The sequence below is a fragment of the Variovorax jilinensis genome (assembly GCF_030316885.1).
In the GTDB taxonomy this organism is placed as follows: Bacteria; Pseudomonadota; Gammaproteobacteria; order Burkholderiales; family Burkholderiaceae_C; genus Variovorax; species Variovorax jilinensis.
This window is the reverse complement of the sequence record NZ_JASZYQ010000013.1, coordinates 1-55,132: the sequence shown is the minus strand read 5'-3', so window position 1 is coordinate 55,132 and position 55,132 is coordinate 1. Positions and strand designations below refer to the sequence as shown.

Genomic DNA, 55,132 nt, shown 5'->3' with positions numbered 1-55,132 from the left:
CCTGTCAAGAACAACTCCCATTCCTCAATCGACGGCGGCGATCGGCGACACCCCCACTGAAATCATGTTGCGGCGCTGCGCCGGACGCAGTAGAAGTACCTCATTGCTCTAAGGGGACAAAGACATGTTGGCAGCTGAGTGTGCATGGGCAGTGTTGCGTGTCGAGCACGCGCGCTTGCGTGAATTGCTCAACCTCGTCGACGACGCCCTGAACGACGGAGCTTGGGCCTGCAGCGGCCCTCAAGCGGGGGCGCTTTCCGCGCTTATCGAACGCTTGCAAGCATTCGACCACACCACGCATCGGCCCAAAGGCGTCGTTCTGGTGCAAACGCTGCGCGGCAGATCGGTGCAGGCCGACGACCTGCTGATCCGCCTCGAATCCACACGCGATTGCTGCGATGACCTGCTTCTGCAGGCCAAGACGAGATTGAAGGCCGCGGCCTCCGACCCGGCCGGCGTAGGTGACGGCATTGAAGCGCTGCTGCATGAGCACCGCCGATTGATGCTCGTCCATTTAGACGAAGAAGACTCTCTGCTGCATTCGCAGACAGCGACGCATCTGACGCGCGAGGAATGGGCCGCGGTGGCATCCTCGATCTCGGTGGCTATGGGGCAGGCCAAGGCTTGATCGCAGGTGCTGGTGCCGGTCTCTCGCGTATTTGCGAACCACCCGCTCGCTATGGCCTAGCCCAGAGAACCCGTTGCTCAAATTCTGCATGAGCGCGCGCGACGCTTGCTCTGAGCCTGAACCAGCAGTCAGTGCTCCTCGACGAGGTCCAGGCACATGGCCGCCGCGGTCCCCGCCGCCTCGCCCATGACAGCGCAGGTGGCCATCACCCGCGTAGCGCCAAGCCTGCATGACTCGCACTGATGTTGCGGCCAGCAAAGAGCAGATTGTCGTGCTTGCCATTCGCACCGATGCCATCGGCATCGAGCCTCCTGAGTGCGGGGAATCCCACGCAGGTCCACGCGTGTGACAACGGGAACGCCGCTCGGCTCGCGTTAGGGCCCGGTGCCCTCGAGCGATCCGCGGTCAGACCTCTCCTGCTCTCCGGATGCGCAGGACATCTGGCGCGCCAATCCGCTCGGCTGAGCCTAACGCCAGCTCTCGTCCACGCAAGCCTTGGGCGCCTCGCCGCGCTCCTGCGCCAGGCTGGGGTAGTCCGTGTAGCCCTTCTCGCCGCCGCCGTAGTACGTGGACCTGTCGTCCGCATTCAAAGGCGCGTGCGCGCGCAGCCGTTCCGGAAGATCCGGGTTGGCGATGAAGTTGCGGCCGATGGCAATCAGGTCGGCCCGGCCCTCCCTCAGCCATTGTTCGGCCGTCTCGGCGTCGAATCCGCCAGCGAGCATGAGCGGGCCGCTCCAGGCCTGGCGAATGCGCTGCAGCATCTGCATGGCCGCCGCACTGGGAGGCGTCTTGCTCTCCAGCGCGGCCATGGCCGGGTTGACGACGTGCAGATAGGCCAGCTTGCGGGAGTTCAGCTCGCACGTGGCATAGGTGAAGGTGGTCAGGGGATCGTCGTCGCGGATGTCGTTTGCCGTTGCCATCGGCGACAGGCGCACGCCCACCGCGTCGGCGTCCCAGACCTGCGTTACCGCGTCGACGACTTCCAGCAGCAGGCGCGCGCGGTTCTCGACCGGACCACCGTACGCGTCGGTTCGGCGGTTGGTGCCGCTGCACAAGAACTGGTCGAGCAGGTAGCCGTTGGCACCGTGGACCTCCACGCCGTCGAAACCGGCCTTGATCGCGTTGCGCGCCGCGCGCTCGTACTGGCGCACGAGGTAAGGCATTTCCTCGGACTGCAGCGCTCGCGGCGTCACGAAGGGCGTCAGCTCGCCTTCGCCCTTGTCGTTCTCGATGAATGCCATCCCCTCCGGCCGGATGGGAGAGGGCGCGACCGGTGGCATGCAATCGGGTTGCAGCGAGGGATGGGAGATCCGGCCCACATGCCACATCTGCAGGACGATGCGGCCGCCGGCTTCGTGCACCGCATCGGTGACCAGGCGCCACCCCTCTACCTGCTCACGGCTGTGGATGCCCGGAGTCCAGGCGTAGCCCTGCCCCTGCATCGAGACCTGCGTCGCCTCGGAAATGAGCAGCGCGGCCGAGGCGCGCTGCTGGTAGTAGCAGGCGTTCAGCGCCCACGGCACGTTCCCCGGTTGGCGTGCACGCGACCGGGTCAGCGGTGCCATGACGATGCGGTGCGGCAACTGGAAGCGACCGACTCTGATGGGCTGGAACAACAGCCGCTGCTCCGCGTCATGGGGCTCAGCGGCCTGGTTTGTCGCGGCGGGCGACTCGATGGTGGCGGACATAAAGGACTCCTTCTTTCGGGCATGACGAGCCGAAGTGTCGACCCTGGCCGGCGGCGAAACCGGACGCCGCGTGTCCAGGCTTCAAATGTCAGCCGGCCGCCGCCATGGACAGCAGGAAACCGAAATAAACGTCGGCGGCGCGCGGCTAACTTCGGTCCATGAACAAATTCACTGCTTCCATCAACGAGCGCGACCATCTGCGCGGTTCACCGGACGCACCGGTGGTGCTGGTCGAATACGGCGATTTCGAGTGCCCGTACTGCGGTGCGGCCTACGGGGTCGTGAAGAAGCTGGAGCAGGACCTGCCGGACACGCTGGCCGTCGTGTTCCGCCAGTTCCCGCTGGTCAGCGTGCACCCGCACGCGCAGCTCGCGGCCGAGGCCGCGGAAGCGGCGGGGGCCCAGGGCCGGTTCTGGAAGATGCACGACCTGCTCTTCGAGCACCAGGATGCACTGGCGCCCGCCGACCTGCTGAGGTACGCCGCCGCCCTGCACCTGGACCTGAATCGGTTCGCCGGCGACCTCTCCGGCCACGTGTTCCTGCCCAAGGTCCAGGACGACATGAAGGGTGGGCTGCAAAGCGGCGTCAAGGGAACGCCGGCCTTCTTCATCAACGGCGTGCTCCACCGGGGCGGGTACGACGAGACTTCCCTGCTCGCCTCGATCATGCTGGTCGCGGCCGGAGCCTCCTGAGCACCGCTCCCATGGCGCGCGAAAGGGATACCAGCGGCTGGATGCGGGGGCAGGCCTGCGACCTGATGGACCAGGCCGAGCGGCTGCACCGCCAGTTCTTCCGTCCCGAGGCGGTGCAGCAGGCCCAGGTGGTCTGGGAGCCGCCGTGGACCTGTTCGAAAACAAGCGCGAGATCGTCCTTGTTTGGTCGCCATGCCGGGCGTGAGCGCCGAACGCATCTAGGTGGTCGGCGAGCCCCGGCGCAAGCGTCGTGCGCGGAACACACCCGGTGCCGCTGGTGCCCGCCCTGTCGGTGCGGCGGCTGGAGATCCCGTACGGCACCTTCGAGCGGCGCGCCCTACGCGCAGGGCCGGGCTTCAGGCCTATGATGGCCTATGAAGGACCTGCGATATTTCGACCCTCACCGGCGCGCGACGTGGTTGGAGCTGTTCTTCGACCTGATCTTCGTCGTTTCCATTGGCGACGCCGGCGAGATTCTGAGCGAAGCGCATGAGGGCCACATCGGGGCGCATCAGATCCTGCGCTTCGTGCTCGTGTTCCTGCCACTGTGGTGGATCTGGGCGGGCCACACGATCTACGCCAATCGCTTCGACACCGACAGCCGCCAGCACAGGCTTTCCACCCTGCTGATCATGTTCCTGCTGATCGTGATCTCGGCGCAGATCTCGGCCGGCCTCCAGGAACACTACGCGCTGGCCGTAGCCTGTTACTGCGGGGCGCGGCTGATCATCGCCGTGATGTACTTCGTCTCCAGGCGCAAGCACCACGACCGTGGTGGCTTCGCGTCGACGGTGGGCACCGTGTTCGCCGTCGGCGCCGCGATCAGCCTTTCCTCGGTCATGTTGGAGCCACCGTGGAGCTACCTGGTCTTCTATGCCGGGATCGTGTTCGACATGGCGGCCCTTGTGCTGCTGAGCCGGAGGTTGCACGTCGTGCCGGCGCATGGGGCACACCTGGTCGAACGAGTCGGTTGCCTGACCATCATCATGCTGGGCGAATCGGTGATCAGCATCTCCGCGGCGCTGGCGGACATCACCTGGATCCGATCCAACGTCATCGCCGCAGTCAGCGGATTCGTCATGGTGTCGGCCATCTGGTGGATCTACTACGACAGCTTCCACTTGCTGGAACACCGCAAGTTGGCGACCGGGCACTCGATCCTCTATTCGCACTTCTTCCTGTTCATCGGCCTGGCGATCCTGGCCTCGCTGATCCGGCATGCGATCCTGGACGATCTCGACCCGGGTGACTTCCGTCAGCTGGCCGCGGTCGGTACGGTGCTGTTCTTCCTGGGCAAGCAATACGGCTACTACATGGAGGTGCCCGAACTGCGGCCTTACCTGCTGTCCAACACCGCGGCCGTGTTCGCCCTGACGGCACTCGTGCTGATGTTGCCGCTCGGGCTCGGCGCCATACTGGTGGGCCTCACGGCGACCATGATCTGCTACGTGCTGCTCAACCTGCGCTACCGCCATCTAGTGCGCGCCAGGCAGGCGGCGGCCTGAGCCGCTACGTGCGCAGCTTGAGGGAGGAGAAGCAGACTTGGGCTGGCCGTAGTTGTGCTGATTTTGTAAAGGTGCACAGCGTTGCTGCAGCGGGCCCTCAAGCGTCCCTGTGTCCGGCCGAAGCGGCGCCGCAGGATCTCGACAGCGTCTGGGGGTTAATGCATTTCGCCCCTGCATTGCTCCCGATCCCGGCCGACGATCTCATCTAATGGGCCCGGCTCGACGCCTCTCGCGCGTTCAACCGGAATGCCTTCGGCGTGAACCCGGTGTAGCGATGAAAGTCGCCGGTGAAGTGGCCTTGGGTGTACGGCATGCTCCGAAGTGGCTATTCGTTGCACATCGAAACGCCCTTCGGCGTGCGTGCTTGCCAAAGTCGGTCTCCGCACCAGCGCGTGGTCGTTCTGACCAACTATCCCACGCCCCAGATGCGCCGTCGGTGTCTTGATTTGGACGCGGATACGGTCTTCGACAAATCTGGCGAGTTGGAGGCGTTCTTCGACTACTGCAATGCGACGCCACGAGCCGGATGACTTGCCGGCACGCGGGCGCTGGGCGCCGGGTCGGGCGCTCCGGACCTGCAGACGTTGTCGTATGCCCGACGCAAAGGTCGGCTTCGGGGCAAATTGGACCAAGTCTGCGAATGGCGGGTTGCTCCGGTTCGACAAGCCCACGCAGATGTCTGCAACGGGCACGAAGCCGCAGATCCGGCCTGCCCTCCCCTTCGGCCGCTTTCGCTGCAGAACGGCATTTCCCCTTCGGCCTTTGGACGGCAATTCCGGGCCCTGAACGCCATTTCGCGACGTTGGGAAGAAGCCATTCAAAGGACGTCGTGGCCCTGGTCGCTGGGAGCCTGGACAGCAAAGGTCAAGTTTCCAAGTAGACCGGCCGGTCGCGCACAAAAGCGCGAACGTCAGGTATCCGCGGTCTCCGACGCTCGCCGGCCAAAATCGACCGACTGCACCCAGTCTAAATCGGGTGCTGCCTGTGAGCGGTTCGCTACCACTGCGCCGAGGAGCAAATCCGCCACGAGCATCCGGAGGAGGTGCGCGTCAGGGGCTCGCAGATCGCGCGCTGGATTGCGGAGACCCCCAAAGAGATCGCGGCGCACGCCCGATCGATGCTGGTCGATCTGCGGTCGGGTGCCTTGGTACAGAACGAGCTGGATCTTGGCGACGCGCAGGGGGACAACTCGACTCTCATCGGCGCCATGGATGGCCTGAACCGTCGCTTCGGCAAGGGAACCAGCTTTTGTACTGCTTGTCTACCTATGCGCTTGAGACGAGCGACTAGGGCCGCAGGCACCATTGGTGGTCGTCCAATCCTTCAGTCGAGAATTCTGTCGGCTCGATGCGAAAATTCGTGAGGGATGTCGAGGTTGAGCGCACGAGCAGTTGTGCGGTTCAGGACCAATTCGTACCGCGTCATGATGTGCACCGGCATCTCCGCGGGCCTCGCGCCCTTCAGGATCTTGTCGATTTGCTGCGCGGTCACCTTCGTAAATTCGCTGTACAGGGCGCCGTACGAAAAGAGGCACCCCGCTTTCACTTGAACTTCGTATTCGCAGACCATCGGAAGTCGCCTGGCCTTCTGGTACTCGAACCTGGGCATCAGCCACACGACTTCGTCGGTGTAGCTGAACGCGGCATCGAGATCGCTGCGGTCCATGGCAGCGAACCCAGCGGGGAAGTCCTTGGGCGCCTCCACCGGTACCAAAGTGATGTTCATCCCGAGTTTCCGGGCGACATCACCAGTCGACTTCAGGTGCCGTTCGGAACTGGGATTGCGCGGATTGAAGATGACGGCGACGTTGACCGCCTTGGGCACGATCAGACGCAGCAGTTCGGCTCGCTTTTCATCGAGGAAGGGCGATAGGGTCTCGCTGCCGGTCATGTTGCCGCCGGGGCGAGCCAGGCTCTGGAAGAGGCCGTCTGCGACTCCGTCATGTGCGCCAAGCACCACGGTGGGAATGGTCTTCGTTGCACTTTGAACCGCGACGGCGGCCGTGCTGGTGAATGCCATGATGACATCGACCTTAGCTTGAACCAGCTCGCGTGCAAGCTGTGGGAGCTCGTCGAGGGATCCCGTGGAAAAGCGCTCGACGATGATCGCGGTCCTGCCGTGTACCCACCCGATCCTCGCAAGCTCATTGACGACCGGTTTGGTGACGTCAGGGCCCCAGCCGGACAAGATCCCGATGCGCGGCAGCGCCGAGGCCGGCGTAGGCACGGTTGGATTTGTCGGTTGTGCGCAGCAACAGCCTACACCGATGGCATAGGAGGCGAACGCGCGCCCAATGGATCGAGAAGCGACTCCGCACTTGGACATACGGCACCCTCCCGGAGCAAAATTGCCGGCAACTCTAGCAGTCAAGCGTGAGGCTTGGTAGAGATAGCTGATAGCTCGACCACGACGCGCGCACTCTTGGGTGCGTCGGCAACTATACCGAGCTGCGGCACCGCCGGTCCATAGGCGTCTTGGCCGTGGTCTGGGTTGCGCAGTGGCGGTGACACACCTGCTGCGCATGAATGTCGCCTGGCGCAGCGAGTCACGGTGGCGACGCGGGCTCCCGGCGCTCGGTTACGCAGTTACGCCAGCTGGAACGGCGCAACTCCTGCCAAGTCTTGACCCGGCGCAACTGCCGGTCGGTCGGCTGGCACTGCCGCATCGCTGGCAGCACGGTAGAACGCCGAAAAAACGATAAGCAGCGTTTGGCGGACGCGCGACCGGTCGCGAAATTGCGAGTGACCGGCCTGTTTTGTCGCGCATTTAGGTGGTAACCCGCCCCTTTGTCGTGTTTCTCGACATTAGCGGTCCCGGGCGAGGGTCGATCCGTTGTCGCTGAGTCGTTGCCAAGCGTCGCGCGTGGCGTGTTTAGCGCGGTCCCATTCCAAGGACGACCGGCCGCGAGCTGTTCCCCAGTCACGTGCCAAGTCTCATCTGCTTCATCTGCCGCCTCCTACGTTGCCTGCGACGACAACGCACCAGATCACGGGGCGGTGGACTTGATCAGAGTCTCCCTAGCCCGCGAGTCCGACGCAGAGCGTAAGCGCCGGAGTCGGCAAGCCATCATCTTGGGAACATGGATCATGAGCAACAAGCCCGAACTCGCCGCAGCCATCGCGAAAAACGCGCTCCGACGTGATCAAGATCGTGCGGCGTTTGGTTTGCCCCCGCGGCAGGACAAAGCGCAGGCGCCTGCCACCGTGCCGCACGTCGAGGTCCCGCTGCTGACCGGAGACAAAAACGACCCGTCGCTTTCTTCCCAACTCCCCATAGGGCCTGGTTCCTGACACTCCGGTGGCGGGAAGTCGATCACGTTCGACTGGATTGCTCAGTCGCCTGGGTTTCGGCAACTGGCGCTTCGGCCGGGGAAGTGAAGAGCGAATGTGCGCCTGGAATCCGGGAGTCGGCAAGCTGTTCTGGAGAGCCGCCCGGGGGCGACCGAGCGGGCATCCGAGGAGAAGCGGCTATACGCAACCCGGGGACCGAAGACCTCAGTGCATCCGCGCCCGCCGCCATGCGCCAGGACTGACGCCCGTGACGCGGGTGAAACTGCGCGTGAAGTGGCTCTGGTCCGCAAAACCGCAGGCAGAGGCGGCCTCGCTGAGTGAAATGCCGCCGTGGAGCAACAGCCGCTTCGCCATCCGGATTCGCTGGTCCAGCAACCAGCGATGCGGCGGCATGCCGGCTGACAGGCGAAAAGCACGCGTGAAATGGCTGCGCGAAAGGCCGCACTCCTTCGCCAGGTCGGCCAGCGAGACATCCTCCGCAATGCGGTGCAGCAGATAGTCCTTGGCGCGTCGTTCCTGCCAGGGGGCGAGTGCGCCGGCGCGGCGGCGCGGCGGCAACTGGAGTCCCCCGTAGTGCGTGGCCAGGTGGATGTGCAGCGCGATGCCAACATGTTCCACGAAAAGCGCATTGGCCTCGCCGGGCCGCGCGAGTGCCGGCAGCAGCGTCTGGCCCAGACCCAGCAGCACGGGGTCGACCTCGCATTCCTGTGGCGCGCAGTTCAGCATGCCGATCCGCGGACCACCGTACTCGTCGACTACTTCGTCGAATGCGGCCCGCGTCACATGGAAGTGCAGGCAGTCGAAGGGGTCGATCATGTTCGCGCGCCACTGCTGGTCGAGGTTGTAGACGATGGCGGCGCCCGTCACGTAAGGCGCGGTGGGCATGCGGCGCCCGTCGCGCCACAGGTCGAGCCGGTTGAAGTCGCACAGGTGCAGGTAGACCGCAAAGGCGTCTTCCAGATCGTAGAGCGGCGTCAGGCCATGGTTGCGCGTGGCCACGCGCTCGCGATTCACGAACAGCGAAGCCTTGTCCAGCGTCCCCGCAAACAGAGTGGGCGCATCCGCCACGCCCAGATAGGACGTCAGCCGCTGCGGCGCGCAATAGTTGCCATCCATGGTCAGGCCTTTCCGGTCTTGTGGTTCGAGCTGCGACCGGGATTTTGCCGCCAAAGCTTTCAACAGTCTTGCATATTCCTCCGACTTCCGGCAGTGCTATCGCCATCGACAAAATCGACAATGCAACGTCGTTTCGGACAAGACTGCCGCGCCGGCGACCGATAGCGTCGCGGGATGTTCTCCACCACCGATCGCTTCATCCGCGTGCGCATTGCGCACCCTGAGTTCCTGTTGTCTATGGGGCTGGCCGCCGCCCTCGACCAGCAGCAGGACATCGAGGTCGTGGCCGACGATGGCGATGCGCGGAATTCCACCGACTCGCGGCGCGCCCACGTGGTCATCACCGACCGCGCAGGCGGCGTGGCGCTCGCCTTGCGTGTTCGGGAGTTGCCCGCCGGGCAGCGCGCAACAGCCCCGAAGGTGCTGGTGATCTCGTCCTCGTGCCGCGAGCACGAAACCCGCACGGCCCTGGAAGCGGGCGTCCAGGGCTACCTGCTGCAGGATTGCGGGACGCACGAACTGATCAACGGCGTGCGGCAACTGCACCAAGGCGCCCGCTATCTCGGGGCCGCCGTGGCGCAGGAAGTCGCCGCAAGCCTGGCGCGCGAGCCGCTGACCCTGCGCGAGCAACAGGTGCTCCACCAACTGGTGACCGGCAAGGGCAACAAGGCCATTGCCAATGCGCTGGGCATTTCGGAGGGCACGGTCAAGGCGCACGTGAAGGCAATACTGACAAAGTTGCAAGCCGCCACGCGCACGGAGGCGGTCGGCATCGCGGTCCAACGTGGACTGGTGCCACGCCCGCGACCCGCAGGCATGGGAAGTCGCCCCTCTGCCGCACGGCACGTCTATGCGCGGGACGCCTTCGTGCAGTAACGCCCTACCCCAATTGGACGATGGCCATCCCCCCCTATAAAGCATGGCGAAAGGCCGGGCCCCCGCCTACGCTGAGGGTCATTTTTCAGCGTCAAGGAGTCCATGAATGTCCATCACCGCCACGCCTGTTCCCAGCCCCGAGTTGCTCACGCCCAGCGATCACACGCTGATCATGATCGACTTTCAGTCGCAGATGGCTTTTGCCACGCACTCGATCGATGCGGTCGCGCTGCGCACCAACGCCGCACTCGTCGCTCATGCGGCCGCCGGCTTCGGCGCATCGACCATCCTGACGACCGTGGCCGAGAAGAGCTTCTCCGGCCCTATGTTCGACGAGATCACTGCCGCCTTTCCGGCGCAGAAGATGCTCGACCGGACCACGATGAACAGCTGGGAAGACGCCGGCGTAGTCCGCCGCGTCAACGAAATCGGCAAGGACCGGCTCGTGCTGTGCGGCCTGTGGACCAGCGTGTGCATCGTTGGCCCGGCCTTGTCAGCACTGGCGCAGGGTTACGAGGTCTACGTGCTGGCCGATGCCTGCGGCGACGTTTCGCCCGAAGCCCACGACCGCGCCATGGACCGCATGGTTCAGGCCGGTGTGCGGCCGATGACGTCCTTGCAATATCTGCTCGAGATGCAGCGCGACTGGGCCCGCGGCGAGACCTATGAGCTGACGACCGGCATCTCGCGCAGGTTCGCCGGCGCCTATGGGCTCGGCATCATCTACGCCAAGACCATGTTCGGTGCCCACGAAGGCTGAGGCTGCCATGAAGCCTTATGTGGTCTCCGCGGTGCTCGGGCTGCTGGTCGGCGTGATCTACGCGCTATTCAACGTTCGCTCGCCGGCGCCGCCGGTAATCGCGCTGGTGGGCCTGCTGGGAATCCTGCTGGGCGAGCAGATCCCGCCGCTCGTCAAGCAGGTGTTCGACAAAAGCGTGGCGACCACGTCGTGGTTTCACCGGCAGGTCAAGCCACACATGTTCGGCGAGCTGCCGCAATGCGACGCGCAGACCCGGGCCAGGGCAACATCAGGGGCCGAGGGTCGCCATGGCTGATGAAGCCGCGCCGGAACTGATCCTTTACAACGGCCGCTTCACCACACTCGACCGCGCCAACCCCTCAGCGCAAGCGGTCGCGATTCGGCACGGCCGGTTCACGCAGGTGGGCCGCAACGAAGATGTGATCGCGCTCGCCGGCGAACGCACGCGCCGCATCGACCTGCAAGGGCGCAGCGTGCTGCCGGGCCTGATCGACAACCACCTGCACATCATCCGCGGCGGCCTCAACTTCAACCTTGAACTGCGCTGGGACGGCGTTCGCAACCTTGCGGACGCGATGAACATGCTGCGCCGGCAGGTAGCAGCCACGCCGGCGCCGCAATGGGTGCGCGTGGTCGGCGGATTCAGCGAACACCAATTCGCCGAGAAGCGCTTGCCGACCCTTGCGGAACTCAACGCGGTGGCTCCCGACACTCCCGTGTTCATCCTGCACCTGTACGACCGAGCCCTCCTCAATGGCGCCGCACTGCGCGCCGTGGGCTATAACCGCGACACGCCGGCGCCGCCCGGCGGCGAGATCGTGCGGGATGCGGCCGGCAACCCGACCGGGCTGCTGCTGGCCAAACCGAATGCAGCCATCCTCTACGCCACGCTCGCGAAGGGGCCAAGGCTACCTTTCGAATACCAACTCAATTCGACTCGCCACTTCATGCGCGAGCTCAACCGTCTGGGCGTCACCGGCGCCATCGATGCGGGCGGCGGCTTTCAGAACTATCCCGAAGACTACGAGGTCATCCGCAAGCTGGCCGATGCGGGCCAGCTCACCGTCCGCCTCGCCTACAACCTCTTCACCCAGAAGCCAAAGCAGGAGAAACAGGACTTCCTGAACTGGACTGCCCAGTCGACATACAAGCAAGGGGACGATTACTTCCGCCACAACGGCGCGGGCGAAATGCTGGTGTTCTCGGCGGCCGACTTCGAGGACTTCCGCGAGCCGCGTCCCGACATGCCGCCGAACATGGAGGGCGACCTCGAAGAAGTGGTGCGCGTGCTTGCGCAGAACCGCTGGCCGTGGCGCATGCATGCGACCTACGACGAAACCATCACCCGCGCGCTCGATGTATTTGAGAAGGTCGACAAGGATATCCCGCTGGCCGGACTGAACTGGTTCTTCGATCACGCGGAGACCATCTCGGAGAAGTCGATCGACCGCATCGCCGCGCTCGGAGGCGGCATCGCGGTGCAGCACCGCATGGCCTACCAGGGCGAATACTTCGTCGAGCGCTATGGCCCGCGGGCGGCGGAAGCCACGCCGCCGGTCAAGCGCATGCTGGAGAAAGGCGCCAGGGTATCGGCCGGTACCGACGCCACTCGCGTCGCGTCTTACAACCCGTGGGTGTCGCTGTCGTGGCTCGTCACCGGACGCACGGTGGGCGGCCTGCAGATCACTTCGCAGCGCAACTGCGTGGACCGCGAGACCGCACTGCGCCTTTGGACCGAGAACGTCACCTGGTTCTCCAGCGAGGTCGGCAGGAAGGGGCGCATCGAAGCGGGCCAACTCGCCGACCTGGTGGTCCCCGACCGCGACTTCTTCGACTGCGCCGAATCCGAGATTGCAGACACGGCCGCGCTGCTCACGCTCGTGGGCGGCAAGGTGGTCTACGGCGCGGGACCCTTCGCCAAGGAGGATGACAGCCCGCCGCCCCCGGCCACGCCAGACTGGTCGCCCGTGCGCACCTTCAGAGGTTATGGCCGCTGGGCCGAATCTGAGGGGGCGCCGTTGCAGGCCGCACGCGCCGCCGCCGCGCCGTGGTGCGCATGCTCTACGGCCTGTGGCATGCACGGTCACCGTCACGCCAGCGCGTGGGGCCGCCCACTGCCGGTGGAAGACCTGAAGAGCTTCTGGGGCGCGCTCGGCTGCGCCTGCTGGGCGGTGTGAGGATGAACGCGCTGCGCAAGGCATTCACCACCGCGGCGGTGCACTGGTTCGCGCTGCTCTGCCTGTGCGCGGCGTATCTTCAAGGCGGCATCAGCAAGGCCACGGACTTCGCCGGGGCTCTGGCGGAGTTTCAGCACTTCGGCATCCCGATGCCCGCGCTGATTGCGATCGCGACCATCGTGGTCGAGCTGGGGGCATCTCTGATGATCCTTACGGACTTCCATCGCTGGCTGGGCGCACTTGCCCTGGCCGGCTTCACCCTGTTCGCGACCTTCGTCGCCAATCGCTTCTGGGGGATGGCGCCGCCGGAACGCTTCATGGCGGCGAATGCATTCTTTGAACACTGGGGACTCATCGGCGGATTCGTGCTGGTCGCATGGCACGACCTGCGGCACGGAGGTGATAATGCAGCACGCCCATGAATGCCTCGCGTCCTGAGCCTGCAGTTACACCCGCCGTGTCGGCGCCCCGCGGCAGTTTCGAGCCATTGCGCGAGCGTGTGTTTGCGGTGTTGTGGGCGGCCACCGTGCTGGGCAACATAGGCAGCTTCATGCGAGATGTCGCGAGCGCATGGATGGTCACCGAGCTGTCGGCGAGCCCGGCCGCAGTTGGGCTGGTGCAAGCCGCGGCCACGCTGCCCGTCTTCCTGCTCGCCATCCCGGCTGGCGTGCTTTCGGACATCCTCGACCGGCGGCGCTTCCTGATCGGGATCCAGGTCTTTCTTGCGCTGGTGAGCCTGTGCTTGCTCGTGCTCGCGAAGTCCGGCTCGCTCAGCGTCAACTCGCTGGTGGTGCTGACATTCATGGGCGGCATCGGCGCGGCATTGATGGGGCCGACCTGGCAGTCGATAGTGCCGGAACTGGTGCCGCGCGCCGAGCTCAAGAGCGCGGTGGCGCTCAACTCACTCGGCATCAACATCGCACGCGCAATCGGCCCGGCGGCCGGCGGGCTGCTGCTCGCGAGCTTCGGCGCAGCCTTGACCTATGGCGTCGACGTGCTGAGCTATGTGTTCGTGATTGCGGCGCTGCTCTGGTGGCGCAGACCGCAGGCGGGCGACGCCGCACTCCCTGAGCACTTCCTGGGCGCTTTCCGCGCCGGCATTCGCTTTACGCGCGCGAGCCGCGAGCTACACGTGGTGCTTTTGCGTGCGGCGATGTTCTTCTTGTTCTCAAGTTCCGTGTGGGCGCTGCTGCCGCTCGTCGCGCGCCAGATGCTCGGCGGCTCAGCGAGCTTCTACGGAGTTTTGCTGGGCGCCGTGGGCGCCGGTGCGATCGCCGGTGCGGTGGCTATGCCGCGCCTGCGCGCAGGTCTCGACGCCGACGGCCTGGTGCTGCTCGCCTCGCTGCTCACCGCGGGCGTGATGGCCGCCTTGTTCCTCGCACCGGCGAAGTGGCTGGCCGTGGTGCTGCTGCTAGTGCTTGGCATCGGATGGATCATCGCGCTCACCACGCTCAACGGCGTGGCGCAATCTATCCTGCCCAACTGGGTGCGCGGCCGCGGGCTTGCCGTGTACCTCACCGTCTTCAATGGCGCCTTGGCGGCCGGCAGCGTCATCTGGGGACTGGTCGCGCAACAAACCGGCGTGCCGCTGGCCTTGTTGATGGGCGCGGTGGGGCTCGTGGTCGTGGCCGCGCTCTTCCATCGCATCAGGCTGCCTGCCGGCGACACCGATCTCCAGCCATCACGCCACTGGCCCGAGCCGCTGTTGGCAGAGCCCGTGGACAACGACCGCGGTCCGGTCATGGTGCAGGTCGAGTACCGCGTGCGCAAGCAGGATCGGGCAGCATTCTGGCAAGCCATCCAGCGACTATCGCTGGCACGCCGCCGCGACGGCGCCTATGCCTGGGGCATCACCGAGGACGCGAGCGACCCAGACCGCCTGCTCGAATGGTTTCTCGTGGAGTCCTGGGCCGAACACCTGCGCCAGCATGAGCGCGTGTCGATGGCGCAAGCCGATGTGCAGTACGAGGCCTGGCGCTATCACATGGGCCCGGACCGGCCCCTCGTGCGCCATTACCTGGCGCTGGAGCCAGCCGCCGACGCCGGGCCGCCCTGACGGCCCTCCGCTTACCCTGTTTCAATGAGGTCGTGGGTCTAGGCACGCGCGCATGCCATTTTTCCGTTGCGCCCGGCTTTCACGCCGCCCCCCCAACTGGGCTAGAGAAGACCCTGCCTTTGGGCGCACCCGCATGACGACTACTAGCGGATGACAGCGTCGGGCAGGCGCCGGAGCATCGAGGCTTCACCACAGGAAGCCTCCATGTCCAAAGTTCTGGTTCTCTACTACTCCGCGTATGGCCACGTCGAAACCTTGGCCCAGGCCGTCGCCGAAGGCGCTCGATCGGCCGGCGCCACGGTCGACATCAAGCGCGTGCCCGAACTCGTGCCGCTCGAAGTCGCCAAAGCGGCCCACTACAAGCTCGTCCAGACGGCACCCATTGCCAACGTGGCTGAACTGGAGCACTACGACGCCATCATCATTGGCACCGGCACGCGCTTTGGCCGCATGGGCTCGCAGATGGCCAGCTTCCTGGACCAGGCCGGCGGACTGTGGGCGCGCGGCGCATTGCACGGCAAGGTCGGCGCGGCGTTCACGTCGACCGCCACCCAGCACGGCGGACAGGAGACGACGCTCTTTTCCATCATCACCAACATGCTGCATTTCGGCATGGTGGTGGTCGGTCTCGACTATGGCTTTTCCGGCCAGATGGGCCTCGAGCAAGCGCATGGCTGCTCGCCCTACGGCGCCAGCACGATTGCGGGCGGCGACGGCGCGCGCGCGCCGGTGGCGGTCGACCTGGACGGCGCCCGCTACCAGGGACGGCGCGTCGCCGAGACCAGCCTGAAGCTCCACGGCTGAATGTCGTCGCCCACGGACAAGGACGCGCAAGTGCAGTCGCGGCCGGTGCAAGCGCCTTATCGGTCCAGCGCCGCCTCGCGCGCACTGCCCCCCGAAACAACGGCAGTGCCGGGCACGACACCCGACTGGGCCTTCGTTGCGATGCTCCCCGGCTTTCGGGCGAGCGGCGGCATCGCCACCGACTGCGAGCTGGCAGGGCGGCTGGCCCGCAGCGCCAGCGGAACGCTGCCTGCGTTGGCCCGGCACATGGCGCGCGGCGACCTGGTGAGCTTCGACTGGAACGGCAAGCTCTGGCTTCCCCTCTTCCAGTTCGACCAGGACATGCACGTGGCCACCGGCCCGCTCGCTGTCGTTGGCGAGCTGGGCGGCGTGTTCGACGACGCGTGGGAGCTGGCGCATTGGTTCGTCCAGCCGCACGCTGCGCTGCGCAACCGGACGCCGGTGCAGGTGGTCAGCCATGACGTGGAAGCCGCGATTGGCGCGGCTCGCCTCGATCGCTTCATTGCGCTGGGCTGAAACCCGGCGCCATAAGGGACGCGTTCGCAGAATTAACGCAACTTAACTTGAGCCAGCGCAGCCCTGTGTGGATGATGTGTCGTTCATGTCCACGCTCAACTGGGGTTTGCTGCGTCTGGAATTGGCCCGGGGAGAGGCCTTCCATTCCAACACCCGCCTGCCGCTCGCGGCCGGCGATGTGACCCTGCTCGGGCTGCTGATGCAGCGCCCGGGCGAGTTCGTGCCGGACGATGCGCTACCCGCCGACGACGCGCTCCCGGCGCAGGTCGAGTTCGTCAACGAGGTGCTGGCCCGGCACTGCGGCCCCTCCTGCTACGTCATGCACCTGCCGGGCAGCGGCTGGGGCCTGGCACTGCCGGGGCTGACGCCCAGGCCGGCCACGTCGAAGCCGCTGGCTGAAGGCGCCACCCCCCTGCCCCGGTTGCGCACGCGCGTCGTCGGGCAAGGCGAGGCGGTCGCGTCGCTGGCTGCCAGGTTGCCGCAGGCGCGGCTGCTGGCGCTCGTGGGCCCGGGAGGCATTGGCAAGACCACGCTGGCCGTGAGCGTGGCGGCGCAACTGGCCGACCACTACCGCGATGGCGTGGTGTTCGTCGACCTCTCGCCGTTGACCAGTGCGGACGCGGTGCCGTCCGCGTTGGCCGCGGCGCTGCACATGCCGGCCGTGACGGGCATCGGCGTGCAGGACCTGGTGGCCTTCCTGCGCGGCCGGCAACTGTTGCTCGTCCTCGACAACTGCGAGCACGTGGTGTCGGCCGTGGCACAGGTGGCCGAAGCGGTTTCGAACGGGCCGTGTCTAGGTCGAGATGGCAGGGGCGCCGTCACAAGAAGACCACCATCCAAATTGAGATCGCGAGCAGCATGGGGACCGAAACGCTCGCGATCCGCCACATGACGCTGAAGTGAATCTGGTCTCTGCAGCTGGCTAGCAACCGATCGTGCAAGTCTGCCAGGGCGTCCAGTCGCATCGCCTCTTGCTCCTTCGCTAAGGCAGGCGCCAGTTCGCCAGCGCCGCCATCATCAGGGGTAGTTTTCAAGAGCACCTACGCAAGCATGGATTGTTCTGCACCGTGGCGAAATCAACGGCGTGCAAGGGGTGTGCCACAAGCCTCTTTTCGCCCCGCCGGAGGATAGCGCGCTGGACGCGGGGTGATCACGCTGCCGGCATCCGTCAGATGCTGAGTTCGTCCACTGCGCGATTCGTGGCATTGGCCATGCGAGAGGGGGAATTTGTACAGCCCCGCAATGAAATCGAGCCGGGATGCGAGGATCTTTGAAAGATCCTGGACGGCTCAACGAGTGCGTCTACCGAACTCTGTGCATTGAAGTCAGCGTTCGTCGGGTTGCGTCCGGCGGCGCAACCTGCAGCCGCGGACTGCGTTTTCCTGTTTCGGCGACCACACCGCGTTGTCATCGTCGTCGTAGCAAGCGGTCCAGCCCACGACGTCGTTTCCACGAACGATCATCCGCGCCGGCCGAAGCTGCCGCATGAAGCGCCGAAACCAGTTGCTTACCGGCACGGTGCTCTCGTGAAGCCCCCCTTGCGGCCGCGCTTTGGCGTGCAGCCACGCTGCGGGGTCTGGCGCTCGGTCATGCCGAGCGGTGCCCGGTTCGTGCTGCCAATTCATGTAATCCAACCTTCCAAGGCTCTGACCATATGCGTCGGCCTCATGCCGCTTCAAATCCCCATTTTCAATGCTGCAGCGCTGGAGCAGGCGGGTCGCGGTGACAAGGTTGTTTCCTATTGTGTACTACTTTATGACTACATAACTTGTGCGGGTTGATGCGTCAAAGATCGACTCTCGGCGCAGGCAAGTCCAACAACCGACGTGTCTAGGCAAGGCCAAACGGGCCTTCGGCACTCGCGGTCTAACGCCTTCGCATCGGCTCCGCCTACCCTACCCCTCCCCGCGCCACCTTCTAGTCAAGTCAGGTACCGACTTCATGCAGACCGCCTGCCGAGGCCGCTCGCACGGCGAGGAAAGCGAGGCGCGCATCGATGAAAAGACGCTGGCGAGATGCCGCGTTGCATGTGAGCGGCATGCTCTCCTCGGAAGGCGAGCTATTGGAAGAAGACCGCTAACGCGTCATTGACTGCGCGCGCAGCTGCTTTCGGCCTGTTGTTCGAGCGGCGCCACCTGCGAACGCGGTACAACGAAGTGGGCGTCCACGCCTGCTCGATGGCAGACCTCCTCAAGTTCGCAGAGAAGTCTATCGATCTGCCGTATCAACGATTTGCGATCGTGGGCAGGCTGGTTCGACACCAGGGCACACGACAGTTCGGCTAAGTCATCTTCGCCCGCAATGCGTGCCCAGCGGCGCACCTCACAATAGCAAACCGACGCCAACCGGCCGAGGTCATCTTGTCGCCTGGCGTAACTCACCTCACCGACGAGGTCTTCAAGTGCGTCGCGCATGCGCGCAGGCAGGGCATTCAAATCTTTTGCCATGGTCGCCCTTGATCAAAGGGCCATGGTTACCATGGGCTGCTTGGTGCAGTGCAGCATCTAATCGTATCTCGGGGTAGTCCTTCGCCTACCGGGGCAATGCCTAGCCGCGCTCGAAGGGAGCGCTTACTTTACCCTGCGATACAGCGCGGTGGTCGTCATCGAGGCATGACCCATGCGGTCCTGCAGGATTTCAACGGGTAACGGAGGGCCCCCCCAACCCCGGAGCGCATGCGCGCCATGGGTATGACGAAGCCAGTGCGCACTGGCCATGCGGAGTTCGCGGGCCGCGTCGGGTCCCAGCGCCTGGGCCGTTCGCGCGAAGAAGGTCTTCACGGCCTGGTGTAAGCCGGAGGTCGACCAAGGCAACGGCGGAGCCCCCGCAGATGGGAATCGGGAGAGCAAATGGACGCGCCGGTTGCTCTCCGCGTCCACCCGGGGTTCATGACCCTGGCGGCCGAGCTCCGCCTCTAATTCCTCGATCAGGTCCGCTGGCACAGGCACGCGACGGCGGCGCCCTCCCCGCCCTAGGACCGCCCACGACCAAGTGCCTGCATCCGGCTTCCCGCCCGGCGCGATGCGCTCAAGGTCCCCACATGTGGCTGCCGCCAATTCCATTTTTCGCGCGCCGGTCGCATAGAGCCAGCGTATCGCCCGTCGCAGCCGGCGTGCGGGCTCGCCAGCGCCGTCGGCCTCCAAGCGAGACTCCACCAGCGTCCACTGCGCGTCGTTCAGGCTGCGCGCGGTGTCGACGCAAGGACCCGCCGGGGGTATGACCTGGTCGGCGAACGGGTTGGCGGTGACGTAGTCGTGCGTCACCAGGAAGGCGAACAGGCTGCGCACGATAGTGAGGGCTTGGCGCAACGTCCCGGCATTGAGGGGGCCCTCGAGGGGCCGCCAGAGCGGCGACCACCGGGGATGGTGACGCGGCCCGCACCAGCTGGCCGGTGGCGCGCGCAGGAACGCTGCGTAGGCGGCAGCATCCGCCGGTCCGAGCGACGACAGGGCCCGTTGCCGCTCAAGCACTGCCCAGAGCAGCAGACGCTCAGCCTCCTTGCGGTAGGCGCGCTGAGTCGCGGTCAGGATCGTAGCGACCTCGCCGCCCTTACCACCCCGTTTCGGCACGCTGGTTCGGGCACCCCCTCCCTTGGCCTTGTCGGCCAGCCAGAGGGTGATGGCCGAGCGATCATCCGCCGCTTGAATGCTTCCCGAATCCGGCTGCCCCCGAAAACATCCCGCCCTCCCATCGAGGTGGCCCGGCACGATGAACTTTTCGAACGGCAGCAGCGCGGTGGCGGGCGACACCACGCCTGCCAAGTCCTCCGGCCTCAGCTGCATCCGCGGCACGGCGGCATGGCGGCCCACCCGCAGGCCACCGAGGACCGACTCATTGGTGCGCAGCCATTCCAGCACTCGCCGCGCCTTGGCCTCGCCAATGCCCGGGACCGCAGTCCACCAGCGCGCACCAACGCCGTTGATTCGCGCGACCAGTTCGAACAAGGTGGGAAGGCCGGCCTGTTCCAGACGGGTGGCCATCGCGGGATTGAGCCACGCCGCTACAGGGTCGCCAGGGCGCGGGTCCCGTGCAACCAGTCCTTCGAGCCAGTGCAGCGCTTCGAGCTGACGTTCGATGATTCGGGCCCTGCGGGACTGGCCGACGGCGCCCGCACCACCGGTCCTTCCACCTCGGCCTGGCACCGAAGGATAGGCCTGCGCATATGCCTCGATCTGCTCATCCTCCGAAAAGTCGGCCAGGCCCTGCGCCTCGGCGAATTCGGCCAGGCTCGGACGCGCCTCCTCGGCCGCGGGGAAATGAACGGGATCCAGCAGGATGAGCCGAGCCACGCCAGGTCGCTGCTCGCGGCGAGCCGCGGCGGCAAAGGCGTCGCGGATCCAGGCGACGGTGCGTCGAACCGTCCGCGCATCGCTGTGCTCTCCTTCCAACCTCAGGTATCGCTCCCAACTGGTGCGCTCGTCAAGACCCTGCGCCAAAGCGCGCATGAACGCAAAGTGCCCGCTGTGCAGCCGGCGCGGCGATGACTCCTTCATCCCTTCGCCTGGTTGTCCCAGAATTTCCACCATGGACGGGCAGCGCGCGGCACCTCGGGCAAAGCTTGACGCTCAGTCTCACGGACCCGGCGACGCTGCTCCACCTCCAGCGCGTGGGCGATGCCAAATGCAGATCGATCGCCCTGCGCCGCGCGGCTGCGCCAGACCGTGGCCTGGTGGGCCAGCGCTTCATCATCTAGTGCACTGACCTGCGCAGAGAGGGGGTTCGGGGCCATGACGGAGCGATTAGAACGCGGACACTTCAACATCGGATCTGCGATTTTAGTAATCATCCATGCCATTTTGCCATGCACAGGCCGCGGTTTTTTCATCTCCCCTTCTTAAGTGATTGTCAGGATTGGACTTTTTTCAGAAGTCCCAGTCAAGCTTCAAGCTCACTTAGGCCACCTTTGCCGACCTTCTGGCCAACGACAATTCAATAGGAAGTTTCTGCTTACTTCTTTCAATTGGGCTGCCACGAACTACCGGCAAGGCCCACAGCTATCGCGCGTTCCATCTGGGTCAGGACACCCTTCTATCCGATCCCCGTGCCGCGTCGCGGTCAAAGCCTTGTGAACTCACGAATGACTGATGCCCAGTAGCCCCGCGAGTCCACTGGTGTTGGAAAGGCGACGCCTCGCGGTTCCATCACGTTCATGTGAGCGTGCGCCGCAGGTCTGTTCGCTCGACCCGTTGGCGACGAACACCGGCCGCCATGGCGTCCCTCTGAGGCACATAAGCACTTGATGCGAAGCGGCGCAGGCGGCTAGATTTTCGGATTATGTTAGTTGTCGCTAACTTCAGGGACCCTTGCGAGCGACAAATCCTTCAATCAGTTTGGTCAGGCGGCGACGCTGGGACTCGTCCATTGGGTGGTCGAAAGCCACCGTCGCCCTCCCCTTTCGGTCGAAAGACAGAGTAGCCACGCGCTCGCCCTGCTCGTCCTTCCATTCGGATGGCGTCAAGGCGGCGCGAGCCGCTTTCCGCGCTCCGGTGAGCGCCGCGAAGACCTCGGCCGGTTTGGGCCTGGGCTGCCGCGCCGACACCTCCCGCGCCGACTGCAGCAGCCGTTCCGGATCGCGTTGGTGCGCATCCCTTAGGAAACTCGCCCATCGGAACTGCAGGTTCAAAGGTGATCCGAACGCGCTGACCACCTCCCCTGGCAGCCTCGCGAGCGCCATGGCCTTGCCAATGTTGCTCGGATCGCCGTCGATGGCTGCGGCCATTTGTTTGGCCGAGGGGAAGAGGCCTTGCTCCAAGGCGCGTAGGTACATGACGCCCTGCTCCCAGGCGGACAGGTCCTCGCGGCCCCGGTTCTCCCGCTCCATTTCCACGAACAGCTGCGTGTCGTTGAGGCCGGGTTCGATCATGGCAAGAACTGGCAAGCCGAGCTCGAGACACGCACGATGACGGCGATGTCCAAACACAACCTCAAACTGCGGATCCTGAGCCCCAGGGGTCGCAATTGGCCGTACCTTGATTGGCTGGACGTTTCCGCCAGCGCCCCCAATCTCTTCCTTCAACTGACGGAATCCCGCGGTCTCGAAATGCGCCGGATCACGATTGGCCCAGTTTGAGGGACGGATCGTCCTGGGATCGAGATGGCGCGTCACCTTTGCGCCCTCAAAGGTGGCAAGGCGCTCGCGAAGCGCTATCGCTTCCTTGTGCACATCAGACTGGCTCGCCATGAATGCCAGTAGGGAGCCGGGCGCAGTTTTCGGTGTTCCGGGCGGCTTGACGGCGGCCGGGCCCACCGGCGGCGCCACCCAAGCCGACGCTGGCTGGACCGGCGAGCGGCCGGCTCGATCGGCATGACCACCTGGCGCAACGGGAGTGCCCTCGCCCGCCACTAGTTCTGAGTCGACAACGGCGCTCGACTTCGGAGGCGCAGCGTTGTTCGCCCCGGCGGCGGTGGGATCTGGCGAGGTGGACGAGGGCGCGGGTGGTAGGTTCGCAGTCACGCTGAACGCACGCTTAATCAGGTTCTTGTTGGCCATTGCTTTCCTCTCAGACTGTCTTTGTCATGAATTCGGTTTGCGAAGTGAGGGCGGCGACGGATCCCGTGGGGGTGGTACGGTACCACCCGGCTGCTATCGAGCGCCCGAAACGATGCAGGAATGGTTTTCTCAGTCCTCAAAACGCGCCGTTCCCTGGAAAACTGGTTCGGGGTGGTACCGTACCACCCCTGCTTTCTAGACCGCCAACGCGCCCGCCGATCCGGGGCACATTTGCGCATTCGGCAACGATTCCCCAGAGCGCTCCCGAGAAGTATGCGCCAGGATGGTACGGTACCACCCCCCAGACCGGGCATGCCACCGACGCTCACGACGCGAGCGTGTTGGGTAGGGTGGTACCGTACCACCCCCCGGCGGGCACGGCCAACTGCCGAGCCCATGCATTGCGTACGGAAACTTCGATGTGCTGCACAAAGAGGTCATAGGCGTCGCGCGCCCGCTTGTACGTCTTGTCCTTCGCGTCACCCGGCTCGCTGTCGTAGACGGTTCCGAATCCGGACGACTTCTGTGACGCAATGGAGGTGCGCGGAATCTCGAGGGGGAGCACCTTCTCTTTATATGTGGCTGCGATCCATTCCCTCACCGCATCCGCCGTTGTCGACGCGCCGCGCCCCGCCTTCGGCGGAACGCGTGACAGCAGAATATTGATGAAATCGAAGTTCTTGGTCTGGCCCCGGCCCTCCAGCATCGTCTCGGTCAAATCTGAGAAAAGTGACCAAAACTGCGTAGAGGACGCGAAGTCCAGCGTCTCGGGCGGCAAGGGCATGATGATGCCGTTCGCGGCCATCAACGCGTTGATCGTCAGATAGGAGAGGGCAGGGGGGCTGTCGATGATGATGACGTCGTAGTCGGCGCGCACGTCGTCAATGCCCAGGTCCAGCACCTTATAGAACTGAAAGCCCGACACGCCTTCCTTTCCCTGACGCGACGGCAGCATGAACTCGGCGTCGAACAACGAGCTCGCGGCAGGGACCAGATCGAGCCCGTCCCAGTAAGTGGAGCGGATCATGGGCCGTACTGAGGTCTGAGAACCGTCAGCGAGCGACATGATGGTGTCCTGGCCCGCGATCTCGACATCTGGCAGGATGCCGAAGAGTGTGGTCAGCGAGGCCTGGGGATCGGTGTCGATCACCAACACCCGGTGGCCGAGCAGCGTGAGGCCTTGTGCCAGTGTCATGGCCGTCGTGGTCTTGGTCGTCCCCCCTTTGAAGTTCGCGATCGAGATGGTGATTGCCTCTGCCCCCTCGGGCCTGAGCATGTCCTTGCGGTAGTCCCGCACCCACTCGCGCGTCTCCCCCAGGGTGAAGACCCGCTTGCGGCCGTTAGACACCAAGGTCCCAGACGGCATATCCTTGCGACTGGTCACACGGTGCGCGAACGACCCACGCGACGTGGCCTCGCAAAGCGTAGCGACCTGGTCGGCGCTGAAGACCGGTGCTGCCTTGCGCACCATCGGTGCCAGCATCGCGGACCGGATGCTGGACAGCATAGCCGCGGCGTCGGCAGCCTGTTGGTGAACCCCAGCCAAGGTAATGAGCGGTCGAATTTCCATCGGTGAACCAGTTAGTGATCGATGCGCTGATTGTGCGTGTTGGACGTGTTTTGCGCAAACAATCCAAGTTTCGTCCAAACTTTCCTCTTGATTTCCTGAAAAGTCTCCATCAGCCCTTCCCGCGGGTTTTTAAGAGGTCCAATCCCTTCAACCCCTTTAATACTTTGCGCAACAAAAGTCATTTAGAATCAACAAGTTATAGAGGTATTTGGAGCTTTTTCAGTGGACTCCGGAGTGTTTACAGTGGACTGCTGAGTGGATTCAGTAACGGGTGGAGGTTTTCCGGTTCCGGGCCGGAGTGGACACGGTGAGCGCCTCAAGGTTGCCTAAAGCGGTGCCCGTGGCGGTCAGAGATCACCGAAAAGCCGCCGACGTGGAGCTTTTCCGGTGACCCCGAAGGCTATTAGGTGGCGGGCGCATACCTGCTGAATGGAGCTTTTACAGTCGATGTCGGCGTCGCCAGTCTGCGCACCTCACGTGAATCGCCAGTTCACATGAACTGGGCTACGATCGACCCATGGCTTCCGCAGAAAATCGAGACTCCTCCGCCTCCGGGCGAGGTGCGCCGTTGCTCAAGCCCGTCTTCTCGCTGGCGCTCGTTCCCCAGAACAGCAAGATCACCGCACTCGGGCGGCGGACCTGGAATGTGCTGCTGCACATTGCCCAGAATCAGGGGTTGGAACACGAGACCTTCAGGGCGGCGCTGACCGACATCGTCAAGGGTCTCGACTACAACAGCGGCGACATGAAGATCATCAAGACGCATCTGCGGTCGATGATCACCACGCTGGTCGAGTGGCAGTCGCCCACGGCCGGTGAGTGGCAGACCTGGGATGTCTGCGGCATGCTCTCTCATGCCCGTCTGACCAAGGAGCGTGGGCAAATCTGGGTCGAATGGTCGTACGCAGTGAACATGCGCAATGAGCTCCTTGATCCCGAGATTTTCGCAAAGCTGTCGCTCGAGGTCATCTCGCAACTGGGCTCGCACCCCGCCGTCGCGCTGTACGAGATCTGCTCGCGCTACCTCGGCGTGGGCCAGACTGCCCGCAAGCCCTGGACCTGGTGGCGCCCCGTGCTGCTAGGACGGCCCGACGACGAACGACTCCAGCGGCTTGAATACCGCATCTTCAAGCGCGACACGCTCAAGCCCGCGCTAGCGGAGATCAACGCGGTGGCCGACATCGAGATCGAGATGCTCGAGTTCAAGGCGGGGCGCTTCGTTTCCGACTTGCAGTTCACAGTGCGGAAGAAGCCGCAGCGCGTGCTCTCGCTGCAACAGCGCTCGGCGACCGAGCCTGTCGATGTCGCACTGCTCGCCGGGGCGGAACGCCTGGGGATCGACGCCGCGCGCATCGAGCGCCTGATCGACGAGTTCGGCGAGGCCGCGGTGGCGACCGCGCTCGAAGCGGTGGAGAAGCGCGCCGCGAGCGCCTTCCCCGAACCCCTTCGCGATCCGCTGCGGTACCTGAAGAGCGTGCTGCCGGGCCATCTCGCAGCCCAAGAAGAGGCACTGGAGAAAGCGGCTCCAGTGAAGGAAGCCGAGATCGCGCCTATTGCTCCGAGTGACCGCCTGGTGCAATGGGAGAAAAAATGGCTTTCCGCGCGCATCGAAGCACTCGTCGCCGAGGTCGCAGCCCTGCCGCCAGACCAGCAGGCGGAGCTCGTGCTGGGACTTCAAGAGGACTTGCGCCTTCGCAAGGCCCACCCCGCGGTCATACAGCGGCTGGCAGGCAAAGGGTGGACCCATCCCATGGTCCGCCATGAAATGGTGAGCTACTACGCCCAAGGAGCCTACGGCCCCGACTGGAACAAGCCCACCGACAAGCAGTTGCTCGAAGTAGCTGCCTCTCCGACGTAGGGGTCGATGGCGGGCAAGGCGGCCCGCGAGGCCTGTGCGCCCACGCACACCCATGGCAGCAGGTCGTCACTCCACGGGTCGGCACGAGACGGGGTTGCCCGCCGCCAGCTCAGAGCCGCAATCGCGACTCGGCGAGCCGCTAGAAGCTCAAATTGAGAGATCAGGATCGCGGCGTTTTGGCTGCGGTGACCAGTGCGGCATTCATCGATCATCGCCAGCCGCGTGCTCATCCCGCTGATGATCCGACAAGGTCCTGCGGCCATAGGATCGGACGGGGGAAACGTCTGCCATTCATTGAATGGCCGCAACGGCATGGCGACTCAACGTCTCGTCCAATTTTCCCCGGCCGAAGAGGTGCGCGCCGCCTGGTCGTCGTGCAGGCTCTTGGCGGCGCGGTGCGCGACATAGGCCACGTACAGGTCCTCGACCTGCTGCGCCCATTGCTCGATCTGCGAAGCACGCGTCGATGCCACCTCTTTTGACGTGCGAAGCACCTCCTGCTCGGCCTCGTGCACCCGTTCCGCGGTGATCGTGCCAGTTCGCGGAAACGGCGGGACGGAAACTCCGGCGCGCAGAAGAATCGCCTCTTTCTGGTCTGTCGTCAGCATGGCCTCCTCCTGCAAGGACCATTCCACATCCGAGCACCGCGCCCATTCTGTTGCGTGCCGGTCGCGAGTCTGAATCTCACGATGACTCTCTCTCGTCCCTTGCTGTCATTGGACGTGTGCTGGGTGCGCGAGGGAGCGGGGATTTCCCGCATGTGTGCTGTGACTTCCGTGTGCCTAGTGGAGCCGACGATGCGATGCGGGCGAAAAATGTACGCGTCGGTCCGACAACGCGGACCTGTCTTTCGTCCGCGCGGAACTGCTCGCATCGCGGGGTCCTCAGCCGCGAGGCCCCCGCACGGGCATCATCTCGGCGTCAGTCGTCGGGCGCTCTGAAGGTGGCCTTGCGCCACCGGGAGCATGCGGGCTGCAAGCTCCCTCAGCTCAACATCCTGCGCGCTCATCTGCGTCCTTTTCAGAAGTTGCTCTGCGACTACATGGTGTGCGATCGCGGCTCGGACAAACACTTGATCGAAACCTTTCGATTCGACACCCGCCAGCTCCGGCCATGGGCTGTCCCTCTCAGCCTTCGCGTCCGCGGGAAACTTGAAGTTGCGCGCGACCGCAAGTTTTTTGATTTCGATCCCGGCCTTGGTGTGATCCGCAATCATGGCGTCCGCGAGCTCCTTGAGTTCCGTGTTCCCGGATTTCTCGAGTGCGAGTGTTCCCGATGCAATCTCTGCACGATTGGCTGCATCTATGGCCACGAGCAGGTCGGCATCGGCCTTGTCCAAGCGATCGGGTGTCGCGCTGGCTGGCGCAACAGCCCAAAACGACAAGGCAATAGCAGCCGATGCAAGCAGTGCACCGATCATGGAACGAAAAGCCATCGCGATCTCCGAGGATGTCGACGAACCTTGGCATGCTCGCTTTCCTAGCGCTGTCGGTGAAGTGCGCAAGTTGATGACGTCGTCGCTGCCCTAGTCGGCTCGCAGTGCGTAGACCACGCGTGGCGCGGGCTGCAGCGATCGTTGAGATCCTCACACACACGATATCGAGTGTGAGCAACATCAACCATGCTCGCAGCGGCGCGATGCGCTTGCGATGTCAATGGATGTTAAACGGCGCGATTCGCACCTGGCGGCTTTCGCTTCTGAGGCTCTGCCAGTTCCCGCGCGGTCCAAGCCATCCAAACCTCATAGTCGACCAACAGCGGCCGGCGAAGCGAGATCGAGGCGTTCGCCGTTCTCCTCCCTTTCTTGGCGGGGCGAACGGGCGCCGCCGACGCAACGGTCGCCAAGGCGAGCTGTACCGACCGTCGGGTCTTCATGCGGGGACTGTGGGTTGCGCGTACGGCGCCAGGTAGCGTTGTTCCAGGTCGACAGTGGCGTGGCGACCGAGCTGGCTGCGATTCTCCTCGAGCCACACTTCGCACGCAGCCCGGCCCGTGCGGCGCAGCGACTCGAAGAGCGTCGGTCCAACCGTGCGTTTGATCGAGGGCTCGATCTCGCTCGCACTTCCCGCGTCCGGCAGGCTCAGCACATGCAGCCGAATGTCGGCTTCGGCCACCGAGCGATTGAGCGTCTCCAGCGCACGAACTTCGGAGATGAGCCCGTTGATCGATGCGATCTCGTTGATCCGGTTCAGGATGTTCTTTGCCGTGGTCGGCGTTTCGGGGCGGTGCAATGGTGTGAGCTCAACCATCATGATGTCGGTGTCGAGGTCCCCACGGTACAAGGGCCAGAGCATCGGGTTGCCTGCGTAACTGCCGTCCCAGTAGGACTCGCCCTCGATCTGCACGGCCTGAAACATCAACGGGGCGCAGGCTGACGCGAGGATCGCGTCGGCTGAAATGTCCTGCGGTCCGAAAACCCGCGACAGCCCGGAGTGGACATTCACCGCATTGACGAACAGTGGGTGGGGGGAGGGCGTGCGCAATGCCTCGATGTCCACGACCGCGTCGAGGACGTGGCGCAGGGGCGCGAGCGCCACTGGGTTGGTCTGGTAAGGAGACAACAGCGGCAGGGCGTCGTCCCAGACGCCCATGCCGGGCTTGCGCAGCGGCAGCAGCATGAACGTCATGGGTGCGCCGACCTCGGCGACCTTGTGCCACAGCCGCTCAAGGTTGTCCTTGGCGGCCTGGCGGCCACCGGTGACCAACCCTGACACCAGCGCGGCGCCGTTTAGCGCGCCGGCGCTGGTGCCGCTCACGCGGCCGATTTGGATGTCAGGCTGGTCGAGCAGGGCATCGAGCACACCCCAGGTGAATGCGCCGTGTGCGCCGCCGCCTTGAAGTGCGAGGTTGAGGACCTTGGAGCCCGTGCGGGTTGATTCGGACATAGGAGTTAACAGAGGATTGGTAAGAAAGAGGCGCAACGGCGACAGCGGTGCCGTGACAGTCAGTGCATTTGTAGCCTTGCCGCAACGCGGGCCCCTAGGCCGGGAGGCTGACGTGCTGTAGGTTGGACGGCGTACGTCGCCGATGTCCCGGTTCAGAAGATTCGCGCGGCCTCCATTGGCCGCCGCCTGAAGGAAGCGTCCGGCCACATCCGCTTGCTAGCACCCAGCCTGCGTGGATTCCCCCGTCAAGGGTCAATTTCCTGACCCATCCCCAGCCCCATCCTTCTACCTCGGACCCGTCCACCTGGCCGAGGCGGGTCCTGGCAACCGCATCTCTAAGGGACGTCAGGAGCCGGACGGGGTGACGCGATCTCTACGAACTCACCACTGACGTCGGCATCGACGTCACGTCGTTGTACTTGGCGCTTGGCTCACTTGCCGAACAGCTTGGCGACGTGCTGCCATGAACGAAGCATGAGGCCCGCGCGCTCCACGTCGGCTTGCGCGACCAATGGGGCTTCTCCCACCGGCTTGCCGCCCGAAGTCGCGACGACCTTGCCAATCACAGCGCCCTTGCTCACCGGGGCTTCAAGCGCCGGCTTGATTTGCACCGAGGTCTGCACCTGCTGGCCACGCGGTACGGTGACCGTCCATGGCGACCCCAGAACTGCAGAAACCGTGTCGGACTTGCCGAAGTCCACCTTGGCCGCGGCCACCGTTGTGTTTGGCTGAATAGGCGTGGCCTTTTCAAAGTTGCCGTAGCCCCACCCAAGCAAGGCGCGCGTCTGGTCGGCCCGCGCCTGCGCGCTATCCGTGTTGAGGATGACCGTGATGAGGCGCATCCCGCTTCGCGTCGACGAAGTGACAAGGCAGTAGCCCGCTTCCTGGGTGTGGCCGGTCTTCAGCCCGTCGACTGTGGGATCGGTGTATAGCAGGGCGTTCCGGTTTCCCTGCTTGATGCCGTTGTACTTGAATTCGCGCTCCGCGTAGATCGGATAGAACTCAGAGCTATCGCGGATGATGGCGCGCGCCAGGATTGCAAGGTCGCGCGCCGACGACCGGTGCCCCGGGTCGGGCAGACCCGTTGCATTCACGAAACGGGTCTGCGTCATCCCCAGGCGCTGCGCTTCCGCGTTCATGAGCTTCGCAAAGTTCTCCTCGGAGCCGGCCATGTGTTCGGCGATCGCCTTGGACGCGTCGTTGCCCGACTGGACGATGATGCCGCGCAGGATGTCGATCACTGTCGCCTGGCTGTTGAGTGGCAGGTACATACACGACTCGGAGCCCGACCCCCGGCACCAGGCATTCTGGCTGACCGCAACAAGGTCGTCCTTCCTGAGCTTGCCCGATCGCAATGCCTGCTCCACAAGGAAGCTTGTCATCATTTTGGTGAGTGACGCCGGCGGCAGCGGCTCATCAGGCTTTTCAGAGGCGAGCACCTGGCCGGATTCGAAATCCATCAGCAACCACGCTTTGGCGGGTAGCACCGGCAGCCCACCGCTTGCCATCTGTGCCGCTGCAGGCGTCGCAGACTTCGCACGCGTTGCTCCAGCCGCCGGCTTCTTGATGACAGCCGGCTTGGTGGGGTGGTTCGGAGATGCGAGAGCCGCGGAGTACGGCACGAAGGTGGCCGTGGTGGTCGCGAGGAACAAAGAGAGAACAGTAGAGAGTGCGGTTTGCTTGATGGACGGCATATCGGATGCGTTGCGGCGTGGGTCTCAGTTTCAACTTCCTACGAATCCAATATGCCCCCAAAGTTCATACCGAAGGGTTTCTTTTTTCCGGAGTGGTGCGCGATCGGGCGTGCCCATCTTCTGCCTTGCGGCCGCAGCGTTGGCTCGCCAAAATGCTGGCCATTCGGCTCGAGGCTTGCAGTTCACTTCCACCGCCCTCCATCGGCGCTCAACCATCTCTTCAGCATGACGGCACCCGCCATCTCGGTGAGAGCAGCTTGCCCGGTGGACGCACCTTCTGCGGCTGCGTGCGTCCATGCAGCCTTCGAGCGATATATCGAGCGGATTGGCCGAATGCCGGCGCCAATGCTGCTGGACTACCCGGCACTCATTGCCGAGCAGAAGGTCTGGGTTGCGGAGCAGGGTTCCGATGTGGTGGGCGTCCTGGTCCAGTACGAGACCGACGACGGGTTCTACATCGACACGGTCGCGGCGCTACCGCGCATGCACGGCAGGGGCGTGGGCCGCGCATTGCTAACGTTCGCGGAGACAACGGCTCGGGCACGCGGCCACGACGCGCTATACCTTTGCACCAATTCCAAGATGACCGAGAACCAGGTCCTCTATCCACGCATCGGTTACGTCGAGTATGACCGTCGCCCCCAAGGTGGCTACGACCGGGTGTTTTACCGGAAGCACCTGTGACTGTCGTGCTCAACACACCAAATCCTCGCGGAGCTTCGACTCCGCCTTGAATAGGCGAAAGTGGCCGAGGGGGAGAGTCCATGACCACGACGGCCTCCGAGCCGGTTCCATGCGTTGCATGCGAGAATAATGAGGCGTAAAATCTACTCATGACTCTCGCATCCTCGTTCTTCCAGAGATTCCCGCCACGCCGCAGCATGTCAGACCGCCTCGCGGGCGGGGGTGGCGCCGGCGTCCCGGATCTGGACGTGGAAACCATCGCCACCATGTTGGACAGCGTGCGTGTCGCGACCAGTCTCATCATGGATGAAGCAGCGCGCGTCGCCCAGAGTCCCAAGGACCGCAAAGTCAGTTCCGGCGTGTTGGCGCAGGTGCGCTTGGCGATCAACAAGGTCGAGCAGGCGTCTCTTCAGGAGCTGGCCGATTCCTATGAGCCGCGCCGACGCGCGGTCAGCCGTACCGACCTCGAGATGCGGGCGCTGGCTGCGATCATGAACGGCACGGACTGGCTTTCGGCGGCCGAGATCGGCCGCGAGCTCGATCCGAATGCGGCAAACCCGCATGCGACCGCGAGCCGCTGGCTGCAGAACAAGCAGGTGTTTGCCATCGATCACCGCGGCAAGAAGATGTTTCCTGCCTATGTGTTTGGCGAATCCTGGAAGCCGGTGCCGGAGATCAAGAAGGTGCTCGCCGTCCTCGAGGGTTACTCACCGCTTCGGCTCGCTTCCTGGTTCGAATCGACGAATGCGGCCTTGCAGGGGCGGCGGCCGCGCGAGGTGGTGAAGGGTGATCCGAAGGCTGTGATCAGGGCCGCGGAACGGCAGGTCGTGGGCGCTGTGCATGGCTAGCCGCCCGGCATTGCCTCTCCCTCCGCCAGCCCATCCCTTCCGTCCGCTTCCGCACAAGGAGCGAGCCTGGTTTCGCGTGCACGCCTTCGATGTGGCGACAGGGAAGTTTGCGCCGGCATCTTTCAACGATTCAGGCCTCGGCGACGCGCGATTCAGTCCCCTGACCCATCCCGCGACCGGCAAGCCCATTCCCACGCTCTACGCCGCCAGCACTGTGAATGCCGCGATCGCGGAGGTGGTCTTGCACAACGTGCCCACGCCTTCGACCGGCTACCTGCACGACCTCGAGCGCGACTATGGCAATCACCTGTTCCTGAGTCGTGTGCGCACCCCGGCCCTCAGTCTGGTCAACCTCACCGCGACCGGGCTGAAGGCGGCAGGCCTGACTGTCGGCTCGCTCTTCGGCGGCGACGAGAGTGACTACGCGCGCACGCAGGCGTGGTCGCAGTGGATCTGGGAGAACATGCCCAATGTCCAGGGGCTGCACTGGATGTCGAAGCGCGACAACCGGGCCGAGGTCATCGTCCTCTTTGGTGATCGGATTCCCTCCGGGATCATGGATGACGGCGACTCGCGGCCGCTCCAAGCCTACGAACAGGAGATCATCGACCTGCTTGATGAGATGGGCGCAGGCGTGGCGCTGAAATAGCGTTTTCGTCATCAGCGCGGGTTCTGGGTTCCGAGCGCCGCGGCGGCCGAGAACACGGGCTGCGCGTCGGCCCCTGCGATGGTTCGCGGAACCGACAGCCGATCAGCAGTGTGGGCCTGTTGAAGGTTTTGCTCCGTCCCGGGGACCAGGCCCATCGCGACCCTTAGAGAGCGCCTTGCGCAGGGGTCCGTGTTCCGCACGACGTGCTGTGCGGCCTGGGCGGGCGGCTTGCGCAGCCCATCGCCCACCAAGCTGCGGGGTCTTAGAGCTGCCAGCAAGCGGCACTGGTTGTCGGTCCTGTGCGTGCTTGGGCAGGCGCGCGATGCAGCGCCCGGCTTGCTTGCACCCGAGGGGAGGGCGTCTCCCCTTCGGGGGTCGGGCTCTCGTGCTCCGCATCGAGTCCTTCGGTCTCGTCCCTTCGGGCTTCCATCCCTGACGCCTTCGCGCCTTCGGCGCTGCGCCCTTCGGTTGCCTCAGCCAGGCAGGCCGCACGCGGCAGCGGAGGCGCTCGGCGCGCGCCGGGTTCGGGGGCGTGTGGCAGATCCGCCGTGCTCTCCGTACTTCTGAGTGCGCGCCATTCCCGGTGAACTTTGCGGCCCGGCTGCCGTGAGACCGGCTTCGCCTGCAAGGGGGTGTTCGTAACCCGCTTCGCGCGTGACGAAGACTTCCCCCTTGCTCTCCCGCCATCCGCTCCGCCGCATCTCACCGGGCGCGAACTCAGGAAGTACGGCGGCGAAATCCGGGAGCTGCCACTCGCCCCCGAACCCATCAATTGATGGGGCGGAATCTTGGAACCCGGTGGACTTAAGGAGAGAAAAACATGCAACTAGCTTCACGCTTTGGCCGTCATTCCCCATCCCTTCGCAGCCGGGAGCCGCTGTCGGACGAGCAGATGCGCGCGGTAGCGCCATCGATCTTCGCGGATGCCGCGCACGACAGTCGCTCTGAGCGCTACACGTACATCCCGACGTCGACGGTGCTCGATGGTCTGCGCAAGGAGGGGTTTCAGCCGTTCATGGTGGCGCAGACACGCGTCCGCGACGAGAGCCGGCGCGATTTCACGAAACACATGATCCGCCTCAGGCACGCGAACCAGATCAACGACGCGGAAGCCAACGAGGTGATCTTGCTGAACTCTCACGACGGGACCAGCAGCTATGCAGCGATGGCGGGTCTGTTCCGTTTCGTCTGTGCCAATGGTCTTGTGCACGGGGATCCGGTTGCCGATGTCCGCGTCCGCCACAAGGGCGATGTCGTCCACAACGTGATCGAAGGCGCTTTCGAAGTGCTGGACGGCTTCGAGCGTGTGCGCGAGCAGCGGGAGGAAATGCGCGGGGTCGAGCTTGATCGGGGAGAGGCCGAAATCCTTGCGCGGGCCGCAATCGCGCTGAAGTACGAGCCCGATGCGACGAAGCCCGCGCCGATCACCGAGGCACAGGTCCTCGCGCCGCGACGCGTGGCCGACGACAAGCCCGATCTCTGGAGCACGTTCAACCGCCTTCAGGAGAACCTGGTGCGTGGCGGCTTGGAGGCCAGGACCACGAACGGGCGCCGGCAACGCACCCGGCCCGTGCAGGGCATTGACCAGAACGTCAAGGTGAATCGTGCGCTCTGGATGCTTGCCGAAGAGATGAAGCGCCTGAAGGCCTGATTCAAAAGCAGGCGAGGCCCGGCCGCTGTGCGTTGCTGATAGCCGCTGATCGCGGCAGCCGGGCCTCTGACCACAAAGTCACCAAGAGAGAAAACGCGACATCATGGCTGCTTGCCATCCTATCGGGCCTGAGAGCCACAAGAGGGAGCTCACGAAGCTCATCCGCGCGAACGCGCATCGGCACCGGCTGCACCAGGTCGTCTCGGACTTCTGCGAGCTTGGAGCGCTCGCGATCAGCAATGCCGTTGACGTTGCGCAGCGCGCCGTACGCGAAGAGCGCTATTTGCAGATCGTCGGCCGCTACGCGCGTGAAGAGGTTGACCGCTTCCCGCGCATGTTGGCTACCCTGGTGGACTGGCTGGCGTGCGGGTTCGCCGATTGCCTCGGCGAGCTATTCATGTCGCTGGAACTGGCCGACCATTGGAAGGGACAGTTCTTCACGCCGTATTCAATCGCGTCGCTCATGGCGCGCGTGACCTTGAACGACGTCAAGGAGAAGGTTCAGCGCGAAGGCTTCGTCTCGATCTGCGAACCGGCCTGCGGCGCCGGAGGCATGGTGATCGCGTGCGCTGACGCGATCATGTCCGAGGGCGTCAACTATCAGCAGGCGATGCATGCCACGGCCATCGACATCGACGCCACGGCCGCTCACATGGCGTACCTGCAACTGTCGCTGCTGCACGTGCCCGCGATCGTGGTTCACGGAAACTCGCTGACGCTCGAGGAACGCGCGCACTGGGTGACGCCGGCGCATGTCCTGGGTGGATGGGACTGGCGGTTGCATCGGCGCGCCGCGGACGGTGATGCGGCGCGAGCGCACGCGGTGCCGATCCTGGCCGCCGATGTGCCGACGACAAATCCGCAGCACGCACGCCCGGACCAAGTCCGGGCGGAGGTGGTCGCTCACCGTCTCGACCAGCTGGATCTGTTTGCAGCTTGAGCCATCGCGCGGCATCTTGGTGACCGCGCAATCTGAATGCGGTTCCCAAGTGCGCTGGGGCATGCGCCGCAGCGGATCATCGCGGCTTCGACCCGTCGAAGCCGAGCACGCTCGGGTCGGCATCGAAGGCGGCTGCAAGCGTGGAAAGGGCAGGCCGCTCGGATAAAAGCCGCCTCGAACACTCGAGGCGGCTGAAGCTGCGGGCAACGCCCGGGAGACCATAGGCGCGCAGAAACCTCGACCCGCAGCGAGAGCATTCTCGGTGCCGGTTGATCGCGAAGCGTCTGAGTTACCTGGCGTCCCATTCGCGTGGCCGTACGACGACGCCTGCGCCCTGGGATGTGCCCGTTTTGGAGGCAACCCAGCGGAGCGCCCCGCGGGGTGCCGCTTGCGGAAATCGGTCCCGCACATGTCCACAAAGTTATCCACGGAAATCCGGTGCAACTTCGAGCATCAGCTCGCGACCGCACCTCGAAGCGCGCCTTGCTCGGCGCGCGAAGTCAAGTGCTCAAAGGTAAAGAAAGCTCTGCTCGGATCAGATCACCGAGGGTGTGCCTGTCGTTCTCATGCTCGCGAAATCGATCCGCGATCGCCGCGCTGGCGTCGACCGCTGACATCCAGAAATCCACAAGCATCTGGTCGGGCTTGTCGCCTTCCTTGATGAGGCCGACGCGCGCCGCCTCTCGCGTCAGGATCGTGATCGGATCGTCAGGATCCGGTGCAGCACCGACGGGGTCGTCGTCTTCATTCTCGACGCGAATCACGCTCGCAAGAAATCCCATTCCCATGGTCTTGGCTCCCAGGTGTAGGTGGTGTGCAGGTGGTGTGCGGTTGCACGTGCAGCATACCGAGCGACGTCGGAATCCGTGTCAGCGGCTACGCCGTTTTCTGGAGATGCTCGGCTCGTGGCCTTTGCCCACGAACCTCGACGTCTCCGTATCGGTTCCGCGCCCTTGGCGCTGCAGCGCTTCGCTCGCATCGAGCTTGCACCGCGTTGCGGCGAGCGATCGCCAACCCCTTAGGTTGGCGCGTGTTGCCGGTGCTGTGTGGAAGGCAGTCCGTTGCGCTCCTGGCCTGACCGGTGGCCGATCTGCTCTTCGTTGCCGTCTCTTGTTCGACGCGTAGCGCGGCCATTCCGGGCGTCGGGGTGAAGGCTTTGCCCACGTGCTCACCCGGTCCCTTCGCTGCGCTGCGGGCTGCGGCTTGCGCGCGTGCCCCTCTGCCCGGCCTGGCCGCGCTCCTTTGGCGTCGAGACGGCTCCGAAGAGCAGATTTTTTCAACCACCGACGAAAGGCACAGCCATGAGCACAACGAACCCACACAGCACCGACAACACCGACGCAGCGGGCTTTCCTCCCGCACCCCCCGAGACTCACCAAAGAGCAGCAGGAGGAAAGGGGCAGGGAGCAGGGGAGGGGGCCGAGACTCGGGAGCACCAGCCGCCGACCGGGCGAGACGTCACGATCGCGCTGCATCAGCTGAGGCTCTCTCCCGCGAACGTGCGCAAGCAGCGCGACGATCAGGGCATCCCGGAACTGGCAGCGCTGATTCGCTCGCAAGGCTTGCTGCAGCGGCCTTCGATCACGGACGCCGGCGACGGCACCTTCTCCGTCGAGGCAGGAGGGCGACGGCTGGCTGCCTGCCAATGGCTGGTGGCAGATGGCTTCTACGCCGAGGGTCAGCCGATCGAATGTCGCCTCTACGATTCTTCCCACGCGGTGGCGATCTCGATGGCAGAGAACTCGGGGCGGCTGAATATGCATCCGGCCGACGAGTTCGAGGCCTTTGCGCTGTTGATCGCACAAGGGCGCACGGTCAAGCAGGTGGCCGATCAGTTCGGTGTGTCGGTGTTGACGGTGGAGCGCCGCATGAAGCTTGCGAACCTCGCGCCTCGATTCATCCAGCTGTTCCGCGAGGGCGCGGCGAGCATGGACCAACTCAAGGTCTTGTGCCTGGTCGATGACCATGCGTTACAGAGCAACGCGTGGGATTCGCTGCATGAGTACAACCGCACGGCGTACATGCTTCGGCAGGCGCTGGTCAACGATGACGAGGTGGAGGGGGACAGCAGCCTTGCCAGGTTCGTTGGCATCGAGGCCTATGAAGCGGCGGGCGGACTGATCCGACGTGATCTCTTCTCGGAATCTACCGAGGCATGTTGGCTGCAGGACGGAGCGCTGGTGCAGCAGTTGGCAACGGCCCGTCTGGATGAGGTCGCTGAGGAAGAGCGCGCGGCGGGCTGGTCGTGGGTGGAGGCTCGCCTGCACACGGACTACGCGACGATGCAGGCCTTCGGCCGCGAGCGTGCGAAGTCGCGCAAGATGACCGAGGACGAAGCGAAGGCGCTGGATGACTGGAGAAGTCTGGCGGCCGAGGCTCATGCGTCGATCGCAGCACTCGAAGACGAGTATGCGAGTGCCGAGGAGGGGAGTGCGGCGGAGGAGGCACTTGCCAAGCGCATCGAGCAGGCAGAGGCCGACGCCGAGAACATTGAGGTGAGCATCGCGATCGCGCAGGAGTCCCTTGCCCAATGGAGCGACAAGCAACTGGCGACCTGCGGCGCGATCGTGACGTTGAGCCGGAGCGGTCAGGTCGAGATCACCCGCGGCCTCATGCGGCCGCAGGACAGGAAGGCGATCGTGGCCGATCTGAAGAAGGCAGGCAAGCCGATCCCTGCTGGCCTGCAGAGCGCCTCGCCGGGCAAGGGAGAGCGTGCAGCTCTCTCCGAACGCTTGATGCACGACCTCACCGCCCACCGAACGGCTGCGCTGCAGGCGGCGCTGACGGAGAACGCCCACGTGGCCCTTGCACTGGTGGTGCACAAGCTCGCGGCACCGATCTTCGCTTCGGGCTACTTCCAATCGACCAGTCCGCTGAAGCTGAGCGCGCACTTGACGGCGAATACGTCGCTGAGCAGCCGTGCGACGGAATATGGCGACTCGCAGGCGGCGGCCGTGCTGGAGAGGGCGCGCGAGGCCTGGGGTGACCGCTTGCCCGGTGGCGATGGCGAAGCATCGATGTTGCCCTGGTTTATCAAGCAGGACCGAGCCACGTTAATGGAACTGCTTGCCTTCTGCTCGGCGAGCATGTTGGACGCCATGCAGGGTCGTGAACGCACGGCATCGGATGATTCCGACGTGCTGGCCGAGGCGTTGGGGGTGGACATGGCTGACTGGTGGACGCCGACGCCCGCCAAGTACCTGGAGAGCGTGTCGAAGGCGCAGCTGATCGAGGCGGTGACCGAGGCCCGCGACGGCGAGGTGGCCCGTCTGATGACGGGTATGAAGAAGGGCGAGGCGATTGCGTATGCCGCCGCCAAGTTGGAAGGAACGCGCTGGCTGCCATTGCCGCTCCGGCCGATGTGCGCGCCTTCGAAGGCCTGACAGCCGCGATCCGGGCGGCTGCGCCGCCCGGTCATCGGCATTCCGACATCCCTTCCCGCGCACCATGGTGCGCGGCCTCCCCACATTCTAGAAAACTCATGATCCTGCCAACCAAAGATCAACGAGGCGACGAGCCTCTGAGCGCGAGATACACCCGCGCCTTTCCGACGACACTGCATCAATGGTTCGGCGTCCCGTCGTACCAGACGGCGGGGGTGGCGCCGCCCACCCAGGCGGACCGCATTGCACTATGCAAGCTGGCGGAAATCCAGGCACCTCGCAACGTCTTGGCTTTGACGGGGCTTACGCCATGAGCGTTCTGCCCGAAAACCTTCGATTGATCCTGCCGGACGAATCGGATGCGATTGCCTACTGGGCGGGTCGGGAGTGGAAGAAATGGGCCGTTCACATCGTGGCCGGCCCAACCCGACGGCCGACCTACAAGAAGACGGCCTATGTCAGGGCACGCACGAGGGAGAGTGCCATCGCCGTGGTTCGGCGCGACATCCTCCCGCCGCCGCCACGCTCTGCGCGCTTTGATGCTCGGCTTGCCGGCCCGCACGAGCTTGGATGCATCAGGGTCGTGGCGTCATCGTGCTGAATACCGTGTCGAGTGGGGCTCGCAGGGGGAAGGAAGCCCAGGGTTTCAGGCTCGGCTCCGCAGGCGAAAGCACACATGCGCTTCCCGAGACATCAGTTCGAGAAGCGGCCGGGGCGAATCAAAGACTCTTGCCCGCATGACACACATCCCAACGCTCGAGAGGTTCAGCCTGACCTGCCAGAGCGGCGAGGTAGGAGACCGGGGCAGGGCGTCTCCCTTCGCTTCGCTGCGGGCCGCGCCGTCGTGCTTCGCATCGAGCCCTGCGGTCTCGCCCCTTCGGGCTTCCATCCCTGACGCCTCCGCGCCGGCGGCGCTGCGCCCTTCGGTTGCCCTGCGCCCTTCGGTTGCCCTGCGCGCTGCGCTTGCCCAGCCAGGCGGCCGCAGCCGCGTGGGCGCTCGCCGCGCGGCGGTTGGTCGTGCGCCTGCCGAATAGGCCGTGCTCTCCGTTTTCCTGAGTTCCTCGCCATTCCGGTGACTCTGCGTTCTGGCCGCCCTGTGACCGGGCTGCGCCCTGCAAGGGGGTGTTCATAACGCTTCGCGTTACGAATGCTTCCCCCTTGCTCCCATGTCATCCAGGCCGCGCCGTTCACCGGGCGAGGAACTCAGGGAAACGGCGGCGAAATCCGGTCCCCCAGCAATCGCCCGCCAACCCAGGTTGCTGGGCTCCGAATCTAGGAACCCGGTAGCTCTCAGTTCAAAAACATAGAAAGGGAACCATGATGAACATGCACAGCACTCACCAGTCCACCAGCGCGCTCGGCGCCTTCGCCGCATCGTTGGTTGCCCGCTTCAAGGGCAGGCTCGCCCTTGGGGCCGCGGACGGCGCATCCTTCGGCGAGGCGGTGAGAGGGAACGTGTGTGTGCCGGTTTGGCGAGGCGAATGGACGATGGCGTGTGACGGCACGCACGAGACGCGCGCCTTCGTACGGCCTAGCGGCAGCAAATATCAGGCGGGATTTGAAGTTTCCTTTCAAGGCGGCGAGCCTTGCGAGTGCATCGATGAACGTGAGTGCTTTCTGATTGAGGACGCCGTCGTCGTGGCGCGATTGAGCGAGCGTGAGTGGCACTGGAAGCGATGAGGCTGAAAGCGGATTGAGAAACTGGCCGCCGAGTTCTTCGAGGAATCCGACGACGAACCGGCCAACAGGGTCACTGAAACAGTCGACCGGCGCAGATACTGGTGACAGAAAACCCCATGATCACGATGAACAAAACCAGAAATGCTCAAGCAGCGTTCGAACCGAGCGAGGCGCACCAAGGAAACCACGTCGAGCGCGGCGCTTGTCGCGCGTCGGCGCGCTTCAAGACCTCGTGCCCAGGTCTGCGGCGTGACGATGCGGAGCGCGAAGTTTCCGATGAAGAGAGATCGGAGCGAGCATGAACCGAATCCAACTGATCGGCCACGTTGGTCGCGATCCCGAAATCACCCATACCGCGCGAGGTCCGGTCGCCAAGTTCAGTGTGGCCACGAACGAGCACTGGACGGACCGTCAGAGCGGCGAACGGATGACGCATACCGAGTGGCATGACATCGTGTGCTTCGATCGTCTGGCAGAGATCGCCGCCGAGTTCCTCCAGAAGGGCAGCGAGGTCTACGTCGAGGGAAACCGGCGCACTAGTCGTTGGATGGACAAGGAAGGCAAGGAACGCCTGACCTATGAGGTCCGCGTCGACGAGCTTCGAATGCTGCGACCGCCGCGTTCGGACCTGATCTCGCGTACGGCCACCAGCCTTGCTGCATTGGAGCAGTTGGCGAAAGCGATGGCGAGCGGGGAGCGCGAGGACGTCTCGATCGCAGACTTCGCGAGCATGCTGGGGACCTTGCGGGAAGAGCTGCGCGGAGCAGATGGCGCCTCAGATCGATCTGCCTGAATCGGCGCCGGTCCTTGGCTAGCATCAGGTCACGATGTTCGAGATCACCGGCTTGGTGAACAAGTGTCTGAGCTGATCCACGGCCGTCGCCAGTCAGAGCGCCCCGATGCCTAAGGCCCAGGGGCGCTTGTCATTGCAGTGGACCCCCTTCGGGGGAGCAGCTACATGACGAGAAGCCAGTACATGAGCGCGGCACCAAGCGATCCTGCCAGAAGCGCGAACATGAACAGCAGCGCAGCCAAGCGCAAGGCCTTGCGGTCGAGCGTTGTCGCCGCTGCGATAAACGTTTCCGTGCCGCTGGTCATGGCGACGCCGATCTGGGCTGCCGCGTGGCGACCGTTCTTGAGAAGGACCTCCCCCCGCTCGCTCATCATCCGCTCGAAACTGTGCCGGCTCTCCGATAGCACTTCATTCGCTGCACTTTTTGTGGCGACGGCGATGCGGTCTGCAATCTTCGTCTCGGCTTCTTCAAAACGCACGGCGACCTTGTCCAGATCGCCGAGCATTTGCGCCATGAACGCCTCGCGGAGGGAGGTTTCCAGTTTCGTCATGCTTCCGTCTACTTGAACAATGCGTCGAAGGCCGCGTCCAAGTTCTTGGTCGCGGCCTTCGATAGGCGCTGAAGCAGCATCATCTCGAGCGCCTGCGCCTTGGCGGATTCGCTTTTCGCCTCGCGGAACTGAGCGCGGTAGTCGGTTTCATCCGCGAATACTGCAGCAACAGACTTTCCTGGTGGCAGACGATCGAAGAGGTCGTTCTCGTAGATCGCGGCGTCCGTGTTCAACGTGAAGTTCTTGCTCCTTGCGTGAAGTGCGAAGAGGGCGCCGAAATCGCTGCGAAGATCGTCAGCGCTTTCGATGTCGACGCGATTGAAGAGCAGGCGGATCTTCGTGGGCGCGACGCCCAACGCTGCGAGGGCTTGGATCGTGGCGACGGTATCGGTTTTCTGCTTCTTCTCGTTGGTGACCGGGACAACGTAGAAATCGAAATCTTCGTGCGATCCTTCAAAGCGGGCGATCTGCTTCATCACTTCTTCGATATTGGAGGCTCCGACGTCGATCACTGCAGAATCGAGCGCGATCAATTGCTTTTGAAGGTGCGCGAACTCCTTGCCTTTCAGCCGCTCGGCATAGCCGAGATCGTCATCGCCACCGGCGTTGATCGACTCGAAGACGAACTCCGGCGCATCCATGCGCGGCGCCAGAAGTTGGCGTGCAACGGTGGTTTTTCCCACGTTTCCGCTGAAATTGATGATGGCGACTTTCATTGTTTTCCCCTGATATGCGTAACATTTGTTGGGTGGGTGGTCGGTATGCGTTTAGCTTCGGGCCGTCATCCTCCTTTGACGCCTTTCTTCCTGAAGTAGCCACTCTCCCTCGCGTTCCAGTTCAGCGAACTCGGCTTGGCTCTGGGCAGGGTCAGGCCGCATCCGGCGCTGCACTTCCAGTTGTCCAAGCCCTTCGGAGGCCTTAGGCGAGGGCGCTTCAACCGGGCTGAGCGGTCCCCCTGGATGAGACATCAGCCTTGGCATTGAGTCGCGCTCGGACGGCGCAGTGCACTCGCGCTGCGCTGACGCCGCGGCGGTCTGAGCATTGGGTGAGGCGGACCACTCGGGATCGGGTGCAGCTTCTGCGGGCGAGGCCAGAGGACGAGTGCCTCGCGCTGCGGGAGGCGCAGAGCCTGTTTGCGACGAAGCGGCGCGCGCCACCTTGCCAGCTCGATGCCTGCTCAGGTAGTTCTTCAGCGTGCCTTCGCTGAGCTCCAAGCCTTGCTCGCGGAGGGTCCGGACGATGTCGGCGACGCGGACACCCTCGGCGATCTTCTGCGTGATGGCGGGCAGGATTTCGCGCAAGCGCGCCGCCTTCGTCTTCGGCTCCATGGCCAGTATTGCCTGTATGAGGTCCTGCCTTCCCACTTCGCTACCTTGGTGCTAACTGTTTGATGTCTGCACTGTATTGACCAGATGTCCCTGCGTCATCCGGTCGGTTCCGATCGTCGATCCAGACGCTTCCGAAGTTCTTCCGACGTGCCCACTTTCTCTCCATCGGCCTTCGGCCTTCGTGATCTGGACGTCCTTAACAGAGAGATTTAGGTCCTTAACAGGCCCCAAATCTCAATACACAGAACGCACCCCCTGCGGGGGAGCTAAGTCATTGATATCTAACGACTTGTGCGATTCGAAGACTTTTCTCACTCACCATGCAGACACCATGAACAGGGCGGGAAGCCGCATGGATGCTAGATTCATCATGGTGAAAAGACACCAGGGAGAGAAGTTGAATGAAGGGCGGAGAAAGCCTGTCGGTTTGGCTGTCGAATGAGGACCGCCGAAGGCTTGAGGAGGCGTGTGCAATCGCCGGCTACAGGCACCTGTCGCGATACGTTCGGGACCAAGTGCTCGATCGAATAGATGCCTCCAGTTCGGGTCGTCTAGGCGGCGGTTTCGTGGACTGGCAGCGCCTGGAGGAAAGAGGCTCTGGCTTGGCGGACCTCTCGAGAAGTCACAAGAGGATCGAGTTGATGTTGACCATGCTCTTGGGATTGGCGCGCCTTAGGGCTACGAGCAATGAAGTTGATGGGCTGATCGCCACAGCGGCGAAGCGTTCCGATGAGGACCCGCTCAGCGGTGTCGTGCCCGAACTTGCCGGAATGCTTCGGGAACTCACCAAGGATCACTAGGGCGGGGGGAGCTCAAGGCCAAGTGGCGATACGACTCCAAGGTTGATCGGGGCGTTCGGGCTGACTAGCTGCATAGGGCGGCATTGACGCCTGCCAAGTGCTGGTTCGCTTGAGCAGGCGAACGTTTCAGACTGGTTGCAGCGGGACGCTTGCGAACCGTGGATGTCGCAGATGGGGCACATCACGGTCCTTCGACCTCGGCTCCAGCATGTCCGAAATGCGTGTGATGTCGACGTTGGCCCAGTCGAGGCACGTCGAAGCCGCACAGAAACATTTTTTGTCCCGCTTGGGCCCTTCCCCGAATGGCACTCACCGCCCGATGGATGCCTTCAGTTCCGAGAAGCTCACGATTCGGCCGGCGATCGCACTGGCAGCCACGGTGGAAGGGCTGGCGAGCCACAGCGCGCCCGGGCCCGAGCGACCTGGAAAGTTGCGATTGATCGCGCTGATCGTGACTTGATCCTCGCGCTCGCTGGCGCCGGGGCCCGCATTGATGCACGCCCCGCATCCGGGGTCGACCAACTGAACGCCCATGCGCTCGAAGAGCGCCGCCATTTGCGCACGCTCGCTTCGCGCGCGCACGTCCTCGCTGCCGAACTGCAAGAAGAACCGCACGCCCGGCGCGATGCCGAGCCGGTGTTCCTCGGCCCAGGCGAGCACCGCGTGGTAGGCCTCGATGTCCTCGAGCTTGCCCCCCGTGCAGGAGCCACCGTAGGCAATGTCGATCGCGACCGCCTTGTCGAGCGCCGACAGCGCAAGGCCCTGCCCGGGATCCCCGGGGCGCGCCACCATGGGCTCGAGCGTGCCGCAATCCACCTCGATCTCGTGCGCATAGTGCGCCCCCTCGTCGCTCCGCATCCAGGGTTCGAGTCGAAAGTCGACGCCCCGACGCTCACGCAGGAAGCGAAGCGTTTCATCGTCGGGGGCCACGATGCCGGTCAGGCCGCCGATCTCGGCCACCATGTTGGTGAGCGTGGCGCGCGCGTCCGTCCCCATCGCGCGCAGCGCCTCGCCTGTGTACTCGAAGACGAGTCCCACCAGGCTGCCATTGCGGACTTCTGGCAGGCGCAGCAGATGCAGCACGACATCCTTGGCGTCAACCCCGTCGGGCAGCGTCCCGCGCAGCTGCACTCGGCAGACCTTCGGCGCGGCCACGCGCACATCGCCTGTGATCCATGCGTTGGCCATTTCGCTCGCACCGATGCCGAAGGCGAATGCCCCGAGCGCGCCGCAATGCGGGGTATGGGAATCGGTGCCGATCGCAACCTGGCCCGGCAAAACGTATCGCTCGGTCATGATGGAGTGGCAGATGCCTTCCGCCCCCTTCCTTCCGGGCACTCGGTGGTGCAAGCGGACCCCGTGCTGCGCGCAGAATCGTTCCTGCATCTTGCCCATCGCCATCGCCGAGTCGAGCAGCCCCAGGGCGCGCTTTGCCGGCGACATGGTCTCTTCGACATAGACCAGGTGATCCGCGAAGCACTGGATCGAAGCGACGTCGTGCAAGGTCATGTCGGGCCCCATTGCGTTGTTCATGAACGCGGCACACATCCCGGTCACGTAGTCGTGCGAGTAGCGCCAGTCCGCCTTCACGAAGCTGATGCCCGAAGTCGAAGGCGGCCTCCTGGCCGAGCGCGCGATGATCTTCTCGACATAGGTCAACGGGCGGCTCTCGGGCGGTTGCGGCTCCATCGCGATCTCGCCGGCGAGCCGCGCCTTCGTGTAGTTGAAGAGCCCACCGCGCGCCAACACCTCGGCCGTCACCGCATCCAATCCCGCCACCAGCTCCGAGACCGGGATCGCCTCGCCCGCGCGGATGCGGTCGACGAGGCCGAAGTCGCTCGACGTGAAGATGCCGAGGTTGTGGCAGTTCTGGCGATAGATGCGCTCGAACTTCTGCGCGATGACCAGGCGGATGCCTGCCATGCGCTCGGCATAGGGGCTGGCCTCGCGCGACGAGCCCTTGCCGTAGCGCGTGCCGGCCACCGTCACCGCGAAGCCGCCGCGCTGCACTTGGTCGGTGCCGACGGGGCGGCGACCCTCGCAGGTGAGGCCGACGTAGGGATAGCGGCCGAGCGTCTCGTCGACATGGAAGCAGGCCCAGCCCGGCGTGATCTCGTCCGTGGACACGTCGTCGCGCAGCTTGCCGGCCTCCGCCTGCGAGAGGTTCTCGCCGGCGATCTGCCGCTCGATCAGGGTCGGATCCTCCGACAGGAAAAGGACGCGGCCTTCGAATCGGATGGCAGGCATGTGGGCTCCTCTGGCTGCGCCGGTCATTCGACCAGCTTGACGTCGGCATCGCGAATGATGCCCTCGCGCTGCTGCCGTTCCGCCTGCATGCGCTTGGCGAAATCAGCCACCGTCCCGCCCGTGGGCGTGAGGCCCAGCTCGGCCAGCTTGCTGCCGACGCTCGGGTTGCGCAGCGCGATGCCGACCGCTTCATTGAGCCGAGCGACGATCGGCGCCGGCGTCGACTTGGGCGCCATCAAGCTGTAGCTCACCAGCATGTCCGTGCCGGGCAGGATCTGCCCCATGCGGGGAATCTGCGGCTGTGCCTCGTAGACCTTGGTGGTCGCCACGCCGACCAGCTTGATCTTTCCGGCCGCCACCATCGGCTGCGCCGTGCTGACCAGCGTGATCAGCATGTCGATCTGGCCTCCGGCGAGGTCGCCCAGCGCCGCACCGGCTCCGCGGTAGGGCACGTGATTGAGGCGGACCTGGCCCGCCTTGGCAATCAGTTCGCCCAACAGATGATGATCGGTCCCTACGCCGGGGGTGCCGAAGCTCAGCGGCGCGCTGCTGGCCTTCGCCTGCTTCAGGAGGCCTGCAAAGTCGTTGGCCGGTGACGCGCTGTTGACCGCGATCACGAGCGGCGCCTCCGCCAAGTGCGCGACCGGTGTGAGTGCGGCCACGGCGTCTTCCGCCTTCTTGCCGTAGAGCGCCGGGTTGATGGCGTACAGGCTGTCGGTCGTCAGCAGCAGCGTGTAGCCGTCGGCGGGCGCCTTGGCGACCAGCGAGGTTCCAACCAGTCCGCCCGCGCCCGTGCGGTTGTCGACCACGATCGGTTGCTTGAGCGTCTCGGTCAGCGAGTTGGCCAGCACCCGCCCCAGGATGTCGGCGCTTCCGCCTCCCGCAAAAGGCACTACGAGCGTGATCGGTCGGGCGGGATAGGCATCGGCGGCGGCAGCACCACTGACGATGCCGCAGGCGCAGGCGGCCAATGCGGCGCCGCGCATTAGCTTGCTGATGGCGAATTTCGCGCTGTTCAACTTCATGCTTGTCTCCATGTATGGGTATAGGCCTCACTGTAGATTTCCCTTAGAGACACAAACTTCAATTTGGCGCATCGTTCGTTCCCGTTTGGAACTCATCTGCACCGATGCGCATCGATTTCGATCCCGTTACCCTGCGCCTCTTCCTGGCCGTCTGCGAAGAGGGAAGCATCGTCAGGGCGGCCGATCGGATGTCCATCGTGCCCTCGGCCGTGAGCAAGCGAATGGCTGCGCTCGAGGAAGACGTCGGCATCGAGCTGCTTCAGCGTGGCTCCGGGGGCATGGGCCCAACCGAGGCTGGTCAGGCATTCGCGAGGCAGTCCCGGGAAGTGCTCGCCGGCATGGACCGCATGCACACAACCATGCGCGACATGGCGACGGGCGGCGCCGGGACGGTTCGCATCCTCGCGAGCCTCGCGGCGCTGTCGCACCGTCTGCCTGCCGACATCGCCGCCGTGCTCGGAAAGCACCCGGCCTTGAAACTTAGTCTGCGCGAGGCGTCCTCCAGCGAGATGGTGCGGCAGGTGAAAGAGGGCGCGGCCGACCTCGCGGTGTGCTGGGATGTCGCAGACTTGACGGGGCTGCGATCCGTGCCCTATCGACCCGACCATGCCTGCGCGCTGGTCTCGCGCGGCCATCCGCTGTCCCGAAGAAAGTCGGTGCCCTTCGCGGAAACGCTCGGCTACGACCATGTGAGCGCGATGCCCGGCAGCATGATGGAGACGATGTTGCGCCGGCATGCGGCAGTGGCGGGCAAGACCTTGCAGCCACGCATCGAAGTCGAGAGTTTCGAGGGCGTGGCCCATGTCGTCGCGGCCGACCTCGGCATCGGCATCCTGCCGCGCGAGGTCCTGCGCCCATGGGTCGACGCACTGCCGATTCGCGTGATTCCCTTGTCCGACGAGTGGGCCACTCGCCGTTTCGTCGTCTGCTTTCGGACGGAGCCCTATGTGTCGCGTGCCGCGCAGATCGTCGCAGAGGGTCTTCGGCTCGCCGCCACCACAGCGGCGGAATGAACGCGTCGGCTCTTTGCCCCTTCTCGAACGTTGAGCCACGCAGCGTCGAGCGTCCGCTTCTGGCCGATTGCCAGCTTTGCGGGCGCTTGGCATCTGAGGGAAGTGAAAGACACAGCGCACTTCAGGCGCTTGTGCGAAAGGCAACGGCGGACCGCGTCTACCTGAAGTCCCGACTCGACACCCGCAGTTCCCCCAACAGTGGCGTGTGATCCCACAGCTCCACCGCCACCAGCGAGCACACCCCTTTCTCGCTCTGCCAGGTCCCCTGCACCGTCAGCAGCCGCGACTGCCGCAGCTCCGATCGCTGCGCCTCCGCCAGCTTCGGCCATACGATGATGTTCACCGTCCCGGTCTCGTCCTCGAGCGTCGCGAAGATCACGCCCTTCGAGGTGCTCGGCTGCTGCCGATGCGTCACGATGCCGCTGGCTATGACGCGGTCGCGATCGCGGGCGAGCGTGCGCAGGTCCTCCGCCGTGCGGATCCCGAGCTCGGCCAGGCGGGGGCGGATCAGCGCGAGCGGATGCCTCCGCAGGCTGAGCCCCATCGACGCGTAGTCGTCCGCCACCTCGGCGCCTTCTGAAGGCTCGGGGAAGGCGAACGGATCCTCGACCGTGCGCGCCTTCCGCAGCATCTCGGTCGGCCGCGTGTCCACTGCTGCCGCCTCCCACACGGCATCGGGCCGCCGACCCGCCAGCGTGAGCAGCGCATCGGCCGCTGACAGGCACTTGAGATCGTGTGCATCCAGCCCTGCGCGCTTGACCAGGTCCTCGACGCTCGCGGACGGCCCAGCTTGCCGCGCCGCCACGATCCGCTCAGCCGCCTTCTCGCGCATACCCACGATGCGCGACATGCCCAGCCGCACCGCGCGCAGAGGCGTGGCGTAGGTGGCATCCCAGCGAGGCAGGGCCCTGGCTTGTGCCTCCTCCTCGAGCGTGCTCGCCCAGTCACTCACCGTCACGTCCACCGGCCGCACCACCACGCCATGCTCGCGCGCATCGCGCACCAGCTGCGCGGGCGCATAGAAGCCCATGGGCTGGCTGTTGAGCAGCGCCGCGAGGAACGCGTCGGGATGGTGCCGCTTCAAGTAGCACGACACGTACACCAGCAGCGCGAAGCTCGCCGCATGGCTCTCGGGGAAGCCATAGGAGCTGAAGCCTTCGACCTGTTTGGCGATCTGGCTTGCGAACTCCGGCGTGTAGCCCTTGGCCGTCATCCGGTCGACCAGGCGCTTCTGGTGGACATCGAGGCCGCCGCGCTTGCGCCAGGCACCCATCGCGCGGCGCAGTTGGTCGGCCTCGCCGGCGGTGAAGTCGGCCGCGGCCATCGCGATCTGCATCACCTGTTCCTGGAAGATCGGCACGCCCAGCGTGCGCTCGGTCGCCTGGCGGATCTCGTCGCTCGGGTAGGTCACTGCTTCTTCGCCCGCGCGGCGCCGCAGGTACGGATGCACCATGCCGCCCTGGATCGGCCCGGGCCGCACGATCGCCACCTGGATCACAAGGTCGTAGAAGCGCCGCGGGCGCATGCGCGGCAGCATCGTCATCTGCGCGCGGCTCTCGATCTGGAACACGCCCACCGTGTCGGCCTTGCAGATCATGTCGTAGGTGGCCGGATCTTCCGAGGGCACGTCCTGCATGCCGAAGGGCCGCCCGAGCTTCATCGCCACCAGGTCGAGCGCGCGGTGGATCGCGGTCAGGATGCCGAGTGCGAGCACGTCGACCTTGATGAGGCCGAGCGCATCGAGGTCGTTCTTGTCCCACTGCACCACGCTGCGGTTCTCCATCGAGGCGTTTTCGACCGGCACCAGGCGGCTCAACTTGTCGCGAGAGATCACGAAGCCGCCCGGGTGCTGGCTCAAGTGCCGCGGGAAGTCGCGGATCTCGTTGGCGAGCATCAGCCAGAGCTTGACCATGCGGTCGGCTGGATCGATTTCGTTCTCGAGCAGGCACGCCTCGCTGATCCACTGCTGCTCCGTGCCGTAGGCGGTCTTGGCCAGGCGGTCCACAACCTCGAGCGGGAAGCCGAGCGCCTTGCCCACGTCGCGGATCGCCGACTTGCTGCGGTAGGCGATCACCACGCCCGTGAGTGCCGCGCGATCGCGTCCGTACTTGCGGTAGATGTACTGCATGACCTCTTCGCGCCGCTGGTGCTCGAAGTCGATGTCGATGTCGGGAGGTTCCTTGCGCTCCACGCTGATGAAACGCTCAAACAGCACGTTCATGCGCTCGGGGTCCACCTCCGTCACGTAGAGGCAGTAGCAGATCGCCGAGTTGGCGGCCGAGCCGCGGCCCTGGCACAGAATGCCGCGCTCGCGCGCCCAGCGCACGATGTCCTCGACAGTGAGGAAGTAGGCCTCGTAGTCGAGCTGACGGATGATGCCGAGCTCGTGCTCGATCTGCGCGCGCACCTTGTCCGGGAGCAGGGCGGGGAAGCGCCTAGCGGCGCCGGCATACGTGAGCTTGCGCAGGTACGAGGGCGCGGTCTCGCCGGGCGGCACCAGCTCCTCGGGGTACTCGTAGCGCAGCTCCTCGAGGCTGAAGGTGCAGCGGCGCGCCACCTCGACCGTCTCGTAAAGGTAGCTCGCCGGGAACAGCTCGGCCAGGATCGCGCGACTGCGCAGATACGCCTCCGCATTGGCCTCCAGCGCGAAGCCGCATTGCTGCACTGGCCGGCCCACGCGCACGGCCGTCACCACGTCCTGCAGGCGTTTCCTGCTGCGCGTGTGCATGACCGGCGTGGAGCTGGCGACGATCGGCAGCGCGGTCATCTCCGACACCTGGTGGACCACATGCCAGCGGATGTCGTCGTCCAGGCCCATCGGCCATACCGTCACCAGCCAGGCGCGATCGCCGAACCAGGTCTTGAGCCACATCGCCTGCGCGAACAGGCTCTCGACCGTGGCGTCGCGCTCGGGCAGCAGCAGCGCGAGGCAGCCTGGCAGGCCGGCCAGGTGCGGCGCCTTGGCGGTCTTGCCCTCGAAGTCACCCACCTGGGCCAGATAGGTACCCTTGACGGCGCGGCGGCGGGCGAGGGTGATCGCCTCGCACAGGTTGCCGTACCCGCGCCGGTCCTGCGCCAGGAAGATGAGGCGAACGAAGGGCTGGCCGCCCGCGGTGGTCAGCAGGATTTCGCTGCCGACGATGAAGTGGATACCGCTCTCGCGCGCGGCCAGGTGGGCACGGACCACGCCCGACACCGAGCACTCGTCGGTGAGGGCAATGGCGGTGTAGCGCTTGGCGGCAGCGCGCTCGACGAGCTCCTCCGGTTCGGAGGCGCCGACCAGGAACGTGTAGTTCGAGCGGCAGTAGAGTTCGGCAAAGGGTGGGGGCTCGGGGGTGGCTGACATACTGTACAAAGATACAGTGTTTATCCGCCCGGCCCTAGAAATAAGTACTGGATGCACGTACAGTTTTGGCATGGACCCCATCACCGAAGACATCTGGATCGCCGCCTGCGCGCACGAGCTCCACCGGCGCTGGCGTACGGTCGATCCGGAGCAACTCGACGAGGTGGCGGCGGATCTGCGGCATGACGAGCGGTTGCGCACGATGCCGCCTGCGACGGCTGCAGTGATGTGGCTGGCGCCGGTCGCCTATGAGGCCCGCCCCGCCAGAAGACCGTAGAGCGTTAGCGGCGCGTCTTGCGTCTCGATGCCTTGGCAACGGTCTGACCGCTCCAGAAATCTACGATCTGCCTCGTGGCTTCGGCCTGGATAGCGCTTGCCTGCTGCTTGGCGGCACCGGCCACCTGTCCTTTTGCCGAACCCATCGTCCGGTTCGCCGCACTGAGCCACATGCTCATCAGGGGGTTTTTCTTCGTCCACGGGTTGCTCATGACCGACTCCTTGCCGACCATGAGTCGGTTCGGAACTGTCTTCTGAAAAGGCGAATGCGGCAGTGCAGCATTACGCCTGAATCGTCGTGGCTGTTCTCCTACGCTCCAGGGGCTCCTACGCGCTGGGTCGCTGGCGCACCCGCAAACGCTGCGGTGCACAATCGTGGTTTTCAAGGCATTCGATGGACACCCAGGCCAAAGAGGATTTTGCTCGTTTCGTCGTCACGCTCAGGTCCGACGGCGTTCGTGAGGCCCTGGCAACGTTGGTCAAGCGGACCGACTATCGATTCATAGGCATCTGGCGTTTCGAGGACGGCAAAGCCAATGCAGCGGTGCACTATGACCGCGAGCAGCCGGACGTGTTGACGGCTCAGGAGGTCCCAGACACAGCGACCTATTGCTGCTTCGTGCGCGAAGCCCAAGCGCCCTTCATGACACCGAATGCCATGATTGATGAACGCCTCGCGAAGCATCCGGCCCGAGAGCAGGTTCTGTCGTATTGCGGCGTGCCGCTGATGGACAGCGCAGGCACCTTGCTCGGCACGCTATGCCACTACGACCTGGTGCCGCGTGACCCGGAACAGGTTGACCTCGAGCTGATGCTCAGCGTGGCGAGCCACCTGACGCTGGGTGGTCACGTGCCGCCATATCCGAAGCAACCGAACAAGCCGATCGGCTGAGCGGCTCAGGCGTCGCTGCGCGCCTCAGGGTCGGCTTCGGACCCGAACGCTGCGAGGAGGCCCTGCAGCGCTAGCTGTGCCCCTTCTACTGCCGCGCGAAGTTCGGCGTTGCTTGCGCTGGGAACACCTGGCGGCGGCTCGAGCATGAAGCTCAGCCGCTCGCACGCGACAGTCCACTTGAGCTTCGCCTTGGTTTGAACGGGGGACGTTTTCACTGGACGTTTGGGGTGGTGGTGGTTCCATCCTACCCGGGCATATCCTGAGCGCCCACTCACGTGGAAATGATTCGTAATAGCGTGACGCCATACCAATCACAACGCAGCGAACAACGCGGCGAATTTCTCATGGCAGGCTTGTCGGTCTTTCTTGTCGAAGACAACCAGAAGATCCGCGATCACCTGATTCCGGCGCTGGCCGAGATGGGTTCGGCCAGCGTGATGGCTGTAGCTGGGTCTGAGGATGAAGCCATCGACTGGCTTGCGAGGCACAAGGGGGAGTGGGACCTGGCTGTGGTCGATCTTTTTCTGGAGCAGGGATCCGGCCTTGGTGTCGTGAAGTGGTGCCAGGGCCGCGAGCCGACGCAGCGCGTGGCAGTCCTCACCAACTATGCCGCCGAAAGCGTACGCAAGGCTTGTCTTGCGGCCGGCGCGGATGCTTTCTTCGACAAGTCCACGCAGCTAGAGGAGTTCTTCGAATTCTGTCTGGATCGCCCGTAGCTGGGTGACGCGCGATCACAGCTCCACCAGAATGCGCTGATGTGCAGCCATTACCAGGCCGAGAAGCGCCGCAAGCAGATCGAGAAGCTGTTCGGCATCCGCATGCCGCCAGACTGGGAGCCACCGCCCGGCGGCCTCCACGCGCGCACCGAGACCGTGGCCCAGCTCGCAGCGATGGTGGGGGAGCCGGCGGCGGCGAAGTCGCACAGGGCCAGTGCGAGTGCACCCAATAATGCTTCGCCAGAGCAACCGCCTTTGTTGTGAAGTGAGTTGGGCGACCTCGATTCGCTGAGCCTGCATGCGACCAGGAGCAGACACTCGTCGCTGCTCCGCAACGTCGACCTTGTGAGCGCGTGCGCACTGACCGTGCCGCGGTCAACAATCACCCAGAAACAGAGATCGCGCCACGTCGGCCGCGCACAACATCTGAGGTCCAGCTTGAGATTCATCATCCTTTTTGCGCTCGTCATGCTAAGCCAAGTCGCTACGGCAGAGACCGTCCAGGTCAAGTACCACGGCGGCGTAGCACTCGACGCCTTCGCGTGCTCGGACATCAAAGAGGGCAGCGACGTTTCGCGCGTCTGCTACGACAAGGCCGAGCGTTACATGGTCATCCAGCTCAAAACGACCTACTACCACTACTGCGAGATCGACGCGGCGACGGTACAGAGCCTGCTCGGGGCAGGCTCCAAGCGCCAGTTCTTCGAGACCCGAATTCGGGGAAGCGGCAAGGACGGTCCCTTTGATTGTCGGACGCACCCGATCCCGAAGAAGTATCGCCAGTGATCTGTTCCGTCGTCGATCGGCCAACACCGGACCTTCCGCCTCACCTTCCAAATCCATGGGCCTACGCCAGCATTTTCGGTTTTCCAGCACTTCGCAAGAAGCAGTGCTTGAGGTGTTCCGAGGATTCTCGGAGGTCGCCAACCTCGATGAGCGCGGCGCGTTTGTTGTCTTCAGCCAGCTCGACGGCGCCGAGTTTTCGTTCGACTGCGAGCTGGTGGAGGATGGCATCGTTTCCGAGCGTGCGGGCGGGTACTTTACGTTTCTCGGGATGTTCCTCGAAGCCCTCACAGGTACATTCGGCCCGGTCACCGTTGAAGACGTCTGACGGCCATAAGCTGACGGCTGACACCGGTTTCTGAAATTAAGGGGAACACAAAATTGCCACCTAAATGACCGAATTTGAAGCGACCATTCGAGAGTCTTTGTTAACCACGCTTTCGTTTCTCAGTTCGATATCGCAGCAAAGAGAGTTTGCGTCGAAGGTGCCATACGATTCGTATGCAGGTGAATTCGCCCATTGGTGGTTCGATACCTTCTATCCGGACGAACCGAACGCCTCTGTGATGTTTGACCCGAGAGAGCTTCTTGCGCTCAGGGCCTTCTCGGAGGACTTTGACCGGAACATCACAGCGCTCTCTGACGAAGGTCTTTCAATCGAAGAGTTGCAGGCGACGGCCGAGTGGAAAGCCATCGTCGAATCTGCGCGGACGGCGTCGCAGGTACTGCGGCTTCCTGCACCGTGATAACCGGGTGAGTCCTGGAGAGGGTCAGCCGGCAGTCCGCTTTGGAGTTGCACGCAAGACTGCTAAGGGCCCATAGGAGCCATTTGCAACGCGCATTGACGCATCACAAAGTCGACGTTCGTGCGGCGGATCGTTTCGCGCCTATGTTGATGCGTTGTCGCGGCCTCGCAACTTGG

55 protein-coding genes are annotated in these 55,132 nt (G+C 64.4%); 33 read left to right on the top strand and 22 right to left on the bottom strand.

The window, feature by feature from the left end; translation table 11 throughout:
- Window positions 1–124: 124 nt before the first annotated feature.
- Window positions 125–628, top strand: coding sequence for a hemerythrin domain-containing protein (locus QTH87_RS25790; RefSeq protein ID WP_286613242.1), 504 nt, complete (start codon window positions 125–127; stop codon window positions 626–628).
- Window positions 629–756: 128 nt separating this feature from the next.
- On the opposite strand, the gene QTH87_RS26225 is transcribed toward QTH87_RS25790, so the two are convergent.
- Window positions 757–969 carry an FAD-dependent oxidoreductase gene (locus QTH87_RS26225; protein WP_353506167.1) on the bottom strand — a complete coding sequence of 71 codons (213 nt, stop codon included), beginning with the start codon at window positions 967–969 and terminating at the stop codon, window positions 757–759.
- Window positions 970–1,095: 126 nt separating this feature from the next.
- Entirely contained in the window at window positions 1,096–2,316 is a 1,221-nt protein-coding gene (locus QTH87_RS25785; RefSeq protein ID WP_286613241.1) for an alkene reductase, read from the bottom strand.
- Window positions 2,317–2,474: 158 nt separating this feature from the next.
- Here QTH87_RS25785 and QTH87_RS25780 point away from each other — a divergent pair, with 158 nt between their 5' ends.
- Both QTH87_RS25780 and QTH87_RS25775 read left to right on the top strand, forming a co-directional pair.
- A complete protein-coding gene (locus QTH87_RS25780) occupies window positions 2,475–3,008 on the top strand; it encodes a DsbA family protein (protein ID WP_286613239.1) in 534 nt (177 codons plus the stop codon).
- 374 nt (window positions 3,009–3,382) lie between these two features.
- The gene (locus tag QTH87_RS25775) at window positions 3,383–4,513 is read left to right on the top strand and encodes a low temperature requirement protein A (RefSeq protein WP_286613238.1); all 1,131 of its coding nucleotides are present in this window, start codon (window positions 3,383–3,385) and stop codon (window positions 4,511–4,513) included.
- A 1,323-nt stretch (window positions 4,514–5,836) separates the two neighbouring features.
- Here the strand turns inward: QTH87_RS25775 and QTH87_RS25770 are convergent.
- Window positions 5,837–6,739, bottom strand: a complete 903-nt coding sequence (locus QTH87_RS25770) for an ABC transporter substrate-binding protein (RefSeq protein ID WP_286613237.1) — start codon at window positions 6,737–6,739, stop codon at window positions 5,837–5,839.
- An 860-nt stretch (window positions 6,740–7,599) separates the two neighbouring features.
- On the opposite strand from QTH87_RS25770, the gene QTH87_RS25765 reads away from it, so the two are divergent.
- Window positions 7,600–7,803 (top strand): hypothetical protein, encoded by a 204-nt coding sequence (locus QTH87_RS25765; protein WP_286613235.1) that lies wholly within the window; start codon window positions 7,600–7,602, stop codon window positions 7,801–7,803.
- Between the two features lie 204 nt (window positions 7,804–8,007).
- Here the strand turns inward: QTH87_RS25765 and QTH87_RS25760 are convergent, their stop codons facing one another.
- Window positions 8,008–8,919, bottom strand: a complete 912-nt coding sequence (locus QTH87_RS25760; RefSeq protein WP_286613233.1) for a helix-turn-helix domain-containing protein — start codon at window positions 8,917–8,919, stop codon at window positions 8,008–8,010.
- A gap of 174 nt (window positions 8,920–9,093) precedes the next feature.
- On the opposite strand from QTH87_RS25760, the gene QTH87_RS25755 reads away from it, so the two are divergent.
- From QTH87_RS25755 to QTH87_RS25715, 9 genes are all read left to right on the top strand, one after another.
- On the top strand, window positions 9,094–9,795 hold the full coding sequence (locus tag QTH87_RS25755; RefSeq protein ID WP_286613232.1) for a response regulator transcription factor: 702 nt from the start codon (window positions 9,094–9,096) through the stop codon (window positions 9,793–9,795).
- Between the two features lie 106 nt (window positions 9,796–9,901).
- On the top strand, window positions 9,902–10,555 hold the full coding sequence (locus QTH87_RS25750) for a hydrolase (RefSeq protein ID WP_286613231.1): 654 nt from the start codon (window positions 9,902–9,904) through the stop codon (window positions 10,553–10,555).
- 7 nt (window positions 10,556–10,562) lie between these two features.
- Window positions 10,563–10,850, top strand: a complete 288-nt coding sequence (locus QTH87_RS25745) for a DUF1427 family protein (RefSeq protein ID WP_286613230.1) — start codon at window positions 10,563–10,565, stop codon at window positions 10,848–10,850.
- The gene (locus QTH87_RS25740) at window positions 10,843–12,732 is read left to right on the top strand and encodes an amidohydrolase (protein WP_286613229.1); all 1,890 of its coding nucleotides are present in this window, start codon (window positions 10,843–10,845) and stop codon (window positions 12,730–12,732) included. Before QTH87_RS25745 ends, QTH87_RS25740 begins: the two co-directional genes overlap by 8 nt.
- A gap of 2 nt (window positions 12,733–12,734) precedes the next feature.
- The gene (locus QTH87_RS25735) at window positions 12,735–13,154 is read left to right on the top strand and encodes a DoxX family protein (RefSeq protein ID WP_286613228.1); all 420 of its coding nucleotides are present in this window, start codon (window positions 12,735–12,737) and stop codon (window positions 13,152–13,154) included.
- Complete coding sequence (locus QTH87_RS25730; RefSeq protein ID WP_286613227.1) at window positions 13,151–14,788, top strand: MFS transporter; 1,638 nt, start codon at window positions 13,151–13,153, stop codon at window positions 14,786–14,788. The genes QTH87_RS25735 and QTH87_RS25730 overlap by 4 nt, the downstream gene beginning before the upstream one ends.
- Before the next feature lie 204 nt (window positions 14,789–14,992).
- The gene (gene wrbA, locus QTH87_RS25725) at window positions 14,993–15,592 is read left to right on the top strand and encodes an NAD(P)H:quinone oxidoreductase (RefSeq protein WP_286613226.1); all 600 of its coding nucleotides are present in this window, start codon (window positions 14,993–14,995) and stop codon (window positions 15,590–15,592) included.
- Window positions 15,593–16,108, top strand: a complete 516-nt coding sequence (locus tag QTH87_RS25720) for an antitoxin Xre/MbcA/ParS toxin-binding domain-containing protein (RefSeq protein ID WP_286613225.1) — start codon at window positions 15,593–15,595, stop codon at window positions 16,106–16,108.
- An 85-nt stretch (window positions 16,109–16,193) separates the two neighbouring features.
- Complete coding sequence (locus tag QTH87_RS25715) at window positions 16,194–17,000, top strand: AAA family ATPase (RefSeq protein ID WP_286613224.1); 807 nt, start codon at window positions 16,194–16,196, stop codon at window positions 16,998–17,000.
- Between the two features lie 433 nt (window positions 17,001–17,433).
- Here QTH87_RS25715 and QTH87_RS25710 read toward each other — a convergent pair whose 3' ends face one another.
- From QTH87_RS25710 to QTH87_RS25685, 6 genes are all read right to left on the bottom strand, one after another.
- The gene (locus tag QTH87_RS25710) at window positions 17,434–17,733 is read right to left on the bottom strand and encodes a hypothetical protein (RefSeq protein ID WP_286613223.1); all 300 of its coding nucleotides are present in this window, start codon (window positions 17,731–17,733) and stop codon (window positions 17,434–17,436) included.
- A gap of 459 nt (window positions 17,734–18,192) precedes the next feature.
- Complete coding sequence (locus QTH87_RS25705) at window positions 18,193–18,555, bottom strand: hypothetical protein (RefSeq protein ID WP_286613222.1); 363 nt, start codon at window positions 18,553–18,555, stop codon at window positions 18,193–18,195.
- A gap of 123 nt (window positions 18,556–18,678) precedes the next feature.
- Window positions 18,679–20,601, bottom strand: coding sequence for a site-specific integrase (locus QTH87_RS25700; RefSeq protein ID WP_286613221.1), 1,923 nt, complete (start codon window positions 20,599–20,601; stop codon window positions 18,679–18,681).
- Window positions 20,598–20,933: a hypothetical protein gene (locus QTH87_RS25695; RefSeq protein WP_286613220.1), complete on the bottom strand. Its 336-nt coding sequence runs from the start codon at window positions 20,931–20,933 to the stop codon at window positions 20,598–20,600. The genes QTH87_RS25700 and QTH87_RS25695 overlap by 4 nt, the downstream gene beginning before the upstream one ends.
- A 468-nt stretch (window positions 20,934–21,401) precedes the next feature.
- Window positions 21,402–22,598 carry a ParB/RepB/Spo0J family partition protein gene (locus tag QTH87_RS25690; RefSeq protein WP_286613219.1) on the bottom strand — a complete coding sequence of 399 codons (1,197 nt, stop codon included), beginning with the start codon at window positions 22,596–22,598 and terminating at the stop codon, window positions 21,402–21,404.
- A 325-nt stretch (window positions 22,599–22,923) separates the two neighbouring features.
- The gene (locus QTH87_RS25685) at window positions 22,924–24,168 is read right to left on the bottom strand and encodes an AAA family ATPase (RefSeq protein WP_286613218.1); all 1,245 of its coding nucleotides are present in this window, start codon (window positions 24,166–24,168) and stop codon (window positions 22,924–22,926) included.
- 517 nt (window positions 24,169–24,685) lie between these two features.
- On the opposite strand from QTH87_RS25685, the gene QTH87_RS25680 reads away from it, so the two are divergent.
- Window positions 24,686–26,026 carry a replication initiation protein gene (locus tag QTH87_RS25680; RefSeq protein ID WP_286613217.1) on the top strand — a complete coding sequence of 447 codons (1,341 nt, stop codon included), beginning with the start codon at window positions 24,686–24,688 and terminating at the stop codon, window positions 26,024–26,026.
- Between the two features lie 320 nt (window positions 26,027–26,346).
- Here QTH87_RS25680 and QTH87_RS25675 read toward each other — a convergent pair whose 3' ends face one another.
- The 4 genes from QTH87_RS25675 to QTH87_RS25660 all read right to left on the bottom strand — a co-directional run bounded on the left by QTH87_RS25675 (window position 26,347) and on the right by QTH87_RS25660 (window position 30,605).
- Window positions 26,347–26,634: a hypothetical protein gene (locus QTH87_RS25675; RefSeq protein ID WP_286613216.1), complete on the bottom strand. Its 288-nt coding sequence runs from the start codon at window positions 26,632–26,634 to the stop codon at window positions 26,347–26,349.
- 302 nt (window positions 26,635–26,936) lie between these two features.
- Entirely contained in the window at window positions 26,937–27,461 is a 525-nt protein-coding gene (locus QTH87_RS25670) for a DUF4142 domain-containing protein (RefSeq protein WP_286613215.1), read from the bottom strand.
- A gap of 436 nt (window positions 27,462–27,897) precedes the next feature.
- Window positions 27,898–28,911, bottom strand: a complete 1,014-nt coding sequence (locus tag QTH87_RS25665) for a patatin-like phospholipase family protein (protein ID WP_286613214.1) — start codon at window positions 28,909–28,911, stop codon at window positions 27,898–27,900.
- A 431-nt stretch (window positions 28,912–29,342) separates the two neighbouring features.
- Entirely contained in the window at window positions 29,343–30,605 is a 1,263-nt protein-coding gene (locus tag QTH87_RS25660; protein ID WP_286613213.1) for a D-alanyl-D-alanine carboxypeptidase family protein, read from the bottom strand.
- A 345-nt stretch (window positions 30,606–30,950) separates the two neighbouring features.
- On the opposite strand from QTH87_RS25660, the gene QTH87_RS25655 reads away from it, so the two are divergent.
- The 5 genes from QTH87_RS25655 to QTH87_RS25635 all read left to right on the top strand — a co-directional run bounded on the left by QTH87_RS25655 (window position 30,951) and on the right by QTH87_RS25635 (window position 35,377).
- Window positions 30,951–31,289 (top strand): GNAT family N-acetyltransferase, encoded by a 339-nt coding sequence (locus tag QTH87_RS25655; protein ID WP_286613211.1) that lies wholly within the window; start codon window positions 30,951–30,953, stop codon window positions 31,287–31,289.
- A 149-nt stretch (window positions 31,290–31,438) separates the two neighbouring features.
- The gene (locus tag QTH87_RS25650) at window positions 31,439–32,137 is read left to right on the top strand and encodes a hypothetical protein (protein ID WP_286613210.1); all 699 of its coding nucleotides are present in this window, start codon (window positions 31,439–31,441) and stop codon (window positions 32,135–32,137) included.
- 76 nt (window positions 32,138–32,213) lie between these two features.
- The gene (locus tag QTH87_RS25645; protein WP_286613208.1) at window positions 32,214–32,786 is read left to right on the top strand and encodes an RES family NAD+ phosphorylase; all 573 of its coding nucleotides are present in this window, start codon (window positions 32,214–32,216) and stop codon (window positions 32,784–32,786) included.
- Between the two features lie 820 nt (window positions 32,787–33,606).
- The gene (locus QTH87_RS25640; RefSeq protein ID WP_286613206.1) at window positions 33,607–34,437 is read left to right on the top strand and encodes a DUF932 domain-containing protein; all 831 of its coding nucleotides are present in this window, start codon (window positions 33,607–33,609) and stop codon (window positions 34,435–34,437) included.
- 103 nt (window positions 34,438–34,540) lie between these two features.
- Complete coding sequence (locus QTH87_RS25635; protein WP_286613204.1) at window positions 34,541–35,377, top strand: N-6 DNA methylase; 837 nt, start codon at window positions 34,541–34,543, stop codon at window positions 35,375–35,377.
- A gap of 500 nt (window positions 35,378–35,877) precedes the next feature.
- Here QTH87_RS25635 and QTH87_RS25630 read toward each other — a convergent pair whose 3' ends face one another.
- A complete protein-coding gene (locus tag QTH87_RS25630) occupies window positions 35,878–36,165 on the bottom strand; it encodes a hypothetical protein (protein WP_286613202.1) in 288 nt (95 codons plus the stop codon).
- A 513-nt stretch (window positions 36,166–36,678) separates the two neighbouring features.
- On the opposite strand from QTH87_RS25630, the gene QTH87_RS25625 reads away from it, so the two are divergent.
- From QTH87_RS25625 to QTH87_RS25605, 5 genes are all read left to right on the top strand, one after another.
- Window positions 36,679–38,760 (top strand): ParB/RepB/Spo0J family partition protein, encoded by a 2,082-nt coding sequence (locus QTH87_RS25625; RefSeq protein WP_286613200.1) that lies wholly within the window; start codon window positions 36,679–36,681, stop codon window positions 38,758–38,760.
- Between the two features lie 310 nt (window positions 38,761–39,070).
- Window positions 39,071–39,361 (top strand): hypothetical protein, encoded by a 291-nt coding sequence (locus QTH87_RS25620; protein WP_286613197.1) that lies wholly within the window; start codon window positions 39,071–39,073, stop codon window positions 39,359–39,361.
- A 716-nt stretch (window positions 39,362–40,077) separates the two neighbouring features.
- Window positions 40,078–40,440, top strand: a complete 363-nt coding sequence (locus QTH87_RS25615; protein ID WP_286613195.1) for a hypothetical protein — start codon at window positions 40,078–40,080, stop codon at window positions 40,438–40,440.
- Between the two features lie 116 nt (window positions 40,441–40,556).
- Complete coding sequence (locus QTH87_RS25610) at window positions 40,557–40,742, top strand: hypothetical protein (RefSeq protein WP_286613193.1); 186 nt, start codon at window positions 40,557–40,559, stop codon at window positions 40,740–40,742.
- Window positions 40,739–41,233, top strand: coding sequence for a single-stranded DNA-binding protein (locus tag QTH87_RS25605; protein WP_286613192.1), 495 nt, complete (start codon window positions 40,739–40,741; stop codon window positions 41,231–41,233). Before QTH87_RS25610 ends, QTH87_RS25605 begins: the two co-directional genes overlap by 4 nt.
- A 161-nt stretch (window positions 41,234–41,394) precedes the next feature.
- Here QTH87_RS25605 and QTH87_RS25600 read toward each other — a convergent pair whose 3' ends face one another.
- From QTH87_RS25600 to QTH87_RS25590, 3 genes are read right to left on the bottom strand one after another with little or no spacing between them, the layout of a single operon-like run.
- A complete protein-coding gene (locus tag QTH87_RS25600; protein WP_286613191.1) occupies window positions 41,395–41,784 on the bottom strand; it encodes a hypothetical protein in 390 nt (129 codons plus the stop codon).
- Between the two features lie 8 nt (window positions 41,785–41,792).
- A complete protein-coding gene (gene stbB, locus QTH87_RS25595) occupies window positions 41,793–42,500 on the bottom strand; it encodes a StbB family protein (protein WP_286613190.1) in 708 nt (235 codons plus the stop codon).
- A 51-nt stretch (window positions 42,501–42,551) separates the two neighbouring features.
- Complete coding sequence (locus QTH87_RS25590) at window positions 42,552–43,112, bottom strand: hypothetical protein (RefSeq protein ID WP_286613189.1); 561 nt, start codon at window positions 43,110–43,112, stop codon at window positions 42,552–42,554.
- 641 nt (window positions 43,113–43,753) lie between these two features.
- Here QTH87_RS25590 and QTH87_RS25585 point away from each other — a divergent pair.
- A complete protein-coding gene (locus QTH87_RS25585; protein WP_286613188.1) occupies window positions 43,754–43,912 on the top strand; it encodes a hypothetical protein in 159 nt (52 codons plus the stop codon).
- Window positions 43,913–44,221: 309 nt separating this feature from the next.
- Here QTH87_RS25585 and QTH87_RS25580 read toward each other — a convergent pair whose 3' ends face one another.
- Window positions 44,222–46,159: an aconitase family protein gene (locus QTH87_RS25580; RefSeq protein ID WP_286613186.1), complete on the bottom strand. Its 1,938-nt coding sequence runs from the start codon at window positions 46,157–46,159 to the stop codon at window positions 44,222–44,224.
- Window positions 46,160–46,182: 23 nt separating this feature from the next.
- Window positions 46,183–47,184 carry a tripartite tricarboxylate transporter substrate-binding protein gene (locus tag QTH87_RS25575; protein ID WP_286613184.1) on the bottom strand — a complete coding sequence of 334 codons (1,002 nt, stop codon included), beginning with the start codon at window positions 47,182–47,184 and terminating at the stop codon, window positions 46,183–46,185.
- Between the two features lie 104 nt (window positions 47,185–47,288).
- On the opposite strand from QTH87_RS25575, the gene QTH87_RS25570 reads away from it, so the two are divergent.
- On the top strand, window positions 47,289–48,197 hold the full coding sequence (locus QTH87_RS25570) for a LysR family transcriptional regulator (protein WP_286613182.1): 909 nt from the start codon (window positions 47,289–47,291) through the stop codon (window positions 48,195–48,197).
- Window positions 48,198–48,354: 157 nt separating this feature from the next.
- On the opposite strand, the gene QTH87_RS25565 is transcribed toward QTH87_RS25570, so the two are convergent.
- Window positions 48,355–51,543, bottom strand: a complete 3,189-nt coding sequence (locus QTH87_RS25565; protein WP_286613181.1) for an error-prone DNA polymerase — start codon at window positions 51,541–51,543, stop codon at window positions 48,355–48,357.
- A gap of 70 nt (window positions 51,544–51,613) precedes the next feature.
- Between QTH87_RS25565 and QTH87_RS25560 the strand changes: the two genes are divergently transcribed.
- On the top strand, window positions 51,614–51,820 hold the full coding sequence (locus QTH87_RS25560; RefSeq protein WP_286613180.1) for a hypothetical protein: 207 nt from the start codon (window positions 51,614–51,616) through the stop codon (window positions 51,818–51,820).
- Between the two features lie 4 nt (window positions 51,821–51,824).
- Here the strand turns inward: QTH87_RS25560 and QTH87_RS25555 are convergent, their stop codons facing one another.
- Window positions 51,825–52,031, bottom strand: a complete 207-nt coding sequence (locus QTH87_RS25555; RefSeq protein ID WP_286613178.1) for a hypothetical protein — start codon at window positions 52,029–52,031, stop codon at window positions 51,825–51,827.
- Window positions 52,032–52,213: 182 nt separating this feature from the next.
- Between QTH87_RS25555 and QTH87_RS25550 the strand changes: the two genes are divergently transcribed.
- From QTH87_RS25550 to QTH87_RS25525, 6 genes are all read left to right on the top strand, one after another.
- Window positions 52,214–52,711 (top strand): GAF domain-containing protein, encoded by a 498-nt coding sequence (locus QTH87_RS25550; protein WP_286613176.1) that lies wholly within the window; start codon window positions 52,214–52,216, stop codon window positions 52,709–52,711.
- A gap of 281 nt (window positions 52,712–52,992) precedes the next feature.
- A complete protein-coding gene (locus tag QTH87_RS25545) occupies window positions 52,993–53,427 on the top strand; it encodes a response regulator (RefSeq protein ID WP_286613174.1) in 435 nt (144 codons plus the stop codon).
- A gap of 39 nt (window positions 53,428–53,466) precedes the next feature.
- A complete protein-coding gene (locus tag QTH87_RS25540) occupies window positions 53,467–53,691 on the top strand; it encodes a hypothetical protein (protein WP_286613172.1) in 225 nt (74 codons plus the stop codon).
- A gap of 174 nt (window positions 53,692–53,865) precedes the next feature.
- On the top strand, window positions 53,866–54,213 hold the full coding sequence (locus tag QTH87_RS25535; protein ID WP_286613170.1) for a KTSC domain-containing protein: 348 nt from the start codon (window positions 53,866–53,868) through the stop codon (window positions 54,211–54,213).
- A gap of 55 nt (window positions 54,214–54,268) precedes the next feature.
- Entirely contained in the window at window positions 54,269–54,538 is a 270-nt protein-coding gene (locus tag QTH87_RS25530) for a hypothetical protein (RefSeq protein ID WP_286613168.1), read from the top strand.
- Window positions 54,539–54,602: 64 nt separating this feature from the next.
- Entirely contained in the window at window positions 54,603–54,956 is a 354-nt protein-coding gene (locus tag QTH87_RS25525) for a hypothetical protein (protein ID WP_286613167.1), read from the top strand.
- Window positions 54,957–55,132: the final 176 nt, after the last annotated feature.

Coding starts and splice junctions, on each gene's coding strand:
- QTH87_RS25620 (WP_286613197.1), top strand. CDS start 39,071: ATGAGCGTTCTGCCCGAAAACCTTCGATTGATCCTGCCGGACGAATCG.
- QTH87_RS25745 (WP_286613230.1), top strand. CDS start 10,563: ATGAAGCCTTATGTGGTCTCCGCGGTGCTCGGGCTGCTGGTCGGCGTG.
- QTH87_RS25690 (WP_286613219.1), bottom strand. CDS start 22,598: ATGGCCAACAAGAACCTGATTAAGCGTGCGTTCAGCGTGACTGCGAAC.
- QTH87_RS25785 (WP_286613241.1), bottom strand. CDS start 2,316: ATGTCCGCCACCATCGAGTCGCCCGCCGCGACAAACCAGGCCGCTGAG.
- QTH87_RS25760 (WP_286613233.1), bottom strand. CDS start 8,919: ATGGATGGCAACTATTGCGCGCCGCAGCGGCTGACGTCCTATCTGGGC.
- QTH87_RS25730 (WP_286613227.1), top strand. CDS start 13,151: ATGAATGCCTCGCGTCCTGAGCCTGCAGTTACACCCGCCGTGTCGGCG.
- QTH87_RS25650 (WP_286613210.1), top strand. CDS start 31,439: ATGACTCTCGCATCCTCGTTCTTCCAGAGATTCCCGCCACGCCGCAGC.
- QTH87_RS25525 (WP_286613167.1), top strand. CDS start 54,603: ATGACCGAATTTGAAGCGACCATTCGAGAGTCTTTGTTAACCACGCTT.
- QTH87_RS25600 (WP_286613191.1), bottom strand. CDS start 41,784: ATGACGAAACTGGAAACCTCCCTCCGCGAGGCGTTCATGGCGCAAATG.
- QTH87_RS25670 (WP_286613215.1), bottom strand. CDS start 27,461: ATGGCTTTTCGTTCCATGATCGGTGCACTGCTTGCATCGGCTGCTATT.
- QTH87_RS25660 (WP_286613213.1), bottom strand. CDS start 30,605: ATGCCGTCCATCAAGCAAACCGCACTCTCTACTGTTCTCTCTTTGTTC.
- QTH87_RS25790 (WP_286613242.1), top strand. CDS start 125: ATGTTGGCAGCTGAGTGTGCATGGGCAGTGTTGCGTGTCGAGCACGCG.
- QTH87_RS25700 (WP_286613221.1), bottom strand. CDS start 20,601: ATGAAGGAGTCATCGCCGCGCCGGCTGCACAGCGGGCACTTTGCGTTC.
- QTH87_RS25630 (WP_286613202.1), bottom strand. CDS start 36,165: ATGGGAATGGGATTTCTTGCGAGCGTGATTCGCGTCGAGAATGAAGAC.
- QTH87_RS25635 (WP_286613204.1), top strand. CDS start 34,541: ATGGCTGCTTGCCATCCTATCGGGCCTGAGAGCCACAAGAGGGAGCTC.
- QTH87_RS25680 (WP_286613217.1), top strand. CDS start 24,686: ATGGCTTCCGCAGAAAATCGAGACTCCTCCGCCTCCGGGCGAGGTGCG.
- QTH87_RS25655 (WP_286613211.1), top strand. CDS start 30,951: ATGCTGCTGGACTACCCGGCACTCATTGCCGAGCAGAAGGTCTGGGTT.
- QTH87_RS25545 (WP_286613174.1), top strand. CDS start 52,993: ATGATTCGTAATAGCGTGACGCCATACCAATCACAACGCAGCGAACAA.
- QTH87_RS25575 (WP_286613184.1), bottom strand. CDS start 47,184: ATGAAGTTGAACAGCGCGAAATTCGCCATCAGCAAGCTAATGCGCGGC.
- QTH87_RS25780 (WP_286613239.1), top strand. CDS start 2,475: ATGAACAAATTCACTGCTTCCATCAACGAGCGCGACCATCTGCGCGGT.
- QTH87_RS25590 (WP_286613189.1), bottom strand. CDS start 43,112: ATGGAGCCGAAGACGAAGGCGGCGCGCTTGCGCGAAATCCTGCCCGCC.
- QTH87_RS25740 (WP_286613229.1), top strand. CDS start 10,843: ATGGCTGATGAAGCCGCGCCGGAACTGATCCTTTACAACGGCCGCTTC.
- QTH87_RS25555 (WP_286613178.1), bottom strand. CDS start 52,031: ATGAGCAACCCGTGGACGAAGAAAAACCCCCTGATGAGCATGTGGCTC.
- QTH87_RS25695 (WP_286613220.1), bottom strand. CDS start 20,933: ATGAAAAAACCGCGGCCTGTGCATGGCAAAATGGCATGGATGATTACT.
- QTH87_RS25560 (WP_286613180.1), top strand. CDS start 51,614: ATGGACCCCATCACCGAAGACATCTGGATCGCCGCCTGCGCGCACGAG.
- QTH87_RS25775 (WP_286613238.1), top strand. CDS start 3,383: ATGAAGGACCTGCGATATTTCGACCCTCACCGGCGCGCGACGTGGTTG.
- QTH87_RS25765 (WP_286613235.1), top strand. CDS start 7,600: ATGAGCAACAAGCCCGAACTCGCCGCAGCCATCGCGAAAAACGCGCTC.
- QTH87_RS25685 (WP_286613218.1), bottom strand. CDS start 24,168: ATGGAAATTCGACCGCTCATTACCTTGGCTGGGGTTCACCAACAGGCT.
- wrbA (WP_286613226.1), top strand. CDS start 14,993: ATGTCCAAAGTTCTGGTTCTCTACTACTCCGCGTATGGCCACGTCGAA.
- QTH87_RS25755 (WP_286613232.1), top strand. CDS start 9,094: ATGTTCTCCACCACCGATCGCTTCATCCGCGTGCGCATTGCGCACCCT.
- QTH87_RS25705 (WP_286613222.1), bottom strand. CDS start 18,555: ATGGCAAAAGATTTGAATGCCCTGCCTGCGCGCATGCGCGACGCACTT.
- QTH87_RS25675 (WP_286613216.1), bottom strand. CDS start 26,634: ATGCTGACGACAGACCAGAAAGAGGCGATTCTTCTGCGCGCCGGAGTT.
- QTH87_RS25615 (WP_286613195.1), top strand. CDS start 40,078: ATGATGAACATGCACAGCACTCACCAGTCCACCAGCGCGCTCGGCGCC.
- stbB (WP_286613190.1), bottom strand. CDS start 42,500: ATGAAAGTCGCCATCATCAATTTCAGCGGAAACGTGGGAAAAACCACC.
- QTH87_RS25625 (WP_286613200.1), top strand. CDS start 36,679: ATGAGCACAACGAACCCACACAGCACCGACAACACCGACGCAGCGGGC.
- QTH87_RS25570 (WP_286613182.1), top strand. CDS start 47,289: ATGCGCATCGATTTCGATCCCGTTACCCTGCGCCTCTTCCTGGCCGTC.
- QTH87_RS25720 (WP_286613225.1), top strand. CDS start 15,593: ATGTCGTCGCCCACGGACAAGGACGCGCAAGTGCAGTCGCGGCCGGTG.
- QTH87_RS25640 (WP_286613206.1), top strand. CDS start 33,607: ATGCAACTAGCTTCACGCTTTGGCCGTCATTCCCCATCCCTTCGCAGC.
- QTH87_RS25750 (WP_286613231.1), top strand. CDS start 9,902: ATGTCCATCACCGCCACGCCTGTTCCCAGCCCCGAGTTGCTCACGCCC.
- QTH87_RS25610 (WP_286613193.1), top strand. CDS start 40,557: ATGATCACGATGAACAAAACCAGAAATGCTCAAGCAGCGTTCGAACCG.
- QTH87_RS25665 (WP_286613214.1), bottom strand. CDS start 28,911: ATGTCCGAATCAACCCGCACGGGCTCCAAGGTCCTCAACCTCGCACTT.
- QTH87_RS25710 (WP_286613223.1), bottom strand. CDS start 17,733: ATGAATTGGCAGCACGAACCGGGCACCGCTCGGCATGACCGAGCGCCA.
- QTH87_RS25540 (WP_286613172.1), top strand. CDS start 53,467: ATGTGCAGCCATTACCAGGCCGAGAAGCGCCGCAAGCAGATCGAGAAG.
- QTH87_RS25580 (WP_286613186.1), bottom strand. CDS start 46,159: ATGCCTGCCATCCGATTCGAAGGCCGCGTCCTTTTCCTGTCGGAGGAT.
- QTH87_RS25585 (WP_286613188.1), top strand. CDS start 43,754: ATGTTGACCATGCTCTTGGGATTGGCGCGCCTTAGGGCTACGAGCAAT.
- QTH87_RS25735 (WP_286613228.1), top strand. CDS start 12,735: ATGAACGCGCTGCGCAAGGCATTCACCACCGCGGCGGTGCACTGGTTC.
- QTH87_RS25530 (WP_286613168.1), top strand. CDS start 54,269: ATGGGCCTACGCCAGCATTTTCGGTTTTCCAGCACTTCGCAAGAAGCA.
- QTH87_RS25605 (WP_286613192.1), top strand. CDS start 40,739: ATGAACCGAATCCAACTGATCGGCCACGTTGGTCGCGATCCCGAAATC.
- QTH87_RS25565 (WP_286613181.1), bottom strand. CDS start 51,543: ATGTCAGCCACCCCCGAGCCCCCACCCTTTGCCGAACTCTACTGCCGC.
- QTH87_RS25550 (WP_286613176.1), top strand. CDS start 52,214: ATGGACACCCAGGCCAAAGAGGATTTTGCTCGTTTCGTCGTCACGCTC.
- QTH87_RS25715 (WP_286613224.1), top strand. CDS start 16,194: ATGTCCACGCTCAACTGGGGTTTGCTGCGTCTGGAATTGGCCCGGGGA.